At 70.8% G+C, this 56,174-nt stretch carries 54 protein-coding genes, 3 pseudogenes and 1 riboswitch (1 of these 58 running past the window's edge); of the genes and pseudogenes, 33 read left to right on the top strand and 24 right to left on the bottom strand.

The window, feature by feature from the left end; genetic code table 11:
- Positions 1-524, top strand: partial view of a glycosyltransferase gene (locus BM362_RS44565; RefSeq protein WP_093577252.1) — the 3' portion only. The gene continues 1,492 nt to the left of window position 1, outside the view; 524 of the gene's 2,016 nt are visible here — the last part of the coding sequence; its start codon lies beyond the left edge, outside the window; the stop codon is at positions 522-524.
- Positions 525-597: 73 nt separating this feature from the next.
- On the opposite strand, the gene BM362_RS44560 is transcribed toward BM362_RS44565, so the two are convergent.
- On the bottom strand, positions 598-3,873 hold the full coding sequence (locus BM362_RS44560) for a GH92 family glycosyl hydrolase (protein WP_093577251.1): 3,276 nt from the start codon (positions 3,871-3,873) through the stop codon (positions 598-600).
- A gap of 370 nt (positions 3,874-4,243) precedes the next feature.
- Here BM362_RS44560 and BM362_RS44555 point away from each other — a divergent pair, with 370 nt between their 5' ends.
- Entirely contained in the window at positions 4,244-4,525 is a 282-nt protein-coding gene (locus BM362_RS44555) for a DUF418 domain-containing protein (RefSeq protein ID WP_093577250.1), read from the top strand.
- Here BM362_RS44555 and BM362_RS44550 read toward each other — a convergent pair.
- The 5 genes from BM362_RS44550 to iolC form a co-directional block, all read right to left on the bottom strand.
- Positions 4,514-5,860, bottom strand: coding sequence for an MFS transporter (locus tag BM362_RS44550; protein ID WP_093577249.1), 1,347 nt, complete (start codon positions 5,858-5,860; stop codon positions 4,514-4,516). The genes BM362_RS44555 and BM362_RS44550 overlap by 12 nt on opposite strands.
- Positions 5,861-5,953: 93 nt before the next feature.
- Positions 5,954-7,813, bottom strand: coding sequence for a 3D-(3,5/4)-trihydroxycyclohexane-1,2-dione acylhydrolase (decyclizing) (gene iolD / locus BM362_RS44545; RefSeq protein WP_067576440.1), 1,860 nt, complete (start codon positions 7,811-7,813; stop codon positions 5,954-5,956).
- Positions 7,810-8,616: a 5-deoxy-glucuronate isomerase gene (gene iolB / locus BM362_RS44540; RefSeq protein WP_093577248.1), complete on the bottom strand. Its 807-nt coding sequence runs from the start codon at positions 8,614-8,616 to the stop codon at positions 7,810-7,812. Before iolB ends, iolD begins: the two co-directional genes overlap by 4 nt.
- A complete protein-coding gene (locus BM362_RS44535; protein WP_067576442.1) occupies positions 8,613-9,479 on the bottom strand; it encodes a Cgl0159 family (beta/alpha)8-fold protein in 867 nt (288 codons plus the stop codon). The genes iolB and BM362_RS44535 overlap by 4 nt, the downstream gene beginning before the upstream one ends.
- Complete coding sequence (gene iolC, locus BM362_RS44530) at positions 9,476-10,423, bottom strand: 5-dehydro-2-deoxygluconokinase (protein WP_067576443.1); 948 nt, start codon at positions 10,421-10,423, stop codon at positions 9,476-9,478. The genes BM362_RS44535 and iolC overlap by 4 nt, the downstream gene beginning before the upstream one ends.
- A 90-nt stretch (positions 10,424-10,513) precedes the next feature.
- Here iolC and BM362_RS44525 point away from each other — a divergent pair, with 90 nt between their 5' ends.
- Positions 10,514-11,278 carry a GntR family transcriptional regulator gene (locus tag BM362_RS44525; RefSeq protein WP_093577247.1) on the top strand — a complete coding sequence of 255 codons (765 nt, stop codon included), beginning with the start codon at positions 10,514-10,516 and terminating at the stop codon, positions 11,276-11,278.
- Between the two features lie 9 nt (positions 11,279-11,287).
- Here the strand turns inward: BM362_RS44525 and BM362_RS44520 are convergent, their stop codons facing one another.
- Both BM362_RS44520 and BM362_RS49790 read right to left on the bottom strand, forming a co-directional pair.
- Positions 11,288-12,100 carry an enoyl-CoA hydratase/isomerase family protein gene (locus BM362_RS44520; protein ID WP_093577246.1) on the bottom strand — a complete coding sequence of 271 codons (813 nt, stop codon included), beginning with the start codon at positions 12,098-12,100 and terminating at the stop codon, positions 11,288-11,290.
- Positions 12,097-12,564, bottom strand: a complete 468-nt coding sequence (locus tag BM362_RS49790; protein ID WP_244287488.1) for an HTD2 family dehydratase — start codon at positions 12,562-12,564, stop codon at positions 12,097-12,099. The genes BM362_RS44520 and BM362_RS49790 overlap by 4 nt, the downstream gene beginning before the upstream one ends.
- A gap of 427 nt (positions 12,565-12,991) precedes the next feature.
- Between BM362_RS49790 and BM362_RS44510 the strand changes: the two genes are divergently transcribed.
- Positions 12,992-13,669, top strand: a complete 678-nt coding sequence (locus tag BM362_RS44510) for a GntR family transcriptional regulator (RefSeq protein ID WP_093577245.1) — start codon at positions 12,992-12,994, stop codon at positions 13,667-13,669.
- Positions 13,670-13,678: 9 nt separating this feature from the next.
- On the opposite strand, the gene BM362_RS44505 is transcribed toward BM362_RS44510, so the two are convergent.
- On the bottom strand, positions 13,679-16,462 hold the full coding sequence (locus tag BM362_RS44505; protein WP_093577244.1) for an FAD-binding and (Fe-S)-binding domain-containing protein: 2,784 nt from the start codon (positions 16,460-16,462) through the stop codon (positions 13,679-13,681).
- Positions 16,463-16,517: 55 nt separating this feature from the next.
- Here BM362_RS44505 and BM362_RS44500 point away from each other — a divergent pair, with 55 nt between their 5' ends.
- Positions 16,518-17,294 (top strand): FadR/GntR family transcriptional regulator, encoded by a 777-nt coding sequence (locus BM362_RS44500; RefSeq protein WP_093577243.1) that lies wholly within the window; start codon positions 16,518-16,520, stop codon positions 17,292-17,294.
- A gap of 5 nt (positions 17,295-17,299) precedes the next feature.
- On the top strand, positions 17,300-17,638 hold the full coding sequence (locus BM362_RS44495; protein ID WP_067576639.1) for a DUF3140 domain-containing protein: 339 nt from the start codon (positions 17,300-17,302) through the stop codon (positions 17,636-17,638).
- A gap of 926 nt (positions 17,639-18,564) precedes the next feature.
- Here BM362_RS44495 and BM362_RS44490 read toward each other — a convergent pair.
- The 5 genes from BM362_RS44490 to BM362_RS44470 all read right to left on the bottom strand — a co-directional run bounded on the left by BM362_RS44490 (position 18,565) and on the right by BM362_RS44470 (position 22,615).
- Entirely contained in the window at positions 18,565-18,870 is a 306-nt protein-coding gene (locus tag BM362_RS44490) for a MoaD/ThiS family protein (RefSeq protein WP_037819729.1), read from the bottom strand.
- The gene (locus BM362_RS44485; protein ID WP_067576449.1) at positions 18,867-19,982 is read right to left on the bottom strand and encodes a WD40/YVTN/BNR-like repeat-containing protein; all 1,116 of its coding nucleotides are present in this window, start codon (positions 19,980-19,982) and stop codon (positions 18,867-18,869) included. Before BM362_RS44485 ends, BM362_RS44490 begins: the two co-directional genes overlap by 4 nt.
- Positions 19,983-20,015: 33 nt before the next feature.
- Entirely contained in the window at positions 20,016-20,813 is a 798-nt protein-coding gene (locus tag BM362_RS44480; RefSeq protein WP_093577242.1) for a helix-turn-helix transcriptional regulator, read from the bottom strand.
- 235 nt (positions 20,814-21,048) lie between these two features.
- Positions 21,049-21,495, bottom strand: a complete 447-nt coding sequence (locus BM362_RS50875; RefSeq protein ID WP_425285777.1) for a ferredoxin reductase domain-containing protein — start codon at positions 21,493-21,495, stop codon at positions 21,049-21,051.
- Positions 21,496-22,051: 556 nt separating this feature from the next.
- The gene (locus BM362_RS44470; RefSeq protein ID WP_067576453.1) at positions 22,052-22,615 is read right to left on the bottom strand and encodes a CGNR zinc finger domain-containing protein; all 564 of its coding nucleotides are present in this window, start codon (positions 22,613-22,615) and stop codon (positions 22,052-22,054) included.
- 82 nt (positions 22,616-22,697) lie between these two features.
- Here BM362_RS44470 and BM362_RS44465 point away from each other — a divergent pair, with 82 nt between their 5' ends.
- Positions 22,698-23,852, top strand: coding sequence for an epoxide hydrolase family protein (locus tag BM362_RS44465; protein WP_093577240.1), 1,155 nt, complete (start codon positions 22,698-22,700; stop codon positions 23,850-23,852).
- Between the two features lie 73 nt (positions 23,853-23,925).
- Positions 23,926-25,353, top strand: coding sequence for an alpha/beta hydrolase (locus BM362_RS44460; protein ID WP_067576455.1), 1,428 nt, complete (start codon positions 23,926-23,928; stop codon positions 25,351-25,353).
- A gap of 16 nt (positions 25,354-25,369) precedes the next feature.
- Here the strand turns inward: BM362_RS44460 and BM362_RS44455 are convergent, their stop codons facing one another.
- Positions 25,370-27,247 carry an FAD-binding monooxygenase gene (locus tag BM362_RS44455; protein WP_244287487.1) on the bottom strand — a complete coding sequence of 626 codons (1,878 nt, stop codon included), beginning with the start codon at positions 27,245-27,247 and terminating at the stop codon, positions 25,370-25,372.
- Positions 27,248-27,371: 124 nt separating this feature from the next.
- Here BM362_RS44455 and BM362_RS44450 point away from each other — a divergent pair, with 124 nt between their 5' ends.
- Genes BM362_RS44450 through BM362_RS44435 form a run of 4 tightly spaced genes read left to right on the top strand, consistent with a single transcriptional unit; the run spans position 27,372 to position 30,695 of the window.
- Entirely contained in the window at positions 27,372-28,028 is a 657-nt protein-coding gene (locus BM362_RS44450) for an IclR family transcriptional regulator (RefSeq protein WP_093577239.1), read from the top strand.
- A 37-nt stretch (positions 28,029-28,065) separates the two neighbouring features.
- Positions 28,066-29,070, top strand: a complete 1,005-nt coding sequence (gene cuyA, locus BM362_RS44445) for a D-cysteate sulfo-lyase (protein WP_093577238.1) — start codon at positions 28,066-28,068, stop codon at positions 29,068-29,070.
- On the top strand, positions 29,067-29,744 hold the full coding sequence (cuyB, locus tag BM362_RS44440) for a cysteate racemase (RefSeq protein ID WP_093577237.1): 678 nt from the start codon (positions 29,067-29,069) through the stop codon (positions 29,742-29,744). Before cuyA ends, cuyB begins: the two co-directional genes overlap by 4 nt.
- Positions 29,745-29,756: 12 nt before the next feature.
- Positions 29,757-30,695, top strand: coding sequence for a GNAT family N-acetyltransferase (locus BM362_RS44435; RefSeq protein ID WP_067576458.1), 939 nt, complete (start codon positions 29,757-29,759; stop codon positions 30,693-30,695).
- Here the strand turns inward: BM362_RS44435 and BM362_RS44430 are convergent.
- A complete protein-coding gene (locus BM362_RS44430; RefSeq protein ID WP_093577236.1) occupies positions 30,682-31,812 on the bottom strand; it encodes an FAD-dependent oxidoreductase in 1,131 nt (376 codons plus the stop codon). The genes BM362_RS44435 and BM362_RS44430 overlap by 14 nt on opposite strands.
- A gap of 180 nt (positions 31,813-31,992) precedes the next feature.
- Here BM362_RS44430 and BM362_RS44425 point away from each other — a divergent pair, with 180 nt between their 5' ends.
- The 11 genes from BM362_RS44425 (at position 31,993) to BM362_RS44375 (ending at position 42,698) form a co-directional block, all read left to right on the top strand.
- The gene (locus BM362_RS44425) at positions 31,993-32,292 is read left to right on the top strand and encodes an alkylmercury lyase (protein WP_093577235.1); all 300 of its coding nucleotides are present in this window, start codon (positions 31,993-31,995) and stop codon (positions 32,290-32,292) included.
- 115 nt (positions 32,293-32,407) lie between these two features.
- Positions 32,408-32,950: a TetR/AcrR family transcriptional regulator gene (locus BM362_RS44420; RefSeq protein ID WP_067576461.1), complete on the top strand. Its 543-nt coding sequence runs from the start codon at positions 32,408-32,410 to the stop codon at positions 32,948-32,950.
- 188 nt (positions 32,951-33,138) lie between these two features.
- Complete coding sequence (locus BM362_RS44415) at positions 33,139-34,578, top strand: aldehyde dehydrogenase family protein (RefSeq protein ID WP_067576462.1); 1,440 nt, start codon at positions 33,139-33,141, stop codon at positions 34,576-34,578.
- Between the two features lie 24 nt (positions 34,579-34,602).
- Positions 34,603-35,880, top strand: a complete 1,278-nt coding sequence (locus BM362_RS44410) for an aminotransferase family protein (RefSeq protein ID WP_093577234.1) — start codon at positions 34,603-34,605, stop codon at positions 35,878-35,880.
- A gap of 11 nt (positions 35,881-35,891) precedes the next feature.
- A complete protein-coding gene (locus tag BM362_RS44405; RefSeq protein WP_067576464.1) occupies positions 35,892-36,932 on the top strand; it encodes an extracellular solute-binding protein in 1,041 nt (346 codons plus the stop codon).
- On the top strand, positions 36,908-37,810 hold the full coding sequence (locus tag BM362_RS44400) for an ABC transporter permease (RefSeq protein ID WP_232791494.1): 903 nt from the start codon (positions 36,908-36,910) through the stop codon (positions 37,808-37,810). Before BM362_RS44405 ends, BM362_RS44400 begins: the two co-directional genes overlap by 25 nt.
- Positions 37,803-38,621, top strand: a complete 819-nt coding sequence (locus BM362_RS44395; protein ID WP_093577259.1) for an ABC transporter permease — start codon at positions 37,803-37,805, stop codon at positions 38,619-38,621. Before BM362_RS44400 ends, BM362_RS44395 begins: the two co-directional genes overlap by 8 nt.
- Positions 38,618-39,643 (top strand): ABC transporter ATP-binding protein, encoded by a 1,026-nt coding sequence (locus BM362_RS44390; RefSeq protein WP_067576465.1) that lies wholly within the window; start codon positions 38,618-38,620, stop codon positions 39,641-39,643. Before BM362_RS44395 ends, BM362_RS44390 begins: the two co-directional genes overlap by 4 nt.
- Positions 39,640-41,262 (top strand): amidohydrolase, encoded by a 1,623-nt coding sequence (locus tag BM362_RS44385; RefSeq protein WP_093577233.1) that lies wholly within the window; start codon positions 39,640-39,642, stop codon positions 41,260-41,262. The genes BM362_RS44390 and BM362_RS44385 overlap by 4 nt, the downstream gene beginning before the upstream one ends.
- A gap of 6 nt (positions 41,263-41,268) precedes the next feature.
- Positions 41,269-41,898: a flavin reductase family protein gene (locus BM362_RS44380; protein WP_067576467.1), complete on the top strand. Its 630-nt coding sequence runs from the start codon at positions 41,269-41,271 to the stop codon at positions 41,896-41,898.
- 134 nt (positions 41,899-42,032) lie between these two features.
- Entirely contained in the window at positions 42,033-42,698 is a 666-nt protein-coding gene (locus BM362_RS44375) for a DNA alkylation repair protein (RefSeq protein ID WP_093577232.1), read from the top strand.
- A 375-nt stretch (positions 42,699-43,073) separates the two neighbouring features.
- Here the strand turns inward: BM362_RS44375 and BM362_RS49785 are convergent.
- Together BM362_RS49785 and BM362_RS44365 are read right to left on the bottom strand one after the other, a co-directional pair.
- Positions 43,074-43,280, bottom strand: a pseudogene (locus tag BM362_RS49785) (methyltransferase domain-containing protein); the annotation flags it as partial.
- 159 nt (positions 43,281-43,439) lie between these two features.
- Positions 43,440-43,871, bottom strand: a complete 432-nt coding sequence (locus tag BM362_RS44365; protein ID WP_093577231.1) for a hypothetical protein — start codon at positions 43,869-43,871, stop codon at positions 43,440-43,442.
- A gap of 330 nt (positions 43,872-44,201) precedes the next feature.
- A riboswitch (cobalamin riboswitch) is annotated at positions 44,202-44,270 on the top strand.
- 125 nt (positions 44,271-44,395) lie between these two features.
- Between BM362_RS44365 and BM362_RS44360 the strand changes: the two genes are divergently transcribed.
- The 6 genes and pseudogenes from BM362_RS44360 to BM362_RS50425 form a co-directional block, all read left to right on the top strand.
- Entirely contained in the window at positions 44,396-45,916 is a 1,521-nt protein-coding gene (locus BM362_RS44360) for an ABC transporter substrate-binding protein (RefSeq protein ID WP_093577230.1), read from the top strand.
- Positions 45,913-46,674: a class I SAM-dependent methyltransferase gene (locus BM362_RS44355; RefSeq protein WP_093577229.1), complete on the top strand. Its 762-nt coding sequence runs from the start codon at positions 45,913-45,915 to the stop codon at positions 46,672-46,674. Before BM362_RS44360 ends, BM362_RS44355 begins: the two co-directional genes overlap by 4 nt.
- Positions 46,632-47,615 carry an ABC transporter permease gene (locus BM362_RS44350; RefSeq protein WP_208865530.1) on the top strand — a complete coding sequence of 328 codons (984 nt, stop codon included), beginning with the start codon at positions 46,632-46,634 and terminating at the stop codon, positions 47,613-47,615. The genes BM362_RS44355 and BM362_RS44350 overlap by 43 nt, the downstream gene beginning before the upstream one ends.
- Positions 47,612-48,409 (top strand): ABC transporter permease, encoded by a 798-nt coding sequence (locus BM362_RS44345; protein WP_093577257.1) that lies wholly within the window; start codon positions 47,612-47,614, stop codon positions 48,407-48,409. The genes BM362_RS44350 and BM362_RS44345 overlap by 4 nt, the downstream gene beginning before the upstream one ends.
- Complete coding sequence (locus tag BM362_RS44340) at positions 48,394-49,746, top strand: ABC transporter ATP-binding protein (protein ID WP_167545676.1); 1,353 nt, start codon at positions 48,394-48,396, stop codon at positions 49,744-49,746. The genes BM362_RS44345 and BM362_RS44340 overlap by 16 nt, the downstream gene beginning before the upstream one ends.
- Before the next feature lie 123 nt (positions 49,747-49,869).
- Positions 49,870-50,310 (top strand): annotated as a pseudogene (locus tag BM362_RS50425) (DUF7927 domain-containing protein); the annotation flags it as partial.
- On the opposite strand, the gene BM362_RS49775 reads toward BM362_RS50425, so the two are convergent.
- The 4 genes from BM362_RS49775 to BM362_RS44320 form a co-directional block, all read right to left on the bottom strand.
- On the bottom strand, positions 50,256-50,402 hold the full coding sequence (locus BM362_RS49775) for a hypothetical protein (RefSeq protein ID WP_244287486.1): 147 nt from the start codon (positions 50,400-50,402) through the stop codon (positions 50,256-50,258). The pseudogene BM362_RS50425 and the gene BM362_RS49775 sit on opposite strands and share 55 nt — an antisense overlap.
- A gap of 324 nt (positions 50,403-50,726) precedes the next feature.
- Entirely contained in the window at positions 50,727-51,254 is a 528-nt protein-coding gene (locus BM362_RS44330) for a DUF5994 family protein (RefSeq protein WP_067576473.1), read from the bottom strand.
- Between the two features lie 64 nt (positions 51,255-51,318).
- Positions 51,319-51,789 carry a DUF5994 family protein gene (locus tag BM362_RS44325; protein ID WP_093577227.1) on the bottom strand — a complete coding sequence of 157 codons (471 nt, stop codon included), beginning with the start codon at positions 51,787-51,789 and terminating at the stop codon, positions 51,319-51,321.
- 95 nt (positions 51,790-51,884) lie between these two features.
- Positions 51,885-52,088 (bottom strand): hypothetical protein, encoded by a 204-nt coding sequence (locus BM362_RS44320; protein WP_067576474.1) that lies wholly within the window; start codon positions 52,086-52,088, stop codon positions 51,885-51,887.
- A 665-nt stretch (positions 52,089-52,753) separates the two neighbouring features.
- Here BM362_RS44320 and BM362_RS44315 point away from each other — a divergent pair.
- The 3 genes from BM362_RS44315 to BM362_RS49770 are packed head-to-tail and all read left to right on the top strand — an operon-like array spanning position 52,754 to position 54,670.
- Positions 52,754-53,815, top strand: coding sequence for a fatty acid desaturase family protein (locus BM362_RS44315; protein WP_093577226.1), 1,062 nt, complete (start codon positions 52,754-52,756; stop codon positions 53,813-53,815).
- A 56-nt stretch (positions 53,816-53,871) separates the two neighbouring features.
- The gene (locus BM362_RS44310; protein WP_244287485.1) at positions 53,872-54,270 is read left to right on the top strand and encodes a DUF5994 family protein; all 399 of its coding nucleotides are present in this window, start codon (positions 53,872-53,874) and stop codon (positions 54,268-54,270) included.
- Positions 54,271-54,286: 16 nt separating this feature from the next.
- Positions 54,287-54,670: an RGCVC family protein gene (locus BM362_RS49770; RefSeq protein WP_143132650.1), complete on the top strand. Its 384-nt coding sequence runs from the start codon at positions 54,287-54,289 to the stop codon at positions 54,668-54,670.
- Between the two features lie 116 nt (positions 54,671-54,786).
- Here BM362_RS49770 and BM362_RS44300 read toward each other — a convergent pair whose 3' ends face one another.
- Both BM362_RS44300 and BM362_RS44295 read right to left on the bottom strand, forming a co-directional pair.
- On the bottom strand, positions 54,787-55,359 hold the full coding sequence (locus BM362_RS44300; RefSeq protein WP_167545675.1) for a DUF305 domain-containing protein: 573 nt from the start codon (positions 55,357-55,359) through the stop codon (positions 54,787-54,789).
- Positions 55,360-55,416: 57 nt separating this feature from the next.
- Positions 55,417-55,800 (bottom strand): hypothetical protein, encoded by a 384-nt coding sequence (locus BM362_RS44295; protein WP_093577223.1) that lies wholly within the window; start codon positions 55,798-55,800, stop codon positions 55,417-55,419.
- 213 nt (positions 55,801-56,013) lie between these two features.
- On the opposite strand from BM362_RS44295, the pseudogene BM362_RS44290 reads away from it, so the two are divergent.
- Positions 56,014-56,174: pseudogene (locus BM362_RS44290) on the top strand (superoxide dismutase); the annotation flags it as partial.

The raw sequence follows: 56,174 nt of genomic DNA, 5'->3' as shown, positions 1-56,174 counted from the left end.
ACGAAGAGAAGCGCGTCGACGAACTGGTGCGCGCGGTCGCGCTCGTGCCTCGCCTGCGTGCGGAGATCATCGGCGACGGTTCCTGCCGCGAAGGCTGGGAAAAACTGGCCGGCGAGCTGGGGATCGCCGACCGGGTGCGGTTCCGCGGATTCGTGTCCGAAGAGGACCTGCTGGACGCCTATGCGGCCGCGGATCTGTTCTGCATGCCGGGCATCGCCGAACTGCAGAGCCTCGCGACGATGGAGGCGATGGCGGCGGGGAAGCCGGTGGTGCTCGCGGACGCGATGGCGCTGCCGCACCTGTGCCGTCCGGGATACAACGGCTGGCTGTTCGCGCCGGGCAACGTGGGGGAGCTGGCCGAGCGGCTGGACGCGGTGGTCGCCGATCCGGCGACGCTGGCGCGGATGGGGGCGGCGAGCGGCAAGATGATCGCCGGGCACGCACTGGAGTCCACTGTGGATTCGTTCGAGGCCTGCTACGCCGAGGCGATGGGCCGGGTCGCCGCGGTGCCCGCGGCCGCCTGAGACTTCTGGGGGAACGGGGGGGATGGCCGGGTTCGCCGGACGAAGGGGAGGGATCCGGCGAACCCGGCCGGGCTCAGGCCAGGGTGAGAGCGTAGAGCTGGACGCGCGGGTCGTTCGGCAGGCTCACCGACTGGACAGTCTTGGCACTGTCCACTGCGGAGGCGATGCCGAACAGCCGCACCGGCGGACCGTCGACCCCGCTGCCCGCCTTGATCCGGTGCGGCAGTTCGAGCACGACGGTCGTGCCGGACGGGGTCGAACCGGCCCAGTCGCCGAACGTCACCGGGAGATCCGCGCTGGATCCGTCGCTGTAGTGCACGGTCAGCGAAGTGGACACCGGGCCGTTGTGCGAAGAGCCGATCAGCTGCACCGCCTGGTGCTTTCCGGCGGGCAGCAGCAGTGATTGCCCGCGTGCTTCCACGAAGTTCGCCGCGGTGCCAGCGGGATCGGGTGCCGCGTAGGAAACTCCATTGTGGACGAAGATTCCGGCTTGCGGCATCAGGTCAGCGTCGTAACTCCAGCCGCTGCCGTCGAAGTCGCCCTCCGTCGAGGCTGCGACAGTCGCGGTCCCGTCGTGATTGCGGTCGTGGCCGAGGTCGACCGCGCACTGGGTTCCGGATGTCGTCGCGCATACCGCCGGTTCCCGTACCTCGATGCTCGCGGTGCGGGCGACGGTATTCGCTCCCGGTCCGGATGCCTTGAGCTGCACCGAATACGTGCCGGCTGGCGTGTTCGCCGGAACGGTCACCGTGACCGGAGCGGTCTTCTGCGCCGGCAGCCGGAAGGACCACAACAGCTGCAGCTGGTCGGTCCGCACCCGCCAGCCCGAAGGTGCCGACGAGGTCACGAAGACCGGCTGTGCTCCGGGATTCTGGCCGAGCACGTCCAGGTTCAAGTGGACAGTCTGCGCTGAAGATTGCTGCGGCAGCACTACGGAACTCGGCCGCAGCGTGGCGTCCACGTGCCGACGCAGGTCGCCGGCGGCCTTGTTCACCGACGGCGGTTCCGTGCCCGGCTGCGTGCCCCAGCGGGACGGCGTCGCGCCGACCTGATAGGCGAGCTGACCGCCGTGCGCGACCGCGGCCCAGTCGAGCCAGGTCTGCCGGACGTCCCGGCCGTTGAGCGAAACGCTTTGCACGTAACGGTTCGTATCACTCGCGCCCGGCGCGGTGACGGTGAGCGTGCCGCCTTGCCTGCCCTCGTACTGTCCGATCCGGACGGTCGCCGATTCGAACTGCGGACTGGACACCGCGAGGAAGTTCGCGCCGCTCATCGTCGGGTAGAGACCGAGCGAGGAGAAGACGTACCACGCGGACATCGTGCCGAGGTCGTCGTTGCCGGTCATGCCGTCCGGGCCGGTGGTGAACAGCGTCATCGCCGCGCGGACGACGGTCGCGGTCTTCGCCGGCGCGCCGACCCAGTTGTACAGGTACGGGGAAAGCAGGTCGGGTTCGTTGTTGGGGTTGTAGGTGGCCTTGGCGTAGTAGTCGTAGGGGCTGGCGATCCAGTCCTTGCGCGCGGTGCCCGCCGGGTCCTTGAGCAGATTGCCGTAGGCGAAGAAGGAGTCGAGCCGCTTTTCGGTCGCCTGCTTGCCGCCCATCAGCTCGGCCAGCCCGGCCGGATCCTGCGGGACCAGCCATTGGTACTGGTAGGCGCCGCCTTCGTGGAACTGGTGATCGGCGTCGACCGGGTTGTACGGCGTGAGCCAGGTGCCGTCGGTGGTGCGCGGCCGGAACTGCTTGTCGGCGGCGTTCCAGACATTGCGGTACCACTGGCCGCGGTCGGCGAACATGCGCGCGTCGGCCTGGTGGCCCAGACCCTTGGCCATCAACGCGAGCGCGGCGTCGGCGGCGGAGTACTCCATCGTCGCCGACGCCGGATGCTCGCAGTCGTTGTCGCCGCCTTTGGCCGCGCAGTCCTTGCCGAGCGTGAGGCCGCTCGGGAGGTAGCCGCGGGCGTTGTAGTAATCGACCCCGGAGCGTCCGTTGTACGGCGAATCGGCGGGTGGCGTGCTGGTCGCGTTCTTCTTGAGCAGCGCGTACGCCTCGTCCTCGTGCCCGGCCAGCAAACCCTTCGACCAGGCTTCGACGAGGAACGGTGTTACCGGGTCGCCGGTCATGATGTTGGTCTCGCTGCCCGCCAGCGCCCATCTCGGCAGCCAGCCGCCGTCGCGGCCGATCGCCAGCACGGACAGCGCGACGTCGCGGGCCACTTGCGGTTCCAGCATTTCGAGCAGCTGGTTCTGCGGGCGATAGGTGTCCCAGAGGGAGAAGTTCTGGTACGGCGGGTAGCCGGTGGCGCGGTGGACCTTGCCGTCGAAACCGGCGTAGTCGCCGCTGAGGTCGCCGGCCAGGTTCGGGTGCAGCTGCGCGTGATAGAGCGAGGTGTAGAAGGCGGTCTGCCGTTCGGTGCTGCCGCCGCTGATCTTGATCGCGCCGAGCCGGTCCGCCCACTGCTTGCGCAACGCGGTGCGGGTGGCGTCGAAGTCGTAGCTGTCGCGGGTTTCTTTCGCGAGGTTGTCCCGCGCGCCGGCGAGACCGGTGTAGGAGAGCCCCACTTTCAGGACGACGTCGTGGTCAGTGGCAGCGTCGAAACTGACCCACGCGCCGTTGCCGCCAGTGCCCGCGGCGTCGCGGCTGCCCACGGTGCGGGTGGTGCCGCGCCAGGTGCCGTAGGAGGCGAACGGGCGGTCGAAAGCGGCGGTGAAGTAGACGGTGTGCTCGTCGTGCCCGGCGCAGAAGCCGCCCGCGCGCACGCGACCCTCGATGACCCGGTCGCCGACGACGTGGATCTCGGAATCCTTGACCGGCTGGTTCGCCTGGCCGGTGTTGAACAGCACGTTGGCCTGGCCGGTCGACGGGAAGGTGTAGCGCTGCCAGCCGGTGCGCGGGGTGGCGGTCAGCTCGGCGTTGACGCCGTACTTCTTCAGCCCGACGCGGTAGTAGCCGGGTTCGGCCTTTTCGTCGTCGTGGCTGTACTCGGATTTGTAGGCGTTCTTGTCGACGGAGCCGACGGCTCCCGTGGTCGGCATGACCGGGAGTTCGCCCATCACACCGCAGCCGACGCCGGAGAGGTGGGTTTGGCTGAAGCCGTAGATCGAGTTCTGCTGGTAGTCGTAGCCGCCCTGGCCGCCGGTGTCGGGGCTGACCTGGACCATGCCGAAGGGCGCGCTGGCTCCGGGGAAAGTGTTGCCGAAGTTCCGCGTGCCGACGAACGGGTTGACCAGCGACACCGGATCCGCGGCAGCCGCCGTGCTCGCGGTGGCCGCGCCGGTCGTGCCGGACACCAGCCCGGCGACCGCGAAGGCCGCCGCCGCGACCGCGGCCACCCGTCTCTTCTGCGACCACATGGACGCGCTACCTCCAGGGCTGACAACGTTGTCATCAAGCGAGCCGGTGCGGAGCCGACCGGCTGGTGAGCAGCTTGTCATCCCGGCGGGGGTTTGAGAAGCCCGACAACCGGACAGCTTCCGCCCCCGCCGCTGTCAGTGAGGGGAACCCGGACGGAATCAGATTCCCCGAGGGTGGCCCGCACGACCGTTCACCGGGGCCGCGTGGGAGATCGGTCAGGCACGGATTGAGCCGGGCAGCCGGAGCATTGCCCGCGCCCCGCCGTCGGGGAGGTTTCCGAATTCCAGCTCCGCTCCCAGCACCCGCGCCTGCGCGACGGCGATCGTCAGCCCCAGCCCGTGCCCGCCGCCCCGCGCGATCGGCGTCGCGATGGTGCTGCTCGGCGGACTGCTGATCGCCTTGGACCGCCCTTCCGGCCGCCGCGCGCTGTGGCCGCTCGCCGCGGCCGGCGGGATGGCTTTCACCTGGTACGCGGCGCATTTCGCGGCCTTGAAGCTGATACCGAAGCCGTACTCCCTCGTGTTCCTGGCGATCGTGGTCGCGGTGCTGCTGGCCGCCTCGGCGGCGTGGCGGCACTGGCGGCGGCGCGGTCCGCTGGAATGGCTGGTGCACCGGGCGACGCTGCTCGTGCCCCCCGGGTCAGCGAGGTAGGGCCGCAAGGTCCCGCGGCCGGGTGGCCAGCAGGGTGCACCCGACCGCCGCGGCGTAACCGAGGGCGACCACGGTCATCGGGACGCTCAGCGACATCGCCGAGCCCGCGGTGAGCAGCGTGCCCAGCACCGCGGTGCCGAGAGCGCCACCGGTCTGCCGGGCGGTGTTCAACACCCCGCTGGCCAGTCCGGTGTGCTCCTCGGGAGGCGTCGACATCGCGACCGAGGTCATCGCGGGCATCGCGATCGAGCAACAGCACAGCACCACGCCGCCGGCCAGCACCAGCGGCAGGGAATCGGCCGCGACCAGCAGGATCGCGCCGAGCCCGGCGAGGCTGAACCCGGTCAGCATCGGGACGCGGGCGCCGAAACGGGCGGTGAGCCGTCCGCTGGCGGTGGCTCCGAGGCCGACCGTGACGGTGAGCGGGAGCGTCAGCATGCCGGTCGCGAACGCGGACTGGTGCAGCGGGCCCTGGAGGTACAGCGACAGGCAGAGCAGGGTGCCGTACAAGCAGAAATTGAAGAGCAGCCCGGCGGTGCTCGCCGCGGAGAACGGACGGGACGAGAAGATCGCCAGCGGCAGCATCGGGTCGCGCCGCCGCCGCTCGGCCAGGACGAACGCGAGGCCGGTCAGCGATCCGGCGGCGATCAGCGGAAGTGCCCAGCCGGAGCGGCCGACCTGGATCAGCCCGCCGGCGAGCGCGGAGAGGGCGACGGTGCCGAGGACGAGCCCGTACGGATCGAGGCGACGCTCCCTCGGCGGGGACTCGACGACGTACTGGCAGGTCAGCGCGATGGCGAGGGCGGCGAACGGAACATTGACCCAGAAGATCGCCCGCCAGTCGACCAGCGCGATGAGCACGCCGCCCGCCACCGGTCCGGTCGCGAGCCCGATGGCCGCGATGCCGCCCCACAGGCCGAGCGCGTGCGCCCGGGCCCGCGGTTCCGGGAACTGGCGGACGATCAGCGCGAGCGAACACGGCAGCAGCGCGGCCGCGCCGACGCCCTGCAGCGTCCGCGCGACGACCAGCACCGGAAGGGTCGGAGCGAGCGAACACAGCGCGGAGCCGACACCGAACACGACGGTCCCCAGCACGCAGACCCGTCGCGCGCCGTAACGGTCGCCGAGCGAGCCCGCGGTGAGCATGCCCGCGGCCAGTGCGACGGTGTAGCTGGCGATCACCCATTGTTCACCGCCCAGCCCGCCGCCGAGGTCGCGCCGGATCGCTTCGACGGCGACGTTCACCACGGTCGCGTCGAGCTGGACGATGAAGAAGGGGAGGCAGAGCGCGAGCAGCGCGAGCCGTTGCCTGCGTGCGGAGGTCGGTGCGGTCACGGGACAATCGTGGCGCGGGAACGCTTCGGTGCGGACCGAAGCTTCCGCGGCGGGACCGGTGCGAACGTACGTGAGGGGAACCCCATCGTGGGGTCAAAGGTAACGCCGCTGGTTCCGCTTCTCCGCGACATACGTCTCGTAAGCCGCCCGAGTGGAGTCCACATCGGACACCTCGCTCACCGGCACCTCCCACCAGGCCGACCCCGGCGGATCGGGCGCGAGCGGATCCGTCGCCACGTGCACGACCGTCGTCACCGGATTCGCCTTCGCCTGCTTCACCGCCGCCCGGAATTCGTCCACAGTAGACGCCCGCAGGACGGTCGCGCCGAGGCTGGCCGCGTTGGCCGCGAGGTCGACCGGCAGCACGTCGCCCTCCAGCAGGCCGTTCTCGGCGCGATAGCGGTAGGACGTGCCGAACCGTTGCGAGCCCAGCGATTCCGACAGCGACCCGATCGAAGCGAATCCGTGATTCTGCACCAGCACGATGATCACCTTGAGCCGTTCGGCGATCATCGTGACGATTTCCTGCGCCATCATCAGGTACGAACCGTCGCCGACCAGCACGACCGCCTCGCGGTCCGGCGCGGCCAGCTTCACCCCGACGCCCGCGGCGATCTCGTATCCCATGCACGAGTACGCGTACTCCACCTGGTACGCCTTGGGATCCCGTGCCCGCCACAGCATTTGCAAGTCGCCGGGCATGGAACCGGCGGCGTTGATCACGACGTCGCGGTCGTCCAGCGAACGGTTCAGCGCACCGAGGATCTCGGTCTGCGCGGGCAGGGGAGCGTGCCCGAGGCCGAAACAGGCGTCGGCGGCGCGGTTCCATTCGTCGGCGAGCCGCCGGGTCCGCGCGCGGTAAGCGCCGGAGACCTGCCAGCCGGACAGCGCGGCCGACAAGGCTTCCAAACCGCGTCGGGCGTCGGCGACCACCATCTCGGCGGAGTGCTTCGCGGCGTCGAACCGGGCGACGTTGAGGTTCACGAACCGCACGTCCGGGTTGCCGAAGACGGTGTGCGAAGCGGTGGTGAAATCGCTGTACCGCGTACCAATGCCCAGCACCACATCGGCATCCGCGGCCAGCGCGTTCGCGGCGGAAGCACCGGTGGAGCCGAGCCCGCCGACCGCGCACGGGTGGTCCCACGGCACCGCTCCCTTGCCCGCGTGCGTGTCGGCGACGGGAATCCCGGTCGCGGCGGCGAAAGCGCGGAGTTGCTCCCAAGCCTCGGAGTAGACGACGCCACCGCCCGAGACGATCAGTGGTGCTTTCGCGGCGCGCAGCAGGTCCACCGCGCGGCCGAGCGCTTCCGGAGCGGGCATCGCGCGGTCGATGTGCCAGACGCGGCGGCGGAAGAAGTCCTCGGGCCAGTCGTAGGCTTCGGCCTGGACGTCTTGCGGCAGGGCGAGCGTGACGGCACCGGTCTCGACCGAGTCGGTCAGCACGCGCATCGCGGCGAGCGCGGCGGGGATGAGCTGTTCGGGCCGGGTGATCCGGTCGAAGTACTTCGACACCGGGCGGAACGCGTCGTTCACCGAGACGTCGCCGTAGCGCGGGTCTTCCAGTTGCTGGAGCACCGGATCCGGGCCGCGGCCGGCGAAAACGTCACTCGGCAAGAGCAGCACGGGCAGCCGGTTCGTGGTCGCCAGCGCGGCTCCGGTGATCATGTTCGTCGACCCGGGGCCGGTGGACGCGGTGCAGGCGAACGTCTGGAGCCGGTTGCGCATTTTCGCGAACGCGGTCGCGGAGTGGACCTGGCCTTGTTCGTTGCGGGCGAGGTAGTAGGGGAAAGTCCCGCTGTGCGCGGCTTGCAGCAGCGCCTGGCCGAGTCCGGCGACGTTGCCGTGTCCGAAAATCCCGAAACAGCCGGGAATCAGCCGGTGTTCGACGCCGTCGCGTTCGGAGTACTGGCTGGCCAGAAATCGCACCAGGGCTTGCGCGGTGGTCAGCCTCATCGCGGGCCTCCGAACGGCAGCCGCGGATCGACGTCGTGCGATTCCCAGCTCTGGCGCACCCAGGCGTGCGCGGGGTCGTCGCAGATCAGCCACGCCCGCTCGGGGCCGGGACCGGCCATCACGTTGAGGTAGTACAGGTCGTAGCCGGGCGCGGCCATCGACGGGCCGTGCCAGCCGTGCGGGATCAGCACGACGTCGCCGCTGCGGACCTCTTCCAGGACGTCGATCGGGCGCTCCGGAGTGCCGTAGACGCGCTGGTAGCCCATCCCGCCGCCGGCGACCTCGAAGTAGTAGATCTCTTCGAGTTCGCTTTCGCCCTCGCGCGCCTCGTCGTGCTTGTGCGGCGGATAGGACGACCAGTTCCCGCCCGGGGTGAGGACTTCGCAGACGAGCAGCTGGTCGGCGTCGAAGGTGTGCGGCAGGCAGTAGTTGTTGACCTGGCGGCTGCAGTTTCCGGCACCGCGCAGTTCGGTCGGCACACCGCCGGCGGGCCCGTAGCGGGCGGGCAGTCGCTTCGAGGTCTTCGCCGAGGGCAGGGCGAACCTGCCTCGGCCGGTCACGACCGCTTCGGCATCCCTTGGCAGGTAAGCGAAATCGGTGACCGCGTCGAAGACGCCGGTACGCCCGGCCAGCTCGAACGTTTCACCGGCGACCGACACCGAGCAGCTGCCGGACAGCGGAAGCACGAGCGTTTCCGCGTCTCCGGTGGAGACGGTCTCGGCGCCGTCGAGTTCCAGCACGCGCAGGCCGGAGTAGCCCCATCCCGCCGATTCGGGAGTGATTTCGAGACTGAACTGGTTCACCGCAACCCCACCGCCGTATCGACCGCTTTGGCCACGTCGCCGTCGTGCGGATAGAGCAGCGACCGCCCGACCACCAAACCCTGCACCGTCGGCAACGCCAGCGCCTCCTGCCAGGACGCGAACGCCGCGTCCGGGTCGGTCACCTCGCCGCCGAGCAGCACCGCGGGCAGCGTCGAGGCGGCCAGCACCCGCTCCATGTCAGGGACCACCGGCAGCTTCAGCCAGGTGTAGGCCGAAGACCGGCCGAGGCCGGAGGCGATCGTGATGGACCGGATCACTGCCTCGGGGGAGAGGTCGTTCTTGATCTTCCCGTCGATCCATCCGGACAGGAACGGCTCGACCATCGCGAGCAGTTTCCGGTCGGCGAGCGAGTCGATGGCCTTCGCGGTGTTCTCCAGCACGCTCGGTGTCGCCGGATCGGCCAGGCAGATCCGGGTGAGCATCTTTCCGCCGTCGAACCGCATGCGCGCGATGGTTTCCGCGTCGTAGCAGGCGAACCGGTCGTCGATCTCGAAGCTCGACCCGGCCAGTCCGGTGCGGTTCATCGACCCGAGCACCGTCTTGCCGTCCAGCACGCCGAGCAGCAGCAGATCGTCGATCACGTCCGGGGTCGCGAGCACGCCGGTGACGCCCGGGCGTTCGAGCGCGAGGCACAGCCGCTCCAGCAGTTCGCCGCGGCCGGCCATCGCCAGCGGATCCGCGCCGACGGCGGTCGCGCCCCGGGCGGGGTGGTCGGCGGCGATGATCATCGCCGCGCCTTTGTCGTTGAACGGCGATTTCGCCCGTATCCGCGTGGCGGCGGCTTCGGCGATCGCGCCCGGGTCGTGCACTCGTTTGGCGACGATCCGCTCGACGGTGTTCATTTCGTGCCTCCGAGCCTGCGCAGTACCTGGTCTTCCGTCGGCATCGCGTCCGAACAGGCGAGTTCGCCGGCGACGTGCGCGCCCGCCGCGTTCGCGAACCGCATGATCCGCTCGGTGCCCCAGCCCGCCAGCAGTCCGTGCACCAGCGCGCCGCCGAACGCGTCACCCGCGCCGAGACCGTTGACCACCTCCACCGGCACCGGCGGCACCTCGACCTCGCCGGTGTCGTCCGCCGCGAGCACGCCCTTCGGCCCCTGCTTCACCACCGCGAGCGAGATACCCTTGTCCCGCAACGCTTTCGCCGCTTCCCGAGGCTCGCGCAACGCCACCGCGGTCTCGCATTCGTCGAGGTTGCCGACCGCGACCGTCGCGTGGTCCAGTGCCTTGCCGACCCATTCGCGCGCCTGCTCGCGGGACTCCCAGAACATCGGCCGGTAGTCGAGGTCGAGCACGGTGATTCCCTTGCGGCCGCGGGCCTCCAGCGCGGCGAGCGTGGCCGAACGGCTAGGTTCCTGCGACAGCCCGGTCACCGTCGCCCAGAAGACTTTCGCGGAGCGGATCGCGGCCAGGTCGAGTTCGCCGGGGGAGAGGTCGAGGTCGGGGGCTTTCGGGAAACGGTAGAAGTAGAGCGGGAAATCGTCCGGCGGGAAGACCTCGCAGAACGTCACCGGCGTCGGCAGGTGCGGCGAGGTCCCGACGAACCGGTCGGCCACGCCGTATCCGGCGAGCGCGCGGCGCAGGAATCGGCCGAACGGGTCGTCGCCGGTCTTGGTGATCACCGCGCAGGCGCGGCCGTACCGGGCGGCGGCGACGGCGACGTTGGTCGCGCTGCCGCCGAGGTATTTGCCGAACGAGGTGACGTCTTCCAGGCCGACGCCGGTCTGCAGCGGATAGAGGTCCACCCCGATCCGGCCCATCGTGACGAGGTCGAACCCCGTGGTCATCGCGTCCTCCTCGCAGGCTGTGCTCCGACCGTGCCCCGTGCCCGATGACTTTGTCAAGACATACGGACATGCACGAGGTAGGCTGCGGCGATGAGCACCAGCCCGGCCTGGGACCCGGTCCGCGGGATCGCGGTGGACCCGGCGAGCCCCGAGCCGCTGTACTTCCAGGTCGCGCGCCAGCTGCGGGCCGCGATCGACGACGGCCGCCTCCCCGCGGGCTCGCGGCTGGCGAACGAACTCGACCTCGCGGCAGGGCTGCGGCTGTCGCGGCCGACCGTGCGGCAGGCGATCCAGTCGCTGGTCAACCAGGGTTTGCTGGTGCGCAAACGCGGTGTCGGCACCCAGGTCGTGCGCACGAAGGTCGCCCGTCCGCTGCGGCTGAGCAGCCTGTTCGACGACCTCGCCGGGCTGGGCGAGAAGCCTTCGTCGGAGGTGCTCGTCAACCGCGTGGAACCGGCGGACGCCGACCTCGCCGCGCTGCTGGAGGCTCCCGAGCTGCGGCGGGTCCGCCGGCTGAAGCGGATCCGCCGCACGGGAGGAGAGCCGTTGGCGATCATGAACAACTGCCTCCCGGACGGCGTCCTCGACGTCGATGACGGCGAACTGCGCTCCCGAGGGCTCTACCAGCTGCTGCGGCAAACGGGGGTCCGGCTGCATTCGGCGCAGCAGAGCATCGGCGCGCGGCTGGCGACCGAGGAGGACGCGGAGCTGCTGGGCGAAACGCCTGGTGCGGCGTTGTTGACCATGCAGCGCACCACGTACGACGAAACTGGCCGGGTAGTCGAGTATGGCTCGCACGTTTACCGGGCGTCGCGGTATTCCTTTAATCTCCCGCTGACGCACGGTCCGCAGTAGACAGTCTGCTTAGGACTCGTGGACCCGGGTGAAGTCCGGCTTGCGGCGTTCTCGGTGCGAGGCGAGGCCTTCGCGGACCTCGGGACCGGCGAAGCCGTAGAACTCCAGCGCCAGCGAGGAATCGAAGATCGCGCCCGCGAGCTGGCGGTACCAGAGGTTGAGGCTCTGTTTGGTCCACCGGATCGCGTTCGGCGCGCCGTTGGCCAGCTCGTGCGCGATCTCCCGCGCGGTCGGCAGCAGCCCGGCCTCCTCCTCGACGCACAGCGACACCAGCCCGATCCGTTCCGCCTCGGCGCCGGTCATCGGACGGCAGGTCATCAGGTAGTACTTGGCCTTCGCCATCCCGCACAGCAGCGGCCAGCACACCGCCGCGTGGTCGCCCGCCGCGACGCCGAGGCGGGTGTGGCCGTCGATGATCTTGGCGTTGGCGGCGGCAACCGAGATGTCCGACAGCAGCCCGGCGACCAGGCCTGCTCCGACGGCCGGGCCGTGGATCGCGGAGACGGTCGGCTTGGAGCAGTCGATGACGTTGTAGACCAGGTCGCGGGCCTCGCGCATGGTGCGGGAGCGGGCCTCGAAGTCGGTGGCCAGCTTCTCGACCAGGTCGAAGGACCCGCCCGCGGAGAATCCCTTGCCCTCGCCGCGGAGCAGGACGACCTTGACCGCCGGGTCGCGGTCGAACTCGCGCCAGATGTCGGCGAGTTCGCCGTGCGCGGCTTCGCTGACCGCGTTGAGGTGCGGAGCGTCCAGGACGAGTTCGATCACGCCGTCCTCGTCCGGCCCGTCGACCCGCAGGTTCTCGAACTGCGCGTAGCGGCTCATTCAGCTTCCCTCCGTCGTCCGGACCACCTGCGCCACAATGCCATCGGTTCGGACACCGCCGCCAGATCACGCGCCTTCTTCGGCCAGCTCGACGGCGAGGCTGGTGCTCGGACCGGACGGGCCGACTGAACGGGTGCCGGGGCTGGCCCGCAGTCGCGCGGGCCGTCCGCAGAACAGCGGCGGCTGATCGAGCGCACCCGCGAGGCAGGGGAGTCGAGGCGCAGCACCTCGGTGAGCGCCATCAGCGGCCCGTGCACGACCAGGCCGGGATAGCCTTCGACCCGGGTCGCGTACGGCCAGTGGCAGTGGATGCGGTGCGCGTTCGCGGTAACCGCGTCAGCAGCGTCGGATCGGTGCCGAACTCCCAGGTCGGTCCGGCGGAACGGCGACCCCGCCGGTTCCAGCGCGGCGGCGGTTTCCGGGAATGCGGGCGCGGAGGACGGCCCGGCCCCGCGGTGGAGCATGTCCTGGCGTTCCGTCCATTCCGGACAGTTCCGTGCGCACCTGGACAGTCACCAATTTCCCGGACCGGCCGGACTTCTCGGCGGCCAAGTCCACAATGGAGCGCCGGTGCCCCGTCTCGCCGACCTTCGGCGCGCGGTGGACCACGACCTCGCTGTCGGCGAACATCCGCCGCGGCAAGTCCACCGGCGGCAGCTCGCCGCCTTCGCGCGGAGCGGGGAGGCGATCGTCGAACAACGCGGCGACCGGACCGCTTCCGATTCGGACACGGGTTCCTCAGATCCTGTCGCGGCCGAGGCGTCGGCTGAACACGTTATCAGGAATGGCCAGGACAACTCGCTCGAACGGCGGGGACGAGCAGGCGCCGAGCGGAACGCCTCATGCGATACTTCGCCGGGAAGACGTTCGCCGGAGGGGGAGGCTGAGGCGATGCCCGACACCACGGGCGCGGGAGCGCGCCGCAGCGGCCCGGCGAACCTGAAAGCGCTGGCCGCGCACGAGATCCGGCGGCGGGTCTTCTCCGGCAGGCTGCGTGCCGGGCAGAAGATCGACCAGGAGGCGCTGGCCGGCGAACTCGGCATCAGCAAGCTGCCGATCCGGGAAGCGCTGATCACGCTCGACCACGAGGGCGTGGTGGAGCACATCGCCCGCCGGGGTGCGTTCGTGGCGCGGATGACGCGCGACGACATCCGCGACCATTACCGCGTGTTCGGCCTCGTTTCCGGTCTGGCGGCGGAGCGGGCGGCGAAAAACCTGTCGCCGGGAAGCTTGCAGGCCTTGCACGATCTCGCGGACCGGATGGAGTCCGGAGTGGACCGGGCCGAACAGGAACGGCTGAACTTCGAGTTCCACCGCAGGATCAATTACGCCGCCGATTCCCGCAGGCTGATCTCGATCCTGGGCATCCTGGCGAAAACGGTGTCGCACGGGTTCTACGAGGCGCACGAGGACTGGCCCGGCAAGGCGCACGAAGACCACCGGAAGCTCCTGAACGCGCTCAGCGCTCGCTCGGCTTCGCGGGCACGGTCCATCGTGGAGAAACACTTCTCGGACGGCGGCGAGCGGGCGGTCGCCTTGCTGGAAAGCCAAGGCTTCTGGGACAGCTGACTCCGGGCGTCAGCGCCGCTTCAGCAACTGTGCCAAGTGGACACCGCGTACGCCGGCCAGCTGATCGGCTTGGGTGCGGCAGGAGAAACCGTCGGCGAGGAACACGGCGTCCGGGTTTTCGCGCAGGGCCGGAAGCAGCGCATTCTCCGCTACGGCAACGGAAACGTCGTAGTGGCCGCGCTCCATGCCGAAGTTTCCGGCCAGGCCGCAGCATCCGGCGAGAGTGTGCAGTTTCGCGCCGGTCGCCGCGAGCAGGGCTCGGTCGGCTTCGAAGCCCATGACCGAGTGGTGGTGGCAATGCGGCTGCGCGAGCACCGTGACCCCGGACAGGTCAGGCGCTTGCCAGCCTTCGGTGTCGGCGAGGAGTTCGGCGAGTGTCGTGACCGCGCCGGAAACCGTTGTGGCGTCAGGATCATCGGGGAACAAGTCGAGAAGATCCGACCGCAGGACGGCGGTGCACGAGGGCTCGACGCCGACGATCGGCAGTCCGGCCAGCGCGTACGGGCGCAGTGTGTGCACGAGGTCACGGAGCTTCCGGCGGGCGGTGTCGAGTTGGCCGGTGGTGATCCAGGTGAGCCCGCAGCACGGACGACGCGGCGGGACGAGCACGCGGTATCCGGCGTCGGCGAGCACCGCCGCGACTGATTCGGCGACGTCGGTGTCCATGCCGTCCGAAAAGGAATCCGCCCATAGCACCACTTCCGGTCCCTGCTCGCGGATCCTGCGCCGAGACCGGGTGAACGAGCGGCGGGCAAACCGTGGTGCGCGGCGTCGAGTGTCCGCTCCGGACAGTGCTAAGAGGATCTTCTCGATGGGCCGGACCGACATCAGCGCGTTGACGACGAGCGGGCCGAGTACCGGGATTCGGTGCAGCAGGCGGAGCCAGTCCGGCAACCGGCCCAGCGTGTAATGCGAGACCGGACGGAGCCGATGGCGGTATTTCCGGTGCAGGGCTTCGGATTTGTACTGCGCCAGGTCCACTCCGGCGGGGCAGTCACTGCTGCATGCCTTGCATGACAAGCAAAGGTCGAGCGACTCGTGTACCGCGGCGTCCGACCATCCCGAGACCAGCGAGCCGTTCGCGACTTCCTGCAAGACCCGGGCACGACCGCGCGTGCTGTCCTTTTCGTCGCGAGTGGCGAGATAGGACGGACACATGAAACCGCCGGCCGCGCGGTTGTCGGCACGGCATTTCCCGACTCCGACGCAACGATGCACGGCACGGGTGAGGTCGCCGCCGTCGTGCGCGAAGGAGAAGCCGCCCGCGACGACCGGGAGCGGATGTGCTCGCGGGCGGCGGAGATCGACGTCGAGCGGATGCGGCCGGACGACCACGCCCGGGTTCAGCAGGTCTTCGGGATCGAAAAGATCCTTGACCGCGCCGAACAGCTCGATTGTTTCGGCCGAGTACATCTGCGGCAGCAGTTCGCCGCGCGCCCGGCCGTCGCCGTGCTCGCCGGAGAACGAGCCGCCGTAGCCGACGACCAGCTTCGCGGCGGCGGTCATGAACGCGCGGAAGACCGACGCGTCGTGTTCGAGCGGCAGGCCGAGCCGGACGTGCACGCAGCCGTCGCCGAAGTGGCCGTAGGGGAGTCCTTCGAGGCCGAATTCGTCCAGGAGAGCGTCGAAATCCCGCAAATACGCGCCGAGCCGCGCGGGCGGGACCGCGGCGTCCTCCCACCCGGGCCACGCCTGCTCGCCGGTCGGAGTCCGGCCCGCGAGCCCGGCTCCGTCCTCGCGGATCCGCCACATCGCGGCGGCCTCAGCACCTTGCGCCAGCACGACGTGGTCGAGCGCCTGGGAGTCTTTGACGAGCCGTTCGGCGTTGTGCCGGGCCTCGGCTTCCGTCTCGCCGCCGACCTCGATCATCAGCCAGCCGCCGCCGTCCGGGAGCGCGGGCACGGCACCGCGGTGGCTGCGCACCAGATCGACCAGCCGGGCGTCAAGCCCCTCGACCGCCAGCGGCCGGTGCGGGAGCAGTCCGGGCACGACGTCGCCGGCGGTCGCCATGTCCGGGTAGCCGAGCACGACCAGCAGCCGCGCGGGAGAGATGCCGACCAGGTCGACAGTCGCTTCCAGCGTGACCGCCAGGGTGCCTTCGGTGCCGACCAGCGCGCGGGCGAGCGAACGGCCGTTCTCCGGCAGCAGGTGTTCGAGCGAGTAGCCGGACACCTGACGGCTGAACCGGCCGAATTCGGTGCGGAGCAGGCTGAGCCGGGTGTCGATCAGCTCGGTGAGGCCCGGCACCGCGTCCGGCCGGCCGGCGGTGAACTGGCGTCCGGTGCCGTCGACCACGCTGAGCTCGCCAACGTTGTCCGCGGTCCGGCCGTACGCGATCGCGTGCGGACCGCAGGCGTTGTTGCCGATCATGCCGCCGAGCGTCGCGCGGGCGTGCGTGGACGGGTCAGGGCCGAAGCGCAGCCCGTGCGGCGCGGCGGCGCGCTGAAGATCGGCGAGGACGACACCGGGCTGGACGACCGCGGTCCGCGCCTGGGGGTCCAAGTCGACAATGCGGTTGAGATGCCGCGAAAAGTCGATCACCACGCCCGGCCCGATCGCATTGCCCGCGACCGACGTGCCCCCGCCGCGACTGGTCAGCGGAACGCCGTGGCCGCGCGCGATTTCGAGGGTCGCGAGAACGTCGCCGGTCTCCCTCGGCAGCACGACGACCTGCGGGACGACCCGGTAATTGGACGCGTCAGCGGAGTACTCGGCGCGACGGCGGACGTCGGCGTGCACCTCGCCGCGCACGTTCGCGCGGAGGTCGGCGAGCAGATCGGTTTCAGTGGGCATCCCGGTGCTGAATTTAGGTGTTTGAAACAGTGTCGTCAATCCGTACGCTGACCCGATGACCTCGGGACGGAGGGGACCGCCGCCGGAACTGGCCAGGGTGCGGCGGGTGAGCGTGGTGGACTCGCTGGTCGAAGAGATGACCCGGAGAATCCTCGGCGGCGAATGGCCGCCCGGGACCGCGCTGCCGTCGCTGCGGCACTTCGCGGCCTCTGCCGGGGTGTCGATGCTGACCGTCCGGGAAGCAGTCCGGACGCTGCAGGCGCGCGGCTGGGTCGAGACGCGCCAGGGGGCCGGCACGTTCGTCCTGGAGCCGGAGGCCGGCCGCTTCGTGCCGTGGCAGCTGGGCGCGTCGGACGTCGCCGAGTACCGGGAGCTGGTCGAGGCCCGGGAGGCGATCGAATCGACCGTCATCGCACTGGCCGCCCGCCGCCGGACCGCCGCTGAGCTGGCGGTCTTGACGGATCTGGTCGACCGGATGGCGGCGGCGTCGACCGACCGGGACCGCTTCCTGGAAGCGGATGCCGAGTTCCACGTCGCGCTGGCCGAAGCCGCGCACAACCGGATCCTGCTGCGCAGCATGCTCGCGATCCGCCTCCCGCTCCGCCGGCTGATGGCCGACCGGCTCCGCGAAGAACTCACTGAACACGGCGATCTCACCCGGTCGTGGGAGGACCACCGGGCGATCGCGGAGGGCGTCCGGTCGGGCACGCCGGAGCCAGGACATGCCGCACTGGCCCGGATCGCCGCCCGGGCGCGGTCCTATGTGGACTCGACACTGCCGGGTTTGCCCGCGCGCCGTCCGGGTAACCGGACTCCCGACGCCGGGAGGTGATCGAGATGGCCGCACACGTGGACGAAGAACTGTGGACAGCATTCCACCGGGTGGTGAACATGACCTCGCGGGAGCTGGCCGACTGGCTGCGCACCCGGGAAGCCGGCCCGCACACCGAGCCGCTGCCGGACCGGGCGGGCCCCGCGACCGGCCGGAAGGTGCTGTCGATCCTGGGCAAACGCAAGTCGGACGTGAACGAGAACGACGTCGAGGTGATGCGCGATGTGGTGGACCGCGTGCACGCCTCGCGCCGGGACGACCTGGAACCCGTGGCGGGCGACGCGGGGTGGCGGCAGGGGCTGATGTCGCTGGGGCACGACCCGGTGAAGCCGGCGCGAGGCTGATCGGGCCGGCTTCTGCTGCGAACGGATGGTGGGGTCGCGGGGCGGCTGAGCGGACCGCTGAGGTTCGGCTCCTGCGGGGCCGGGCTCTGCGGGATGCGCCCAACGTGGCGTTGGGTGCGTCTGAGCGTCCAACGCCGCAGTGGGGTTTCTCAGCGGCACGCGGGGCTTCTCGCCCCTGCGGCGACGGGCCCGGCGCGCGGTGCCCGACGTCGGTGAAGGGCTCCTTGAGCGAATCAGATTCCCGCAAGGAGCCCTTCACCGACGTCCGAGGCGAAAGGCCGCGCCTGCCGGCAGGGGAACTTCGCACATCGTCGGCCGCGGAGAAACCCCGCCGGGCGCGGGACTGAGCGGCTGGGCAGGAGTCGGGTTCGCCGTGATCGTGCCTGCGTACGGGCTTTCTCTTGCCGGGCTCCGAGCCGCCCTTGGTCCGCCACGCCGGACCTCGGCGGCGATCGGCGCTGGGGAAAGCGGTTCCCTTGTGGCGCTGCTCGGCGTTACTGCGCCCGGTCTTTGATGCGAGCAGCTTTGGGGTGTTGGCGGTGGTGTGAGTGGCTTTGGGGTGTTGGTGATGATGCGAGCGGCTTTGGGGTGTTGGCGGTGGTGTGAGTGGCTTTGGGCGCCGGTGATGGTGTGAGCGGCTTCGGGACGTTGGTGATGGTGTGAGTGGCTTCGGGACGTTGGTGATGGTGCGAGCGGCCTTGGGGTGTTGGCGATGGTGTGAGTGGCTTTGGGGCGTTGGCCATAGCGCGAGTGACTTCGGTGCGTCGGCCTGAGCAGTGCCCTGCCCTGCGACCCGGCCCGCGAAGCCCGCTCCAGCGCGGGAAACTCGCCAAAAACCGGTCCGGCGGGCAGGAGCCCCGGGCCTCGGTGCGCCCCCGGGACGCACCGAGGCCAGGGGGTCTTCCCCTCGGCCGGTGGGTTCAGGGTCAGCCGCCTGCCATGGCTCCGATGATGAGGAACGGTTCGGCTCCGGAAAGGACCGGGGCGGGCAGCGCGGTGTCCGGGGCGGTGTTCGACAGGTCTTCCTCGCAGGCGAAGAACCGGACGAACGCCCGGCGTTTGCCGGTGGTCGTGTCGCGGACTGTGCCGCGCAGTTGCGGGTAGGCGCGTTCCAGCGCGTCCAGCAGGGCGTCCCGCGTCGGCGGGTCTTCCACCGGCAGCTGGATTTCGCCCTCGACCTTCGCCAGGCGGCGCAGGTGCGTGGGCAGCTTGACGCGCACGACGGTGGTCATCGCAGGGTTTGCACCTCGACCGAGCACACCGCGGGCAGGTCGCGCACGATCGGGGTCCAGCTGTCGCCCGCGTTGTTCGAGGCGTAGATCTGACCGCCGGTGGTGCCGAAGTAAATGCCTGCCTCGTCGCAGGAGTCGACGGCCATCGCGTCGCGCAGGATGTTCACGTAGCAGTTCTCTTGCGGCAGGCCGTCGGTGAGCGGCTCCCATTCGTTGCCGCCGGCGCGGCTGCGGTACACGCGCAGCTTGCCCTCCGGCGGGTAGTGCTCGGAATCGCTGTGGATCGGGACCACGTACACCGTTTCCGGTTCGTGCGGGTGTACCGCGATCGGGAAACCGAAGTCGCTCGGCAGGTTGCCGCTGATCTCCCGCCAGTGCTCGCCCGCGTCGTCCGAGCGCATGACGTCCCAGTGCTTCTGCATGAACAGCACGTCCGGCCGGGACGGGTGCAGGGCGATCCGGTGCACGCAGTGCCCGACCTCGGCGTCCGGGTCCGGGATGCCGTCGGAGTGCAGGCCGCGGTTGATCGGCTGCCAGGTTTCGCCGCTGTCGTCGCTGCGGAACGCGCCCGCGGCGGAGATCGCGGCGAACATCCGCTTCGAGTTCCGCGGGTCGAGGATGATCGTGTGCAGGCACAGCCCGCCCGCGCCCGGCTGCCAGCCCGGTCCGGAAGTGTGCTTGCGCAGCCCGGTCAGCTCGCGCCAGCTCTTCCCGCCGTCGGTGCTGCGGTACAGCGCCGCGTCCTGCGCGCCCGCGTACACCGTGTCCGGGTCGGTCAGCGACGGTTCCAGGTGCCAGATCCGCGTGAACTCCCACGGTTTCAGCGTTCCGTCGTACCAGAGGTGGTCGCCGGCCCCGCCCTCGTAGGCGAAGTCGTGGTCGACCTGGTTCCAGGTCTTCCCGCCGTCGTCGGAACGCTGGATCAGCTGGCCGAACCACGACGTGGACTGCGACGCGTACAGCCGTTCGGGGTCCGCGGGCGAGCCGGCGAGGTGGTAGACCTCCCAGCCGCCGAAGTGCGGCCCGTCGACCTCCCAGCGCGTGCGGCCCTCGTCCGAGGTGAGGATGAACGCGCCCTTGCGCGTTCCGGCCAATACTCGAACTCCAGGCATGCTTTCTCCCTGACAGCGGCCCTGTGACCTGGCTCAACCTAACCTCGCCGGCCGCGCGCCGCCTCTCCATTCTTGCGCTCCCGCCGGCGCCAGCGGGGGCAGCGCGACCAGCACCGGAGGCGACCACGAGGGCGCGACGTCGAGCCGGACGTCCTGGCGCAGCGGCACCGGCCCCGCACGGATCCGCACCGGCCGGGCGGCCGAGCCGACCGCCTGCACGCTCGGCGCGAGCTGTGTGCGCGGACCGGCGGACGAGGGCAGCGCGCAGGCCAGCAGCCGGTAGGTGCCGGCGGGCACGTCGACGAGCGTGAACTCCAGGTCCGGCCCGAGGAGCGAGCCGCTGACGGGGACGCCGCGCGCGGACGACGCGGCGAACAGCCCGACATAGACCGCCGGGGCTCCGTCGAGCGCGGCGACCGCGGCCGGGCTCAGCAGCGCGCGGCCGGTGACGGCCCCGCCCGCGCAGTCCGGGCCCGCCACCCGCACCGGTTCCGGCGGGTGCTCGGCGAGGAGGCCGGGCAGCCGCCGGAACCGGTGCGGGCTCACCCCGACCGCCGCGGTGAACCGCGTGGTGAACGTGCCCGGCGCGGAGAACCCGACCTCGTGGCAGATGTCGACCACTTTCTCGCCGGTGTCCAGCAGCAGCTCCTTGGCGAGCTGGAACCGTTGCGCGGCGAGGAATTTCCCCGGCGGCAGGCCGATCTCCCGCTCGAACGCGCGCGCCAGGTGGAACGGGCTGTACCGGACGTGGTCGGCCACGTCCTCAAGCGTGAGCCGCCGGGTGCGTCCGTCGGCCAGGAACCTCGCCGCCTCCAGCACGGCGTCCCGCATGTGCACACCTCCTCGGATGTGCCGCCATGGTAAATCCGGGGACCGACAATTCCGGGGCGTCCGGCGTCGGCGGGACGCGGACGGATGTGGAACCGTGGTGAATTCGCCGCGGGCGAGGCAGGGTTCCGGGCGTCAGTCGTCCCTGCCTCGACGACGACATCCGAACGCGGGCAGCTCGCCCGAGCCAGCACGCACCCGTCCGCGAGCTGCCGCTGAGCCAGGCAATTCGGCTGCTTCATCGCAACTTCCCCGGAGCGCAGCCTCGCCGCAGCTTCCGACTGCGCACGAATACGGCATCGGCAACCCCGCGGCGAGCAACGTGCCGCCGGGTTCGACCGACGTTCTCGACGAGCATTTCCCTCGGTTCAGTGCTCGTTCCCGCCGGATCGAAAGCACCGCTGGGGTACCGCTCCCCGTGGAATCGCCCGTCCGGCACGCCCAGTTCGGCGACCACCGCCAGCACCGGTTCAGGGACGCAAACGCAGTACCCGGCAGTCGGGGAAGCGTCGCCCAGCCAGCGGCGCAGCAGTTCCTCGTCGATGCGGCCGCGTTCGCCGGTCCAGCTCGCGTCCGGACGCGACTGTACGTGCGTGATCCGCAACCTCCTCGGATGGCGGCGCTGCGGGGACCAGGAACGGGGAGCGGGCCAGGAAGTCGGCGATGCCGGCTGGCTGCGAAGCACGCACCGGCTGTGGTTGCCAGAGCTGGGAGCGGAAGACACATCGTCCACAATGGAGGTAGACCTCCTGGACAGTCACTGCCGGTTCGCGGTCGTCGGTCGTGGCGACGGTTCCGTTGAGCTGAAGGGTTTCGCCGACGCCGGGCAGCAGGATCACGAACGAAATGCCGTGGTCGATAGCCGGTTCCGGGGGCGTCGGCGGGCAACGCGAAGGAAATCCGCGTGGGCGAGCGGACACGCAGGAAGCCGGGTGGGCGGCCGACGAACGTGTTGTGCCGGGCGGCGTCGGTGGTCCGGTGGCCGCAGCCGGCGAACGGGGAGCGCGCCAGGATCGTTTCGCAGCCTTCGCCGGGACAGTCGAGTTGCTTCGGCGTGATCGCCGCGCCGGGGCGGCCGGTCAGGGCTTCCAACTCCTCGACAGTGGTCGTCCGGCGGGCCGAGAACGCTAGGTTCTCGCTGGTCATGCCTGTATTGCGAGCTTGAGCTCGGATATCCGGCTACTCGCTTTCGGGTCCAGCCAAGCCGGAGATCGGCCGCGAAGTTGCTCGCATTCCGAGCGTCACTTCGCCGCGGCGCGGTTCGCGTTGAAGCGCGCCTTCTTCTGCCGGTTCCCGCACGTGTTCATGTCGCACCACCTGCGGGTGCGGCTCTGGCTGGTGTCGAAGAAGGCGGCTCGGCAGGTCGGCGAGGCGCACAAGGCGAGTTTGCCGTCCCGTTCGCCCGAGACGATGCTGATCGCGTCGGCGGCGATCACTCCGAGGGCATCCTCCACGGGGGCGGCCGAGGTGAGCTGCCAGCGCCGTTTGCCCTCCGGCGTCAGGACCGCCGAAGCCCGGCCCTGAGCGCTGCGGGCGTTGATGATTTCGACCGCGGCGGCGGGGAGCGGGTCGTGGAGCGCGGCCGCGGTCGCGGCCGTGTGAATCGACTCCCGCAGTTCCCGGGCGAGTTCGAGTTCTCCGGTGGTGCAGGAGTCCACGGCGAGGCCGCTCACTGCCAGCCAATCGGCGAGCCGCCGCGGGGTCGGAACGCGCTCGACGGCATCGCCGCAGCGCTCGGTCAGGGTCGCGGTGAAGCTGGTCGCGAGCACGGTGCCGAGGCGGAAGTCAGGGAATCCGGCAGGCATGGAACCAGCTTAGCCGGTTGCGCTCGGACCCGAGCGGCTGCTAGAACCGTCTAAGCCGGTTCCACCTGCACGAGGAGGCCCCATGACCGCTCCGACCAGCGAAGTAGAAGCATTCGAGGCCCGTGCGACGGACGCTGATCTCGACGATCTCCGGGCGCGGCTAGCCGCGGCGAGGCTTCCGGAAGCCGAGACGGTGCACGGTCCCCGCCGCTGGGACCAGGGTGTTCCGCTCGCCGACCTCGTCGATCTCGTGCACTACTGGCGCACCGGGTACGACTGGCGCCCGTTCGAGGCGCGCCTTGACCGGATCGGCCAGTTCCGGACGGTCATCGACGGGCTGGGCATCCACTTCCTGCACCGCCGGTCCCCGCGCGCGGACGCCATCCCGCTGATCGTGACGCACGGGTGGCCGGGCAGCATCGCGGAGTTCGTCGATGTCGTGGACGCCTTGGCCGATCCCGAGGACCCCGGCGCGCCGGCTTTTCACGTCGTGCTCCCGTCCTTGCCCGGCTTCGGATACAGCGACAAACCGGCCACGACGGGCTGGGGCACGGAAAAGATCGCGGCCGCCTGGGCGGAATTGATGGACCGGCTCGGGTACCGCGAGTTCTTGGCCCACGGCGGCGACTGGGGCGGCAATATCACCACGGTCCTCGCCGGCCGGTTTCCGGAGCGGGTTCTCGGTGTCCACACGTTGTTCGCGGAGGGGCCGCCCGGGTTGCCCGCGGACGGGCTGACGGCGGACGAGCGGCGGTGGACCGAGGAAACCCGCCATTTCTGGCGGCATCGCGCGGCGTATGCGAAACAGCAGGCGACCCGGCCGCAGACCATCGGGTACTCGCTCGTCGACTCCCCGGCCGGGCTGCTCGCCTGGATCGTGGACAAGTTCGCGGACTGGTCGGACACCGAGGACAGTCCTTTCGAGACCATTTCCCGGGATCGCGTCCTGGACGACGTCACGTTGTACTGGCTGACGCGATCCGGTGCGTCGGCGGCCCGGATCTACTACGAGAGCCACAATTCGCTGGATCCCGAGCTGCGCGTGGACGTTCCGGCGGCGATCACCATGTACCCCCGGGACACGGAGAAGACCCCTCGGCCCTGGGCGCGGGAGCGGTTCCGGCGGATCGTCCGGTGGCGGGAGCCGGAACGCGGCGGGCATTTCCCGTCGCTGGAAGTGCCGGAGTACTTCGTCCGCGACCTGCGGGAGGGGCTCGCCGCGGTGTTGCGGGGGTGACAAATGGCAGGGGTCCGGCCCGTCGCCGGCTGGTGTGGTGAATCGGCAACTCCGATCCGAAGAGGAGAGCTGGATGCGAAAGATCATGCCGATCGCGCTCGCCGTCGCGGCACTGGCGGGGGTGGTCTCGGCGGCCCCCGCGTCGGCCGGGCCGTTGCGGTGGGGCGCTTGTCCGGGCGAGCCCGGCCTGGAGTGCTCGACCGTGACCGTTCCGCTGGACTACCGGCATCCGGAGGGGCCGACGATCGACCTCGCGGTGTCCCGGCTTTCCGCGGCGAAGCCGGACAAGCGGCGCGGGGTGCTGCTGGTGAACCCCGGCGGTCCGGGTCTCGCCGGGGCGCACGTCCCGCAGCTGCTGCCCTTTCCGCAGGCCGTGCGGGACAGCTACGACATCGTCGGCTTCGACCCGCGCGGGATCGGCGCCAGCGCGGGACTGACCTGCGGCCTGAACGACGCGGACAAGGCGCTCGCGACCAACCCGCCCTATCCGCACAGTTCGGCGGACGTGGCGAAGTCGGCCGAGCTGGCGCAGCGGATCGCCAAGCAGTGCACGAGTTCGGAGACCGCCGGCCTGCTGCCGTTCGTCACCACCGCCAACACAGCGCGCGACATGGACCGCATCCGGGAAGCCTTGGGCGAGGCGAAGGTTTCCTATTACGGGGAGTCGTACGGCACCTACCTCGGCGCGGTGTACACGACGTTGTTCCCGGACCGCAGCGACCGGGTCGTGCTGGACAGCAGCCTGCCGCCGGAGGGATACGACGTCGAGGCGTTGCGGGCGCAGGGCATGGGTTTCCAGCAGCGGTTCCCCGACTTCGCCGGGTTCGCCGCGAAGCACGACCAGGACTACCACCTTGGCGCGACTCCGGCGGCGGTGACGGCGAAGTACTACGAGCTGGCCGAGCGGCTGGACCGGAAGCCGGAGTCCGGGTTCGACGGCACGGCCTTCCGCGGCTTCACGTCCGGGGATATTCGCAATGACGCCAGTTTCCCGGAGCTCGCCACGTACTGGCATCTGCTCGACACGCATCAGCCGCTCCCCGGAGCGGCCGCGAAGCCGGCCGGTGACCGCGGCAGCTTCGCGGTCGGCTACCTCGGGGTGATCTGCGGGGATTCGCAGTGGCCGACGTCGGTGCGGACCTATCAGCGCAACGTCGAGATCGACCAGGCGCGGTATCCGATGTACGGCGCTTACGCCGCCAATGTCCGGGCGTGCGCGTACTGGCCCGCGCCGGTGGAGCAGAAGGTGCGGATCACCGGCAACGGACCGGCCGACGTGCTGATGGTGCAGAACCTCCGCGACCCGGCGACGCCGTTGCCCGGGGCGTTGCGCACGCGCTGGGCGCTCGGCTCCCGGGCCCGGATGGTCACCGCTGACCAGGGCGGACACGTCGCGTATGGCGCGGGCGCGAACAAATGCCTCAACGACACGACGACGGCGTACCTGGTCGGCGGGAACTTCCCGGCGCGGGACCGCTTCTGCCCGGCCGAACGTTCCTGACCGCCGTCCTGCACGGCTATCCGGCGCTGAAGATCGGGGCGAAGAACGCGGCCAGTTCGGCGGTGGCGGTGAGGGGAAGGACGTGCGCGACGTACTGGTCCGGCCGGACCAGTACGACCGCGCCCTCCGGCGAGATCCCGCGGGCGGCGAAGATGTCGTCCGCGGGATCTGCCGCGTAAACCTTCTCGTAGTCGATCAGCGAGAAGGGACCGGTGCGAGGCAGGAAAACCTCCGGGACCTCGCCGAGATCGATGTCCTCGTACGGCCGCGGGTAGACCACCTTCACATCGAACCAGGCGTCGACGTCCAGGTTCTTCGGCGTGTGCGCGACCACCGGGGAGTCCTCGGCACTGCCCAGCCAGCCTGCGAAATCGGCGACCGGGGCGGCGGGCCCGAAAACGTAGATGCGCCACCGGCCGTCGGCCTGGGCATGGTGTCCCAAGTGGACCAGGTTCGCGTCGCAGACTCGCCGGACGGGAGCCGACTTGAAGCGTTTGCCGATCGGGAAACCGGTCGCCAGCTCCTGGTGCTGCGGCGAGGCGATGAGCACCGAAGGCTGGTAGCACGTCATGAAACCGGACGGGAACTCGAAGGTCTTCACGTAGAACTCTTCCAGCTCCGCCGGATCGGCCAGGTCCTCCGGCCGGGTCGCCATGAGGGTCGACCATTCCTTGTCGAAGTCGATGAGGTTTTTCGCGATCAGCTGGCGTTCCGCGGAGTAGGTGGCCAGCAGCGAAGCGGGACCGCGGCCGTCGAGCACGTGGCCCAGTTTCCAGCCGATGTTGAACCCGTCCTGCATCGAGACGTTCATGCCCTGCCCGGCTTTCGCGCTGTGCGTGTGGCAGGCGTCGCCGGTGATGAAGACGCGCGGCGGCCGGGTGTCGCCGGCGGGAACGTCGTCGAATTTGTCGGTGAGGCGATGGCCGACCTCGTACACGCTGTGCCAGGCCACGTTCTTGACCTCCACGGTGTAGGGACGCATGATCGCGTTGGCGCGCGCGATGATCTGGCCGATCGTCGTCTTCCGCACGGTGCCATGGTCGTCTTCGGACACCTCGCCCAGATCGACGTACATCCGAAACAGCGCGCCGCCCTCGCGGGGGATCAGCAGGATGTTGCCGCCGTCGTGGGACTGGATGGCGCATTTCGTGCGGATGTCCGGGAAATCAGTGACGGCGAGGACGTCCATCACGCCCCACGCGTGCAACGCCTGGTCGCCGACGAGCTGCCGGCCGATCGACTCGCGGACCGCGCTGCGGGCGCCGTCGCAGCCGACCACGTATCTGGCTCGGACCACGCGATCCTCGCCGGTGCGCGGGCCGGTGGTGTGCCGCAGCGTGACGGTCACCGGGTATTCGTCGCCCTCGGTCATGGTCAGCGACTGGAATTCCAGGCCGAAATCGGGCGTCATCCGGCTCGGCGAGTGGGCCATGTACTCGGCGAAATAGTCCTGCACGCGGGCCTGGTTCACGATGAGGTGCGGGAATTCGCTGATCCCGGTGGGATCGTCGGGCACGCGCGAGGAGCGGGCGATGCGCTTCGGGTCGGCGGGATCGGGCTTCCAGAACGACATCGTGGTGATCCGGTACGCCTCCTCGACGATCCGGTTCGCGAAACCGAAGGCCTGGAACGTTTCGACGCTGCGGGCCTGGATCCCGTCCGCCTGCCCGACTTCGAGCCGTCCGCCGCGGCGTTCGACGATCCGCGTGGTGACGTGCGGGAACCGGGACAGCTGTGCGGCGGTGATCATGCCCGCGGGACCGGTGCCCACGATCAGCACGTCGACCTCGTCCGGCAGTTCCGCGGGCCGGTCGATTCCGGTTCCGGCGGCGGGCAGGACGCGCGGTTCGCCGGAAACGTAGCCGTGGTGGTGGAACTGCATGGGTTTGCTCACCTCACTGTGAAGCACGCCAACGGGGACCGTGTTCGATAATAGAACTCATTGTTCAATTATTGAGTACATCGATGCTAAGGTGGGCCGCTCCGGCGCACAAGACCCCGCGGGGAAGGACCGAGTCGTGACGGAAGCCAAGCAAGCGGCCGGGTCGCAGACGTTGTCGCGCGGGCTCACCGCGCTGGAAGTGCTCGCCGAGGCCGACGCGCCGCTGTCGATCGGCGAGCTGGCTTCGCGGCTCGGGCTGCACCGGTCGATCACCTACCGCATCGTGCGCACGCTTGAGGACCACGGCCTGGTCGTGCGCGGCGCGAACGGCGAACTGGAGCTGGGGGCACGGCTGGCGGCGTTGGCGCGCAACGTTTCCCGCGATCTTCAGTCGACCGCGTTGCCGGAGCTGACCGTGCTCGCGAACGAACTCGGCATGACCGCATTCCTCGCGACGCTCGACGGCGAGGATTCCGTGGTCACGCTGGCCAGCGTCGAGCCGCGGCAGGCGACGGCGGCGGTGGCACAGCGGCCGGGCAGCCGGCATCCGATCACCGACGGCGCGCCGGGCCGCGCGATCCTGCAGCAGCTGCGCGGGGAGAAAGCGCCCTACGAAACCAGCCATGACGAGGTGATTCCCGGACTGTCGTCGATCGCGGTGCCGCTCGCGGTGCCCGGGCGGCATCCGGCCGCGCTCGCGGTGGTGTATTTGACCGGTCCGGCGGACATCGCCGCGATCGGGGCGCGGCTGGCGCGGGCGGCGCAGGTGATCCGGGCCGAACTGCATCCGTGACGGACGCGGTGGACAGCGGCCGGGCACGGGAGCCACGATGGCGTCCGTGGTACAGACGACGCGCTTCGCCCGCTTCCCGCTCGGACACTTCCCGACCCCGCTCGAACCGCTGGACCGGCTCACCGCGCGGCTGCGCGAACGGCGCCGGGACGTACCGGATCTCTGGATCAAACGCGACGATTGCACTGGTTTGGCGACCGGCGGCAACAAGACGCGCAAGCTGGAATTCCTCGTCGGCGACGCGCTCGCGCAGGGTGCCGACACGCTGATCACCCAAGGCGCGACGCAGTCCAACCACGCCCGGCAGACCGCCGCGGCCGCCGCACGCGCCGGGCTGGCCTGCAAACTGCTGCTGGAACAACGGCAGGTGCGCGACGAGGAGTACGAGAACTCCGGCAACGTGTTCCTCGACGAACTGCTCGGCGCGGAGATCGTGGACCGGGTGCCGGCCGGAACCGAGATGGCAGCGGCGATGGAAGACGTGGCCGCGAAGCTGCGCGCGGAGGGACGACGGCCGTACGTGATCCCGGGCGGCGGGTCGAATCCGATCGGCGCTCTCGGGTATGTCCAGTGCGCGCTGGAACTGGACGCCGCGCCGGTTCCGGTCGACTGGGTCGTGCACGCGACCGGCAGCACCGGCACACAGGCCGGGCTCGTCGCCGGATTGCGCGCGGCGCACAGTCCCGCCCGGGTGCTCGGCGTCAGCGTGCGGCAGCCGGAAGCACGGCAGATCGACGCGGTGCACGGGCTGGCCCGCCGGACGGCGGAGCTGATCGGGGCCGAGGTTTCCCGCGACGACGTGCTGGTGGACGACCGCTGGGTCGGCGAGGGCTACGGTGTGCCGACCCAGTCCATGGTGGACGCGGTGCGGCTGCTCGCCGAGACCGAAGGCATCCTGCTGGACCCGGTGTACTCCGGGAAGGGTTTCGCCGGTCTGCTCGGCGGGATCGCGGAAGGCCGGTTCGCCGCGACCGACCGCGTCGTCTTCGTGCACACCGGCGGCGTCGCCGGGCTGTTCGGCTACCGGTCCGCGTTCACGTGATCGCGGGCATTCTCGGCGGGATGGGTCCCGCGGCGACCGCGGAGTTCTACGCGAAGCTGATCGCGCGCACGGTCGCGGAGCGCGACCAAGACCACCTCCGGGTGGCGATCTGGGCGGATCCGACGGTGCCGGACCGGGTCGCGGCGGTTCTCGACGGGAGCACCGATCCGTATCCGGCGTTGCTCGCCGGTGCGGAAAAACTGCGCGATCTCGGCGCGTCCGTGATCGCCATTCCCTGTCACACCGCGCATTTCTTCCTGCCCCGGCTGGTCGCGGACAGCGGGGTGAGGTTCGCGGACATGATCGCGGAAACGGCGGAATTCCTCGCCGGAAGGACGGGTCCGGTCGGACTGCTCGGCACTCGCGGGACGATCGCCGCCCGGCTGTACCAACGGCGAGTGCCCGAGGCCGAGTGGGCAGTGCCGTCCGAGACGGGGCAGCGGGAAACCGACGCGGCGGTGGCGGCGGTGAAACGCGGCGACTTGACCGCGGGAGCGGCGCATTTCGAGCGGGCGCTGGCGGACGTCGACGCGCCGTTGTCGGTGCTGGCGTGCACGGAACTCCCGTTGGTGGCGGGGAAGGCGAGCGGCGTGCTGGACCCGACGGACCTGCTCGCCGACGCGGTGATCCGCGACTGCGGCGGAAAACCGGTCGACGGCGGGCCGTTCGCCTGACAGAGTCCGGCCATGACCGATCTGCTGACCGCCGCGGACGTGCTGCTCATGCAGGAGCTCGCGCAGCGGATCGCCGCCGTGCGCCCGGAACTCGTCAACAGCGACGCCTCCTACGGCGAGCTGGCCTGGAACTGGGGCAAAGGGCATGCCGCACAGGGCGCGAGCTGGGTCCGCCGGCTGTGGTTCGCCGGCGACGACCTCGTCGCGTGGGGCTGGGCGCAACTGCCCCGGAGCGTGCGGCTCAACGACGGCTCGGTCAACGACGTCACCGGTGCTTACCTGGCGTATCAGGTCCATCCCGGCCACGCCGGACTGGCCGACGAGGTGATCGACTGGTTCGACGCCACCGCGGACGGACTCGAACGCACCGTGCTTCCCGGAGCGGCCGACAAGTTCGGCCTGGAACGCTGGGCAGCGCACGGCTACCGCCCCGATCCGGAGGGCCTCGGCGAGACCGGGTCCTGGACGCAGCTGAACGAACGAGATCTCGAGGTGCTCGAAACGCCGGTGCTGCCGGACGGATTCCGCTTCCGCACCGCCGCCGAGGCCGGACCGGAGGCGGCTGTCCAGGCTCATGTGGCCGCCTGGGGCGTGACCGCGTACACGCTGGAAGGTTACGAGGGCGTCCGCGCGACCCCGGCGTATCGCAGTGACCTGCATATCCTGGTCGAAGCGCCGGACGCGACGATGGCGGCGTCGACGATCATGTGGTGGGACGAGGCGAACAAGACCGTCGAGTTCGAGCCGGTCGGCACCCATCCGGATTACCGGCGGCTCGGGCTGGGCCGCGCGATGCTGTTGCACGGCATGGACCGCGCGCGGGCGGCCGGAGCTGCCCACGCGACGGTTGCATGCCTCGGCGCGCCCGGACATCCGTCGGCGCGGGGGCTCTATTACAGCGTCGGGTTCCGTGCGGTCTCCCGGGACGTGCCGTTGCTCAAGCCTGCGTGAGCGGGGGCTGGCCCATCCGCAGCGCGCCGAATTTCGCGGACGTCCGGACCGCGTCGAAGCCGTAGCTGATCATCGCGGTCTCGTAGTCGCGCAGCGCCGGGAGGAGATCGGTCTCGGTGAGCTTCGCGGCGAGCAGCTCGGCGTCGCGCAGGGCGGTGTTCGCGCCGACGCCGACCGCTGGGCTCATCGCGTGGATCGCGTCGCCGAGCAGGGTCACCGGCGTGGTCGGCCACGGTTCGATCGGCACGCTGGTGCGCAGGAAGACGGGGAACAGCGTCTCGGGATCGGCGAGGGCCAGCAGCTCGCCGGCCTTCGGATTCCACTTACGAGCCAAGGAAACCGTCATGTCCCGCAACTCAAGGCCGGTCGCGGCGCGGAGTTCGACGTCGGAGTACGGCAGCAGTTCGGTGCGGGCGGCGAGCAGGCACATCACGTAGTCGCCGGTGTCGGTGAGGCCTGGCAGCGGCGCCGGACGCCGGGGGTGGACCGGCGCGATGCCGATGTGCTGGTGGTCCGGGCCGAACAGCCCGCGGTAGATCCCGAACCACTCGTCGGGGATCAGTCCGGCGGCGTCGCGGGTGAGCGGGAAGCGGCCGTACATGATGCGCACGCCGGTGTCCATTACGCGTGCGTGCGGCAGGTATTGGCGTCGTATCACGGAATTCGCCCCGTCGGCGGCGACCAGGACGTCAGCGGACGCGGTCGATCCGTCGGCGAAGGTCGCGGTGACGGCGTCGTCCAGGCGGTAGCCGGTGCACTCGCGGCCGAACTCGACGACGCCGTCCAGCCCGTGCAGGAGGATCTCGCGCAGCGTGCGGCGGTTGATCGAGACATCGCGCTCGACAGGTTCCTCCGGCGGCGTCCCGTTGAGATAGCTGGTGCGCGAAGGCGTCGAACTGGCGTCCCAGACCGCTCGGCTGAGCGGCGCGGGAAGCAGCCGGTCGAGCGCGTCGAGGCCGTTCGGGTCGAGCCGCAGGCGATATCCCCGCAACCGGCCGAGCGGGGACAGGTCACGTTCGCAGACTGTGACCTCGACCCCGGCGCGGTGCAATCCCTGGGCGAGCGCGAGCCCGCCGACGCCGGCGCCGATGATCAGGACGCGAAGGTTTCCGGGCACAGCGAATTCCCCTTCTGGACACGGAACGAGGGGACGTGCTGGACGCACCGGAAAGGTGCGGGTACGAGCGCGGCGCGCCGCCCGGACTGCCCACCGGGCCGTGGCTTTCGACGTCCTTGGCCACCATAGCTTTTTCCGGAAGCGGATTGTCAAGGGCCGATTTCGGCCTACGCTGGGGTCATGTGCGCGGCCGGGCCGGAGATCCGCGGGACGCGGGTGGAACTGCTGAGCGCCCCGGGCTGCCCGAACGCCGAGGCGGCCCGGTCGCTGGCGGCCGGGTGCCTCGCCGAGAGCGGCCTCGGCGCGGCGGTCGTCGAACGCGTCGGCCGCTACCGCTCGCCGACGATTCTGGTCGACGGGGTCGACGTGATGGGCACGCCTGAGGCGGTCGCGGGGGACGCCTGCCGCCTCGACGTGCCGACCCGGGAGCGGGTGCTCGCCGCCTTGGCCGCCGCCGCATCGGCGGCCGGGAAAGCCTGACCGGAAGCCGCCGCGGCTCGCGAGTTGTCTTCGGGGCGCCCGTCGCCCTGGTTCACATTACAAATGTAATGTAGCGTGGACGCGACCCCAGCCGGACGAAGCCGAGGAGGTGCGGATGAGCCGGTCCACAACCGCGGACGACCCGACCGGGACGAAGCTCGCCCTGCGCCGGGCGGCGGTCGGCGTGGTCGCTTCCGACGGGCTGCGCGGCCTCACCTACCGCGCGGTCGCGCGCGCGGCGGGCTGCACCACCGGCGCGGTCCAGCACCATTTCTCCTCGATCGACGACCTCCTCCAGTCCTCTTTGGACCTGGTGCTGGAGGAGAGCGCGGAAAACGGCCTGATCGGCGCCCGCACCGGCGTCTACGCGGACGGTCCCGAGGTGCGTCAGCGGTTCCGGGACAGCGCGGACCTGCAAGTGTTCCAGTACCAGCTGGTCGTGGAAGCGGCGCGGCGGCCCGAATTGCGGCCGGTCGTGCGAAGGCTCTACGACGGCTATCTCGCCGCGGTCGGCAAGGAACTGGCGGCCGACGGCGGGCTGGCCCAGCTCGTGTTCTACGCCCTCGACGGAATGTTCCTGCACCAGGCGGCGGATCCGGACGTCGATCCGGGCCCGGCGCTCGAAGCCCTGCGCGGCCTGCTCGCGGCCGCGCGTTAACCGAACCCGTACTCCCGCCCCGGCCGCGCCCGACGCCGCCGGGGTCGAAGTGTTGCCGGATACCGTTGCACCGCAAGAACTTCCCACTGTCCTTTCCGGAATTTCGCCGCCGCTCAGGTGTTGACTTAATCAACACCATGGGGTCAGACTCGGCGCATCCCGAACCGCCGACCCGAAAGGCGTACCCGATGCCCGACACCGCCGCCGCGACCCTGCTGATCGACGGCCGCTGGCAGTCCGCCCCGGCGACGTTCGACGTCGTCGACCCCGCGAGCCTCGCCGTCCTCGGCCAGGCCGCCGACGCGGGGCCCGAACAGGCGCGGGACGCACTGGCCGCGGCCGCGCGTGCGGCCCGCGAATGGGCGGACACCGACCCGGAGACCCGCAGCGGCCACCTGCGCGCCGCGGCCGCCGGAATCCGTGCGCGGCAAGGCGAACTGGCCGCGTTGCTCAGCCGCGAGAACGGGAAACCGCTCGCCGAGGCGAACGGCGAACTGGCCGGGGCCGCCCGGATGCTGGAGTGGGCCGCCGAGGAGGGCCGCCGCGCGTACGGCCGGGTCACCCCGGCGAACGCGGCCGGCCCCGGGCTCGTGCTGCGCGCGCCGGTCGGCCCGGTGCTCGCGATCACGCCGTGGAATTTCCCGGCCAGCATGCTGATCCGCAAGATCGGGCTCGCGCTCGCGGCAGGCTGCCCGGTCATCGCGAAACCGGCCGAGCAGACCCCGCTGATCGCGACCGCGCTGCTGGAAATCGTGCAGGACACCGGTGTGCCCGGCGGCGTGCTGCAGTCGCTGACCACCACCCGGCCCGCCGACCTCGTCGGAGCACTGCTGGCCGACCGGCGGCTGCGCAAGGTCAGCTTCACCGGTTCCACCGAGGTCGGACTGGGCCTGCTGCGCCAGACCGGCGACATCCTCCGCCGCACGTCGCTCGAAATGGGCGGGCACTCGCCGGCGATCGTGTTCGAGGACGCCGATCTCGAAGCCGCCGCGGCGGGCGTCGTCACCGGGAAGTTCTTCAACGCCGGGCAGAGCTGCACCGCGGTGAACCGGTTGTACGTCCACGAAAGTGTCCGCGACGACCTGCTTTCCTTGATCGAAAAGAAAACCGCCGCGCTGAAGGTCGGCCGGGGCGACGCCGAAGGCACCCACGTCGGGCCGCTGATCGACGAGGCCGGGCTGGCGAAGGTGGAGAACCAGGTCGCGGACGCGGTCGGCAAGGGCGCGCGCGTGCTCGTCGGCGGCAACCGGTGGACGGATTCCGCGCTGCCGGGCCATTTCTTCGAACCCACCGTGCTGGACGGCGTCACCCCGGACATGCTCATCAGCCGCGAGGAAACGTTCGGCCCGGTGCTCGCGGTGTCGGCCTTCGGCACCGACGACGAGGCCGTCGAACTGGCCAACTCCACCGATTACGGCCTCGCCGCCTACGTGTTCGGCGCCGACCTGCGCCGCATCTGGCGCACGCTCGACCGGCTCGATTTCGGCGTGCTCGGCGTCAACGACCCGGCCCCGGTGCGTCCGGAACTTCCCTTCGGCGGCCAGAAGAACTCCGGCCAGGAACGCGAAGGCGGGGCCGAAGGCATCGAGGCCTACACCGAGACCAAAGCCGTCGCTCTGCGGTTCTGAACCGCTCCCCGAAAGGAATCCGCGTTGACCACCGCTGACCTCGCCGCCGCCGACCGGCGCACCCTCATCCACCCGCACACCGTCATCGGCGATCCGGCCGAACCGCTCCTCCTCGACCGCGGCGAGGGCGCGCTGCTGTGGGACACCGACGGCAACCAGTACCTCGACGGCACCTGCGGCCTCTGGCAGTGCCCGGTCGGCCACGGCCGCGCCGAACTCGCCGACGTCGCCGCCGAGCAGATCCGCAAGCTGGAGTTCTACTCGTCCTTCGGCGACTACTCCAATGAACCGTCGATCCGGCTCGCCGAACGCCTCCTGTCGCTCGCCCCGGCCGGCCTGGAACGCGTTTTCCTCACCAACGGCGGTTCGGAGGGCAACGAAACCGCGATCAAGCTCGCTCGCCTCGCCTTCCATCACGCCGGTTCGCCGGAGCGCACGGTGGTGCTGGCGCGGCACGGCGGCTACCACGGCATGGGCGGCGCCTCGCTGGCCGCGACCGGGATCGAGGGCCTGCGCGCCGGGTACGGCCCGTTGCTGCCGGATGTCGAATGGCTCGGCAAACCGCACGGCATCGAGCACGGTCCGGACGCGACCGGCATTCTGGTGGCGGAGCTGGAGAAGCGCATCGAGGAGATCGGCGCGCACCGGATCGCCGCGTTCATCGGGGAACCGGTGCTCGGCGTCGGCGGGATGGTTCCGCCGCCGGAGGGCTACTGGCCGCGGGTGCAGGAAGTCCTGCGGCGACACGGAATCCTGCTGATCGTGGACGAGATCGTCACCGCGTTCGGCCGCACCGGGCACTGGTTCGGCAGCGAGCGCTTCGGCGTCGAACCGGACATGATCGTCACCGCGAAGGGGCTCACCAGCGGGTACATTCCGATGGGTGCGGTCCTCATCGGATCGAGGGTGCTGGAACTCGCCGAAGGCGCGACGTTCCTGCACGGTTTCACCTACAACGGCCACCCGGTCGGGTCGGCGGTCGCGCTGGCGAACCTGGATCTCATCGAAAAGGAGAACCTGCTCGAACGCGCCACCGTCCTCGGCGCCCGGCTGCGCGCGCGGCTCGACCCGCTCGCCGAGCTGCCGCACGTGCGCGAGGTCCGCGGCGTCGGCCTGATGCTCGGCATCGAGTTCGCCGACCGGCCCACCGCGCCGGTGCAGGCGGGCTGCCGCGCGGACGGCGTGGTGGTCCGCGCGTCCGGGACCAGCATCGTGCTGTCCCCGCCGCTGGTGATCACCGAGGACCAGATCGACACGTTGGCCGACGTGCTGTGCAAGCACGTCGCCGCCGCGGCGAGCTGAACGGAGGAGCCATGAGACGCCGGATACCGACGCTGTTGTCCGCCGCGCTTCTGCTCACCACCGCCGGCTGCGCGATTTCCGAGGGCGGCCCGAACTCGCTCGTGTTCGCCTCCTACGGCCAGGGCGCGTACCAGGCGGGCCAGCGCGCCGCGTGGCTCGACCCGTACGAGCAGCAGACCGGGACCACGGTCACCATCGACGGCCCGTCGAGCAACGCCAAGCTCAAGGCGATGGTCGAGGCGGGGAAGGTGACCTGGGACGTCGTCGACACCGACGCGTCCGCCGCCGCCGCGGTGTGCGGGAGCCTGCTCGAACCCGTCGACATGGGCGCGCAGGCCGCCGGGTTCCCGGAGGGCTCGCTCACCGATTGCGGGGTGCCGGACGCCTTCTTCGGCATGATGCTGATGTACGACTCGAAGGTCTACGGCAAGCATCCGCCGGCGAAACTCGCGGACTTCTTCGACCCGAAGCAGTTCCCCGGCCGCCGCATCATCTACGGCGGCGACCCGAGCGTCGGCACCATCGAGGCGGCGCTGCTGGCCGACGGCGTGCCGCGCGACAAGCTGTACCCGCTGGACATGCGCCGCGCGCTGCGGATGTACGACCGGATCCGGCCGCAGCTGGCCATCAGCAGCACCTACGGCGACCAGCAGCAGCGGATGGCGGGCGGCCAGGCGGACATGGCGCTGATCGTCAGCGCGCGGGCGTTCTCGCTGCTCAAGGCGGGGGCGACGAACTGGAAGGTGGTGCCGGACATCCCGGTGCCGGTGACCTGGGACGTACTCGTGGTGCCGAAGGGGACGGCGCGCGCCGAGGAGGCGAAGAAGCTCATCCGCTTCGCTTCGCAACCGGCGCAAGCGGCGGACTTCGCCGCGCGGGCGGGCGTGGGACCGGCCAACACGGCCGCCCCCGCCGCCCGTTCGGAGATCGGCCGCCAGCTCGACATCTGGGGCGAGGGCAAGGAGGACCTGCGCGTGCTCAGCAACGTGCGCTATTGGGCGGCGAACCGGCCCGAGCTGGTGAAGGCGTGGTCGGATTGGACGACCGGATGACCGCCGTGGCGACCCGCGTGCCTGCTGTGCGCCGCGCCGGGTCCGAAAAACGGCGGACTTCGTGGCTGCTGCTGCCCGCCGCGGCAGTGGTGCTGGTGTTCTTCTTCTACCCGCTCGCCGTGATCCTGTGGCGGAGCTTCACCGAACCGTCGTTCGGGGCCGGCAATTACCTGGCGGTGCTCGGCGACGAGGTGCAGATCCGCGTGCTGCTGCGGACCTTGCGGACCGCGCTGATCATCACCGTGGCCACGCTCGTCATCGCCTATCCCTACGCCTACGCGATGACGCTCGTCGGCCGTCGCGCGAGGTCGGTGCTGACGCTGCTGGTGCTGATGCCGTTCTGGACCAGCCTGATGGCGCGAAACTTCGCCTGGTACGTGCTCGAACAGCGCGGCGGCGTCATCGACCGGGTGCTGTCGGCGATCGGCATCGACGGGGTCGTGCTGCTGGGATCGGTGGCCGGGGTGACGGTCGCGATGGTGCAGGTGATGCTGCCGTTCATGGTGCTGCCGCTGCAAAGTTCGATGCTGAGCATCGACCGCAGCCTGCTGCACGCGGCGGGCAGCCTCGGCGCGCGGCGTCCGGTCGCGTTCCTGCGGGTGTACGTGCCGCTGTCGATGCCGGGCGTGCTGGCCGGGGTGTCGGTGGTGTTCATCATGTCGCTGGGCTTCTACATCACCCCGGCGCTGCTCGGCACGCCGCAGCAGGCGCTGGTCGCGCAGGTGATCGGCACTCAGGTCAACGACCTGCTGGACTTCGCGGGCGCCGGCGCGCTCGGGACGATCCTGCTGGTCGTCACGCTCGTGGTGCTCGCCGTGCTCAGCCGCGTGGCCGCGCCGCTGGGCACCAGCGCGGCTGGAGGTGCCGGCCGTGGCTGACAATCCGTCCATCAGCAGGGCCGCCGCGGTCCGGCAGCGGAGCCTCGGCTGGGGCCTGCGCGTGTGGGTCGTCCTCGTCGCCTTCGTGCTCGTCGCGCCGACGCTCGTGGTGATCCCGATGAGCTTCGGCGCGGGCTCGACCTTCGAGTTCCCGCCGAAGGACTGGTCGTGGCACTGGTACGCGGAGTTCTTCACCAGCAAGCAATGGCTGGCCGCGCTGGCGAATTCGGTGCAGGTCGGGGTGCTCGCCGCGCTGCTGGCGACCGTGCTCGGCGTGGCGGCCGCGCTGGCGCTCGACCGGATGGGCCGGGGCAAGGGCGTCGTCCGGCAGTTGCTGATGGCTCCGATGATCCTGCCCGGCATCGTGGTGGCGGTCGCGATCTACGGCGTTTTCCTGCGCTGGCAGCTGAACGGCACGATGCTCGGCTTCGTGCTGGCGCACGCGGTGCTCGGACTGCCGTTCGTGCTCACCTCGGTGCGGACCAGCCTCGCCGGGTACGACCCGACCATGGAGAAAGCGGCGGCCAGCCTCGGCGCGCCTCGGTTCGCGACACTGCGCAAGGTCGTGCTTCCGATCATCGCGCCCGGCGTGCTGTCCGGCTTCGTGTTCGCCTTCGCCACGTCGTTCGACGAGGTCGTGGTGGCGTTGTTCCTGCAGACGCCCGCGATCAAGACGCTGCCGGTGAAAATGTACGAATCGATCGTGCTGGAAATCGACCCGACGATCGCCGCCGCGTCGAGCCTGATCGTCGTGTTCACCACCATCCTGCTGTTCGTCCCCGCCGTTCTGCGCCGAAAAGAGCACTCATGACTGACGGAATCGCGACCGCACACGTGACGAAGGCCTACCCCGGCGTCGACCGGCCCGCCGTGGACGACGTTTCGCTGCACATCGCCGACGGCGAGTTCATGACCTTCCTCGGCCCGTCCGGTTCGGGCAAGACGACCATGCTGTCGATGATCGCCGGGTTCACCCCGCTCACGTCCGGGTCGATCACGGTGGACGGTCAGGAGATCTCGCGGCTCAAACCGCACCGGCGGAATCTCGGCGTGGTTTTCCAGCAGTACGCGCTGTTTCCGCACATGTCGGTGGCGCGCAATGTCGCTTTCGGACTGACCCAGCGCAAGGTGCCGAAGCCCGAGATCGCGCGGCGGGTGGCCGAGGTGCTGGAGCTGGTCGGGCTGTCGGCGGTGCGGGATCGGTTGCCGCGCCAGCTTTCCGGCGGCCAGCAGCAGCGCGTCGCTTTGGCGCGGGCGGTGGTGTACGAACCGCGTGCGTTGCTCATGGACGAGCCGTTGGGCGCGCTGGACAAGAAGCTGCGCGACCAGTTGCAGCGCGAGATCGCGCGGATGCACCGGGAATTGGGCATGACGTTCCTCTTCGTGACGCACGATCAGCAGGAGGCGCTTACGTTGTCGGACCGGATCGCAGTGTTCAACGACGGCCGGATCGAACAGGTCGGCACGCCGGAGGAGTTGTACGAGCGGCCGGAAACGTTGTTCGTCGCGCAGTTCGTCGGGGAGTCCAATGCGCTGTCGCTGACGCCGGGGGAGGTGACGATCGTGCGGCCGGAACGCCTGACCCTGCACAGTTCCGCGGATCCGGTCCCGAGCGGACACCAGCGGGCGAGCGCGCGGGTGACCGACATCGTGTACGTCGGCGACCACACGCGGATTTGGTTGCGGTATTCCGACGGCGCGCGCGGTTGTGCGGTGCTGACCGCCGGAGTCGCGCACGAGCATCGGCCGGGAGACGAGGTGATCGTGGCCTGGCATCCAGAACATCAGGCCGTGGTGCCGAGCGGCGACGTTCCGGAATTGGCGGCGGTATGACTGAGGACGTGCTGCTGCGCGGCGGCGTGGTCCGGACGTTCGATCCGGTAGCCGGAACTGCCTCCGCGGTGCTGGTGTCGGACGGCCGGATCGCCGCGGTCGGCGACGACGAGACGGTTTCCGCCGCGGCCGCACCGGATGCGCGGGTCGTCGAGCTGGCGGGCCGGACTGTCCTTCCCGGACTGAACGACGCGCATGTGCACCTGGCCTTCCACGCCGCCGCCGGTCCGGAGTTCTGTGTGGACCTTTCGGCCGCCGCGGATCTTTCCGCGGTAGCCCGTGCGCTGGCCGAGGCGCCGCCGGGGGAGTGGATCGTCGGCCGCGGCTGGCGGGAAACGACGATCGCCGAATTCGCCGACGGCCGAGGGGCGCCCACCCGCGCCTGGCTGGACGGTGTGACCGGCACGCGGCCTGCCGTGCTGCATCACGCGTCGTCGCACGAGGTATGGGCGAACAGCGCGGCGCTGGACCGGGCCGGAATCACCGCGGCGACACCGGATCCGGAAGCCGGGGAGATCGTGCGGGACGCCGCGGGCGAACCGACCGGGGTCCTGGTGGAGAGCGCGCAGGAACTGGTCGCTTCGCTGGTGCCGAAGCCGAGCCGGTCGGTCCGGCTGGATTCGATCGTGCGCGGCATGGAACGGCTGAACGCCCTCGGGATGACCAGCGTGACCGACCCGATCGTCCCGCCGGACCTGTGGCGGGACTACCGGGACCTGCACGCCGCGGGCCGGTTGCGGATGCGGATCACCGCGCTGCTGCACTGGAACTGGCCGTCGCCGACGACGTCCGCCGCCTCGCTGGCACGGCTGCTGGACGAGACGGACTTCTCGGTCGGCGACGACCTGCTGCGGATCGGCGGCATCAAACTGTTCGCCGACGGAGTGCCGACGCACTGCACCGCGTGGATGCACTCGCCGTACCCGTCCGGCGGGCACGGCAGCCTGGTGACCTTCGGCCCCGACGACGACGCGCGCGTGCGCGAGCTGCACGAACTGATCCTGGCCGCGCACGTCCGGCGGGTGCGCGTGCAAGTCCACGTCACCGGGGACCGGGCCGCGGACGCGGTCGTCGACGCGATCGAGGCGGCCCAGGCGGTCGACCCCTGGCCGGCGGCCCGGCACGCGCTGATCCACGGCACTTTCCTGTCCTCCGCCGTGCTTTCCCGCCTGGCTCGGTCCGGCATCGGAGTCATCACCAGCTCGCTGATGCGCACCTACAGCGGCCCGTCGATGGTCCGCGTGCTGGGCGAGGAGAGATGGGCCGGCGCCTTTCCCGCGCGGGCCCTGCTGGACCACGGCGTGGTGGTCGCCGACAGCTCGGACGCCCCGGTGACCGTGCCGGACTGGCGCCGCGGCGTCGCGACCTTCACCGGTTCGCCCGGCCCGAACGCCTTCTCCGCCGTGGCCAGCCCGCTCACCAGGGAGGAGGCACTGCGCTTGTGGACGACCGGCCCGGCTTGGCTCGAACACGCGGAGTCTGCCAAGGGAACGCTCAGTGTCGGCTCGCTCGCCGACCTGGCGGTCTTCGCCCACGATCCGGTCACCGCCGCGGGCCCGGAGTTGCTGAGCGTACGGTCGGAACTGACCATGCTCGGAGGGCGGGTAGTGACAGAGTGAGGTTTCGTGTACAGCAGCAATACCGACGCTGACCGCGGCGCTTTCGTGTGGATGGTGAAGAACGCCGTCGTCCCGCGGCCGATCGCGTGGGTGAGCACGGTGGACGGCGCGGGGGTGCGGAACCTCGCGCCGTTCAGCTACTTCGCGCCGCTGACCATGGACCCGCCGACGGTGCTGTTCTCGATTTCGGAAGCGCCGAAGGACACTTTGGCCAATATCGAGGCCCGCGGCGAGTTCGCGATCACGATAGCGCTGAGCGGCCAGGAGGAACTGGTCGCGCGCACTGCGTCCACAGTGGACTCGTCGGTGGACGAAGCCGAGCACGTCGGATTGTCGTGGACGCCCGGGGTGCGGATCGCCGTGCCCCATCCCGCCGGGGCCGGCCCGAGCCTGGAATGCACGCTGGTGAAGATCGAGGAGTTCCGGGGCTCGCACCTGGTCTTCGGCGAGGTGGCCGGGGTAGCGGTGGACGACCGGTTGCTGCGTCCGGACGGACGGCTGGACCAGGACGTGTACCAGCCGGTGGGCCGCATGGGCGGCGCGACGTTCACCCGGGTGGACAACTGGGTGCGGGTGCCGATTCCCGCTCCGGAGGAGTTCCTCGCCGATGCTCGGCATCCCGACTGGCGTACTTGACCCCGCTGACCGTCGGTGCGGGGAACCCTGCGGGAATCAGATTCCCGCAGGGTTCCCCGCACGACCGAAAAGCTGGCTGAGCCACCTCGAACCCGTATGCTCGGCGCTGTCCGCACCTGAGCAGGGAGGTTCCTGTGGCCGAAGCAACCCTCTCCGGGGTCCTCGACCGGCTCGCCGAGCTTCACGACCCCAAAATCCGGGCGGTCAACGAGAACCACGGCGACGACCACAGCGTCAACCTCGCCAAGCTCCGCGCCCTCGCGAAAGAACTCAAAGCCCAACCCGGCCTGGCCGGCGAACTCTGGCGGACCGGCGACAGCAACGCCCGCCTTCTCGCGCTCCTCCTCGCCCGGCCGAAGCAGTTCGACCGGGACGACCTCGACCGGATGCTGCGCGAGGCGGGCACCCCCAAGGTCCACGACTGGCTCCTCGCGAACATCGTCAGGAAAAGCCGCCACGCCGATGACCTCCGCGCGGCCTGGCTCGAAGACCCCGACCCGGTGGTGGCGAGCGCGGGCTGGGCGCTCACCGCGGACCGCGTCGCCAAGAAGCCCGGCGGGCTCGACCTCGACCGGCTTCTCGACGTCATCGAAGCCGAGATGAAAGCCGCCCCGGAGCGGTTGCAGTGGGCGATGAACCACTGCCTCGCCCAGATCGGCATCGAAAACCCCGGCCTGCGCGCCCGTGCGATCGGCATCGGCGAGCGGCTGGGCGTGCTCAAGGACTATCCGACGCCGCCGAACTGCACCTCGCCGTACGCGCCGGTGTGGATCGCGGAGATGGTCAAGCGGCGGGCTTGACGAAAACCCCGACGAACACCATGCTCGCGGCCAGAAACGGCCCCGCGGCGAGCGTCGCCAGCCACTCGTCCCCGGCTGCCCGCTCCAGCTGGCCCGCTCGCACCGCGCGCTCGGTGTCCCGATCTTGTCCGCGGTCCCGAAATCGCGGAACACCGGCGCCTCGTCCGAAACGTCGAGCACCTCGAACCGCGCGCCCACCGCGAACCGCGCCAGGGAACGGCCGGCAGTCGCGTTCCGGACCATCGTCGAGCACACGAACCGGTTGAACGCGCGGTTCGTGGAGCGCTCCCCGGGATCGACCACCAGACTGTCCCAGTCCGGCTCGGCCACGCACGCCGGCCCGCCCGGTCGCAGGACCCGGCGCGGTTCAGCGAAAACCGCGGCGGGGTCGGCGACGTGCTGCACCATCCGGTCCGTCCGCGCCCCGGCCGCGTCAGCGTCCTCCAGCGGCAGCGCTTGCGCATCGGCCAGCCGGACCGAAACCTGCGGCACGGAAGAGACCCGCCGCCCTGCCTCCTCGACCATCCCCGGCTCGGTGTCGACTCCGGCGACCCAACCCGCGGCACCCACCGCTTCGGCCATCGCGGGCAGGTCGGTGCCGGGACCGCAGCCGACATCCAGCCCGGCGAGCACGTGCCGTTTGTAGTCGCGCCGGCTTCGGCCACGCGGGCGTAATAGTCGACTTGCCCGGTCGCGGAACTCCGAAAGTCTCGGCCATGTCTTCGAATGAACCAGAAAGGCTCAGCTCTCGGCGAGCGCGATGAAGCTGGTCCAGTCCGGATCGGGCAAGCCGAGCCGCGCACCGGCTTCGGCGAGGGCGGAAGCCGCGGAATCGAGGAACCAGGACGCGGTCAGCACCATCTTCGCCGCGGCAGCGGGATCGCGGCGGACGCCTTCGGGAGTGAGGTCCTGCGCCTTGAGCGTATGGACGGCGGAGTCGAGCAGCCGGGCGACCAGGCTGTACGCGTTCGCCGCTTCGGTGGTGCGCGTCAGCGCCCGGAACCGCGGGCGGGCGGCTTCGACGAGATCGGGGACCAGCAGGCAGCGCAGCCGCCGCCCTGTGCTCGCCCAGCCATCCGGACAGCCGCTGGTACCGCTCGAACCGGCTGCGCAGGGCGGTGATCTCGGCTGGCTCGGATCCGCCTTCCCCCTTCCATGAGGGGTCGCGACCACCGCAGATCGACGCAGCCGAGCGCACCGTGCGCGGGATCGCGCCGGTCGGGCGCCGTACTGTCCGGCCATCGGGCGCCCAGCAGCTCCAAGGCGTTGGAATCGCCGCCGACTCCCGAGTTCGAAGCACCGAGCGGTAGCGCTCGTGCTCGCGGTGAACGCGCGCCACCCGCACGTATCCGGCCAGTTCCGGCGGCGACGGTCCGTCGCTCACCCTCCGGTGCCCTTTCGTCCGGTCCCCCGGGAAATGCTGCTCGGCCGGGACCCGCGAGGTGAGATTTCGCACGAACCGCGCGGAAGGAGACCGCACCGCCTAGGGTGTGGCGCACGTGGAGGGAAGACCGGTGCGATTCCGGAGCTGCCCCGCAACTGTGAGGCTCGCCGAGCCGAAGCCAGATACCTCCGCGGGATCCACTGATCGGCCGGCGCCACGCGGATTTGGCCAGGCCGGGGAGCCGCCGCGGCACGCGGGCGGCGCTTCGTCCTGTTCTCCTCCTTCCGGCGCCGGCCCGGCGCGAGGGAGTCTCATGACCGGATCCGCAGGGCTGAGCAGGCGCGGGTTCCTGCTGGGCGCCACGGGCGTGCTGGCGGCCGGGTGCGGCGGCCGGCAAGCAGGCGGCGGCACCGGGATCGACACGTTTTCCGCTGTGCTCAAAGGGTCCGGCACCGACGAACGGCTCGATCCGGGCACCAGTCACCTGTTCATCGACGAGGCGCGGCTGAAAGCCCTGTACGACGGGCTGTTCGAGGTCGACGACACGATGCGGCCGGTGCCGCGGCTCGCCCGCGCCGCCGAGCCGAACGCCGACGGCACCCGCTGGCGGCTCTCGCTGCGCGACGCGCGCTGGCACGACGGCGCGAAGTTCACCTCCGCCGACGTGCTGTACACGCTGTCGCGGGTGCTCGGCCCGCCTGGCCCGCAGCCGTTCATCGCCGCCGCGACGCTGGACCTGGTCGACCTTTCGCAGTCGCGCGAGGTGGACGATCAGACGGTGGAGATCGCGCTCAAGCAACCGTCGTTCGAGTTCTTGACCGCGCTTTCCGCCTACGGCACCAGAATCGTCCGCAACGGCACGAAGGACTTCAAGCATCCGATCGGCACCGGTCCGTTCCGCTTCGAGTCGTTCCGGCCCGGTCGCGAGATGGCGGCGACCGCGTACGACGATTACTGGGACGGTGCGCCGAAGATCCGCCGGTTGCGCGTCCTCAGCGCGGAGAACGACGCCCGCCCGGCCGCGGTGCGCAGCGGTCAGGCCGATTTCGCCGACGACCTGACCCCGGCCGCGGCGAAAACGCTGCGCGCGGCGGACGGGATCGACGTGCGTTCCGCGGCGCACAGCGGCATCTACTACTTCGCGATGAAAACCGACCGGCCGCCCTTCGACAACCCGGACGTCCGGCGGGCGATGATGCGGATGGTCGATCGCGAGGAACTGGTGAAGGTCGCGTTGCAGGGCGAGGGCGAGGTCGCGAACGACGTGTTCGGGAAAGGCTTCGAGTACTACGCCGACCTTCCCCCGCACACTTACGATCCGGACGAGGCGAAAGCGCTGCTGCGCGAAGCCGGCGCGCAGAACCTGGCCTTCGAGCTGTTCACCGCGCCGGCCGCGGCCGGATTCGTGGAGGCGGCGAATCTCTTCGCCGAACAAGCCAAACGCAGCGGAGTGACGGTCAAGGTCCGGGTCGGCTCCGGCGACACCTATTACTCCGAAGCTCTGAAGACCGGGGAGCTCACCATGGGCCAGTCCGGGCCGTTGCCGATCCCGAACCACTTCGCGTCGCGATTGCTCGGCAACGCGCCGCAGAACCGCACCAACTGGCACGATCCGGAATTCGACGCGCTGTACCGCCAGGCGCTTTCCACCGCGAAACAGCCGGACCGCGCCGCGCTCTACCGCCGGATGCACGAGATCCTCCACGACCGCGGCGGATTCGTGTTCTGGGGCAACTCGACCTGGAACAGCGCCGCCTCCGCGAAGTACCGCGGAATTCCCGCCGGAGTGCCCAATTCGCTGAACTGGGCCCGATTCGACAAGGTGACCCGATGACCGTCCCCACCGAAGACCGCGCCCGCTACTGGCTGGACCGCTGGGACCGGCAGCAGGAGTTCTACCTGCCCGACCGCGAGGAGCGGTTCGCGGTGCTCGGCGACGTGCTGGCCGAGCTGGTCCCGCGCGAAGACCCGCTGATCGTGGACCTCGGCGTGGGTCCCGGTTCGCTCGCGACCCGGCTGCTGGCCCGGTTCCCCGGCGCGCGGGTGGTCGGAGCGGACGCCGACCCGCTGCTGCTCGGTCTCGCGGATCTCGCGTACGGCAGCGACCGGTTCCGCACCGTCACCACGGATCTGCGCGAGCGCGGCTGGTACGAGGCGCTCGAACTCGACCGCGCACCCGACGCGTTCGTCAGCACGACCGCACTGCACTGGATGAACCGCGCGCCGTTGCGCGACCTGCTGGCCGTGTGCGGTGAAGTCCTCGCTCCCGGCGGGGTTTTCGTCAACGGCGACCACCTCTACGAGGGCGACGCCGGACCGCGGCTCGACACCTTGACCCGCGCGCTGACGAAGCGGCGCGCGGCCCGGGCCGGAGTGGCGCGCGACGAGGATTGGGCCGCGTGGTGGCAGGCCGTCGAAGCCGCGCCCGAGCTGGCCGGTCTGGTCGCGCGGCGGGCCGGCGGGTTCGCGCACGAGGTGACCGACCGCCCGTCCGTGCAAGATTACCTGGCTTTCCTGCGCGAGGCCGGATTCGCCGAGGCCGGCACGGTGTGGCAGGTCGGGGACGACCGCATCGTCGCCGGGATCCGCTGACGCCCGGCACGCGGTTCGCGCTGCGCCGGCTCGGCATCGGCGCGGGCCAGGTCGCGGTGCTGGTCGCGCTCGTGTTCGGGCTGTCGCTGCTGCTGCCCGGCGACGCGGCGGATGTGCAGGGCAATGACCTGTTCAGCGAGCGGCAACGCGTCGAAACCCGGGAGCTGCTCGGTTTGGACGTCGCGCCGCTGCTGCGCTTCGCCCGCTGGCTGGGCCACGCGGCGACCGGCGATTTCGGCACGTCCTACGCCAGCGGCGAGCCGGTCGCGGACGTCATCGCCGGGCCGTTCGCGATCACCGGCGTGCTGGCCGCGTTCACCACGATCCTGCTGCTGCCGCTCGCCGGATGGGCGGGCTTCGCCGCCGGGCTGAGGCCGGGTTCGCCGCGTGACCGCGTGATCACGACCGTGAGCGTGTTCTTCGACGCGATCCCGGATTTCGTGCTCGCGGTGCTGCTGGTCGCCTACGTCGCGATCGGCCTCGGCTGGTTCCCCGCGACCTTCCTCGGTGCCGACCTGGGCACGATGCTCGCCGAACCCGGATACCTCGTGCTGCCGCTGGCGGTGATGGTCGCGCGGGTCGCCGCGCCGCTGGTCCGGCTGGTCCGCGCCGGGGTGATCGACGTGTCCGCGAAGCCGTACGTGCGGCAGGCCCGCCGGCTCGGCGTCGGCCGGGTTTCGCTGCTGCTGCGGCATATCGCGCCGAACGCGCTGGGCCCGGCGATGCAGGAGCTGGGCCGGACCGGCGACGGTCTGCTCTCCGGGGTGCTGATCGTCGAGGCGGTGTTCGCGCTGCCCGGGGTCGCCTCGACGCTGATCGGCGCGATCGGCGACCGCGACGAGCCGGTGATCCTGGCGATCGTGCTGGTCACCGGGCTGGTGGCGGTGGTGGTGAACGCGCTGATCGACCTGATCGGACGGCGATGGGCGCCGGGCAGGTGAGGGCGCGACGGGTTTACGCGGGCCTGGTCGCCGTGCCGGTGCTGGTCGCGGCTTTCGGCCCGCTCGTCGCGAGCGGGGCCCCGGCCGGGCGGCAGGCTCCGTTCGGCCCGTCGACCTGGTCGCCGTTCGGCACTGACCGGCTCGGCCGGGACGTGCTCGCGGCGGCGCTGCAAGGCGGCCGGACGCTGCTGGTCGTCACCGGCCTGACCGTGCTGTGCGCCTACGCGATCGGCTTCACCCTCGGCATGGCCGCCGCCGCGGCGCCCCGCCAGTGGCTGGAAGACCTGATCATGCGCCCGCTCGACGTGCTGCTGTGCCTGCCGTCCCTGCTGATCATCATCGTCGCGGCGGTGCGCACCAACGGCTCCGCCGTCGCGATCGCCTCGGCGGTCGGACTCGCGCTCGTCGCCCCGATCGCCCGTTTCGTGCGGATGGCGGCGCGCGGTGTCGTGCACGGCCCGGTGATGGACGCGCTCCGCATGCAGGGCGAACCGCGGCGCCACCGCTACGGCCGGTACGCGCTGCGGGAACTCGCGCGCCCGGTCGCCGCCGACTTCGGCGTCCGGCTCGCCGCGGCGATCTACTTCCTCTCCTCGGCCAATTTCCTCGGCCTCGGCTTCGACCCGGCGTCGCCGGACTGGGCGGTGACCGTCGCGGCCAACAAGGACGGGCTCTCCGAAGCGCCGTGGTCGGTGTTCCTGCCCGCCGGGCTGATCGTGGCGCTGGTCGTCGGCCTGAACCTGCTGTGGGACGACCTGCTGGCGGATCCGGGGACGCAGTGGCCGAACCGGTGATCAGCATTCGCGGCCTGACCGCGCATGCCGGGGAAACCCCGCTGCTGCACGACGTCTCCCTGAGCGTGAGCGCGGGCGAAATCGTCACGCTGTCCGGCCCGTCCGGCGTCGGCAAGACGACCGTGGCCATGGCCGCCGCCGGGCTCGAACGGCCCGGGGTCACCGTGCGCGCGGAGGTGGTCGCGCCCGGGAAGGTCGGTTACCTGCCGCAGCAGGCCGCCGAGACGCTGAACCCCGCCCGGCGCGTCGGCCACGCGCTCGGGGAACTGGTCGGGCTCGATGCCGGGCGCTTGTCGCGCGAGCAACGCCGGGAGCGGGTCGCCGAAGTGCTGCGGCTGGTGGCCTTCGAAGCCGCGGACGGCCTCCTCCGGCGCTACCCGTTCGAGTTCTCCGGCGGCCAGCGGACCCGGCTCGCCCTCGCGCAGGTCCTCGCGACCCGCCCCGGCGCGCTGGTCCTGGACGAACCGACCACCGGTCTCGACGCCGTCAGCAAAGCCGGCCTCCTCCGTCAGCTCCGCGCGCTGGCCGACGCCGGGGCAGCGCTGCTGGTCGTCACCCACGATCCGGACGTCGCGGCCACCCGGACGTTGCGCTTGCGGGACGGAACCCTCACCGACGAACCACCGCCCACGGCCATGCCGCTTCCCCGGACGGTCGAGCGGGGTGCGCGCGTGGCTGAGCTGCGCGGGGTCTCAGTCCACTATGGCCGGATGGAAGTCCTCCGCGACGTCGACCTGTCGCTGTTCGCGGGGGAGACCGTCGGCGTGGTCGGTCCTTCCGGCGCCGGGAAGACCAGTCTGGCTCGTTGCCTCGCGGGACTGGCACCAGTCCGCGGCGAGGTGTTCGCCGACGGGAAGCCGGTGCCGTTGCTGCGCAAGCGAACCGCCCGGCAGACGGCGTATGTCCAGTACGTCTGGCAGGAAGCCGCGTCGTCGTTCGACCCTCGCCGGACGGTGCTCGACCAGGTCGCCGCGACCGCGGTCCGGCTGCGCGGCCTGCGCCCGGCGGACGCGACCGGCGAAGCCGGCGAAGTCCTCATCGGACTGGGGCTCACCGAAGCCCAGGCCGGCCGCCGCCCGGCCGGGCTCTCCGGCGGCCAGCTGCAGCGCGCGGCCCTGGCCCGGGCGCTGCTGGCCGAACCGCGCGTCCTGATCTGCGACGAGGTCACCACCGGCCTCGACGCGGAACTGGCCGTCCGCGTCCTGGACTGCCTCGACGCCTACCAGCGCCGGACGTCCGCCGCCCTCCTGCTGATCAGCCACGACACCCGCGCGCTGGCCGCCCGCGCGGACCGGATCGTCGCCGTCGAACGCGGCCGGGTCGTCGATTCCGGCTGACTTTTCCCGGGAAATTCTCGTGGTGCTCCGGCACCGTTTCGGATGGGAATGGCAACACCCCTTCAGGACGTGACGGGCGGCCCGGGGCCCGGGGCCGTCCTCGGGAAATCTCGCTGAGCTGCCCTGGTTGGGGTCCCCCTGCGGCGTCACGGTCAGCAACCCGGTGAAGGGCGACCACACGCTGGCGAACGTCGTCACCTCGGGAACTGCCCGCCGGAGCCGAAGGATCCGCGCCGCGGGACCACGACACCGGTCGCGGGCCTGATCCTGGAGAAGAAGGCGAGCGTCACCGAGGCGAAGGCGGGAGACCAGGTCGTCTACACCGTCGCCGCGACGAACACCGGCCAGACGGACCTGAAGGACGCCACCTTCACCGACGACCTGACCGGCGTGCTCGCCACTGCGGCCTACCACGACGACGCGACCGCCTCAACCGGCTCGACGACCTACGCGGCACCCCGGCTGACCTGGACCGGAGACCTGCCGCTTGGCGCGACCGCGACGGTCACCTACAGCGTGAAGGTCAAGAACCCCATCGGCGACGGACAGAGCCTGCGCAACGTCATTTCCTCGACCACGCCAGGCACGAACTGCCCCGACGCCTCCACCGACGAGCGATGCAAGACGACCACCCCGCTCACGAAGACGCCGCTCATGCCGCCGACGCCGCTCATGCCGCCGACGCCGCCGACAAGTCCCGCCGACGCCGCCGGTCCAGCCGCCGTCGCCGGAGTCGCCGCTGGCGTCCACCGGCGTGGTGCTGATCCCGGTGGGAATCGCGGCGATCGCCCTGCTCGCGGGAGGTGTTGCACTGCTGCTGGTCGCGGTGACGGGTGCCGCGGCGGCCGTGCTGGCCGAGACGGCCGCTTCGACCGCGGACGGGAGACTGCGAACGCCGGCGGCGAACCTGTCGGCGAGAACACGGCGAGAGCGACGCGCCGCGGACGTGCTGGGCGGGGGGCCAGCGTTCGCTTCGAGGACTACGCCGAGCCGCTGGCAGGTGCCGGGGATCCGAAGCCGGCGCCGCCTTCGGACTCCCAGCGGCAGACATCGTCCTCGGCCGGCCGGGGCGCGGCTCCGGATTCTTTCAGGATGGCTTCCGGGCGGGTGGTGCCGTTGCGGTCCGCGGCTGCTGACAGCGCGGTCGCGGCGGCCGCCGGCGGTGTTCGAGCGGGGACGACGAGCAGTGTCAGCCGGCGCATCGAACCGCCGGTCACATGCACGACATGCGGGTCCTGGGAGCGGAAGCCTTCCAGGCGGACGAGCCGTCCCCGGGAGATCATCGTGGGTTCGGCGGGCAGCCAGGCCTGCGGCGCGAACGCCACCCGCCATACCGGGCCGATCCGGTCGGCGAGCGCCGCGGCGAGACCGGGCACTTCGGCCGTCAGGTCCGCCGAAGCGGGCCACCAGCCGCCGTCCACGAAGCCGGCGACCGGCAGCGGGGGTTTCAGCCGCAGCCGCGCCTCGGCCGGTGCGGAGGAACGGCCTCGGCGCGGTGGCGTCGGCATGGGAAGCTCCGATCCCGGCTTCGGGGCCGGCTGGCATGCGTGAACGGCGAGGCTCGGGATGCGGCTACGCGGGCTGCCGCGAGAGGACGCCGCTGTCGCGAAGGATTTCCAGTGCGGCATCGGTGCTGTCGGCGGCGGAGGCGGCGCTCAGCGCGCGTTCCGCCGGGCCGGGCGGGGCCTCCGGCGGGATCACCAGCAGTGTCAGGTGGCGGATGCGCGGTCCGATCACGACGACGGTGTGCCGCTGGAGGCCGAAGAATCCGGCCAGGCGCACGAGATTCGGGCCGTGCGCCAGCCGGGCGGGCGCGAGATCCCAGGCGGCGGGGTTGAAGCCGATCCGGTCGACTCGGCCCGACCGGTCCGCGAGCGCGGCGACGAGGGCGCTGAACTCGGCGACCGGTTCGCGCGATCGCGGCCACCAGGCACCGTCGAAGCAGCCTTTCGCGGCGCTCGGTTCCTTGAGCCGCAACCGGTTTCCTGGCGCGAGCGATTCAAGCACCGGGCCGGCGGTGCGGTCCTGCGGGACTGGCTTCATCGCGGCGCTCCCGTCCGATGGTGCGGATGGCCGGGCGGCGGACGCCGCCGGCGCTGCGCGGCGGAACAGACTGCGCGCCGGAGAAGGGCTGGGCGTCAGCGGCGCCGGTGCCGCGGCCGGATTGCGCGCGGCTGCGGTTCTTTCCGCTCGCCGGACGGTCCGGCCGGCTGGCGGAACAGGCCGTCGTAGCGGTCGTCCTGCGGCAGGACGAGCGCGCCGGGCCGGGGCGGCTCGGCGACGGGATGGCTGAAAAGCGGGGTGCTGACCGAAGCGGTGATCGGCTTTTCCTTTCGTGACACTGCGAAATCCGCAGAAGACGGGGAGCCAGGGGCAGCTGGGCCACGCCGCACCACCGGCATTCCCTGCTGGGCGCCACCCGCTTGTGCCGTGCAGCGGCTGCGGCGAGGGCGGCTCGGCGGTCTCAAGGCCGCTGGGATGACGGTGATGTGCCGTGGGCCCGGCGGCATGCCGTGCGTTGTCCCTGCGGCGATGGCCCAGGGCCGCCGGCACGAGATACTCCCGGACACCACTGACGGTACACCCCTTCGTCCCGGCCGAGGGCGCCGTCGCGGACCCGGGCCGGGGCGGTGCGCTGCGGCCCGATCGCCGTTTCCCGTTCTCACCAGGGCGGGAAGCCGCATTCGGGTGAAGCGGATTTCGGCGCGCGGCCTGGCGGAACGGCGAGCGCGCACCCGCACCGGCGCGGGTGTAGGCTTCGGGCAAGGACCTCAGACCTCGGTCGCGCCGATCGAATCGCAGCACGGCTGCCGGCGACCGAGGAGGCACCGGGGCATGACGGGAATCCGGAAGGACAAGCCTCTTCGCCCCGCGATTTGACCGGCGGCCCTTTCCGCTCCGCCGGATCCAGCTGTCCCCGTACTCGCTCTTTCCGCTGCCGCGGCGCGGTCCGTCCCGCGGCGGCCAGCGGCGGTCCTCCGCCGCCATCCGATTTGGAGTTTCCACAATGGACGAAACGAACCCGGCTATCCCGCGTGGGCCCGGCCCTCCGCGCCGAAGCGAGTACGCCGAGCTGTCGGAACTGGTGAAGGCGGCCGGGCTGTTCCGCCGCCGCCCCGTGCACTACCTGCTGCGGGGCGGGCTGGCGCTGCTGGCTTTCGCCGGGGCGTGGGTGGTGCTCGCGCTCGCCGGCGGGCACTGGTGGCAGCTGGGCACTGCGGTGCTGCTGGCGGTCGCCTACACCCAGCTCGCGTTTCTCGGCCACGATGCCGGGCACAAGCAGATCTTCCGCGGCAGGCGGGCGAACGACGCGGTCGGCACCGGGCTCGCCGGGCTGGTCGGGCTGAGTTACGGCTGGTGGGTGGGCAAGCACAACCGCCACCACGCGAACCCGAATCTCGAGAACTCCGATCCGGACATCGACATCCCCGCGCTGGCGTTCAGCACCGGGCAGAGCCGGGCGAAGACGGGTTTCCTGCGCTGGATGGCGAAATACCAGGCGTTCCTGTTCTTTCCGCTGCTGCTGCTGGAAGGCCTCGACCTGCACTGGTCGGGGATCAAGGCGGTGTGGCACGGCGGGATCAGATCGCGCGGGCTGGACGCGGTGCTGCTGGCCGCCCACCTCGCCGCCTATCTCGCCGCGGTGTTCCTGTTGCTGCCGCCGGGAATCGCGGTCGTGTTCATCGTGGTGCACCATGCCGTGTGGGGCGTCTACATGGGATGTTCGTTCGCGCCCAACCACAAGGCGATGCCGCACCTGGAACCGGGCCACCAGCTGGACTTCCTCCGCCGCCAGGTGCTGACGTCGCACAATGTGCGGGGCGGCCGCTGGACGACCTTCGCCCTCGGCGGGCTGAACTACCAGATCGAGCACCACCTCTTCCCGAACATCCCGATGACGGCGCTGCGCCGGGCACAGCCGCTGGTGCGGGACTTCTGCCTCGCCCGCGGGATCAGCTACAGCCAAGGAGGGCTGCTGCGCACCTACGCGGACGTCCTGCGGCACCTGCACGAGGTCGGCGGCGGGCTCCGGACCGCGCCGGCAACAGCCGGAAGCGGTTCCCGATGACGGCGGCGCCGGCCCGGAAAGCCCCGGCCGGAGACCGCGGACCCGAGCAAGCGCGAGTGGCGCTGAAATGCGCCGGCTCCCAGCCCGGGCACGTCGACGGCGGCTGGTGGCCGCGTTCGGCGGACCTCGCCGCCGAGCTGCCCGCGCTGGCCGCCGCGCTCGAAGCGCGGGTGGGCCCGCTGGCCCGGGTGTCGTATCACCTGGACGCCTGGGGCGCGACCGCGCGCAAAGTGCTCCTCGGCGGCCGGATCGTGCGGCTGGAGGGGTTCCGGGCGACGGATCCAGACACTGTGGAGGCGATCGGGACGGACTCCCGGCGGGTGCGCCTGCTGGTGGTGCCGCGGGAGGCCCCCGGCGGAGCGGCCCGTGCCGTGCTCCGGTCGGCCGCGGACGGCGATTCCACCGCCACCGCCGCGGACATCCTGGCCGGCAACGGCGTCGCCGGAACGCGCTGAGCCGGCCGTGTCCGCCATGGACTCCTTACCTGCCCGGCCTTGGCGCTCCGCGATGAGCGCGCAGTCCGCGGCACCGCTCGCCGCTCGGTCCGCCGGTGCCTGCCCGGTGTGCCGCCACGAGAAAGCCGGACACGACGCGATCGCGGACCGGTTCTGCTCGGCGACCGCGGCGGGCGGGTTCCGCCGCGCCTGCGCCTGCGCCGCGGGAAGCAGGGAAACCACAGAAGAGGACGGAAACATGACCAGCGAACTAAGCTTTGTCTCCCGGTACGACCAACGGCTCGCCCTGGTGCGGGATGTGCTCGCACAGGACACCGGCTTGACCGAGGCTGCCTGCCAGGCGCTCGCGGCGCGGCTGCTGCACGTGCTCGACGAAGCGCCGGAACGCCTGCGCCGGTGAAGGCCGGGCTTGGCGTCGACGAGGCAGTTCGGCGCCGAGCCCGCGAGTACCGCCGGCTCAGCGGCACGACGCGGGGCGCCGGGGTCGCCCAAGCGACGACCCCGGCTCCCACGGCATCAGCCCTTCAGCAGACCGCGCATCTCAGCGATCTCCGCCTCCTGCGCATCGGCAATCCGCTGTGCCAGCGCCTTCGCCCCGGCATCCGCCCCGTGGGCCAGCTCCGTCTTCGCCATCTCGACCGCTCCCTGATGGTGCTTGATCATCAGGTCCAGCCACGACCGGTCGAAGTCCGGGCCCTTGGCGGCTTCCAGGCTTTTCAGGTCGGCACCGGACATCATGCCGGTCATCGTGTGATCGCCGGACATCTCGTGGCCGCCGGGCATGGAGTGGCTGGTCGCGGCGACGCCCCAGGTCTTCAGCCAGCCTTGCATCTGCCGGATTTCCGGGTCCTGCGCCCGGATCCGGCCCGCCAGGTCGGCGACCTTCGGGTCGCTGCCGCGCGACGGCACCATCTTCGCCATCTCCAGCGCCTGCTGGTGGTGCGGGATCATCTGCTGGGCGAACGCGACGTCAGCGGCGTTGTGTCCCGCCTGCGAGCTGGGCGCCGGAGCGGGCGGCTCCGGGCTGCTGCACGCGCCGAGCAGGAGCGACGCGGTCAGCACGGCGCCGCGGAAAAAGATTCTGCGCACGAAAAAACCTTCTCTCAAAAGGAAAATTGCGAGGAAAGACCGGAAAGGAAATACCGATCAGGTCCGCAGCACGCAGAGAGAAGTCAGAACGGCCCGGCCTCGTCTGCCGGGCGGGCGGCCGGCCGCGGGGGAGCCTCGGGTGCCGTCGAAAATCGCTTGTGCGGCGGTGCGGCGGCGGAAGGCCAGCAGGCCCAGGACGAGTGCGCCCGCCGCGTACAGCACCGCCAGGCAAACGTGCAGCATCGAGTGTTCGCCGGCGGGCATGCCCGAGTCGGTGGCGGCAGCCAAAGCTGGGGCGACCGAGTGCGCCTCGACGGACATCTGGCTCGTCATGGCATGCCCGGCACCCGGCGAAGGCACGTGGTGCATCACGGCGACGCCCAGTGCCAGCGCGAACAGCAGCAGCACCCGCTGCACGCTGCCGAGCCGGGACGTCGCCATGGGAGCAACCGTACCTGGCGCCGGGGAACCGGGGCGGGGCGGACGAAACGGTCACGCTGAGTGGCCGGCGAAGCGGCCCGGTACTGGAAGGTGAACATTCACTCAAGCAGGTTCCAGCCCGTGGCGCCGAGGCCGCCCCCGCTCGCCCGGGGCGCGGGTGTGCTACTAGGTTCGAAGGGGCAAGACTTGATGTCGAAGACAGAAGGAGGGCCCATGGCCCGGTACGAGCTGCCCGAACTCGATTACGACTACGGCGCTCTCGCGCCGCACATTTCGGGTGAGATCAACGAGCTGCACCACAGCAAGCACCACGCGACCTACGTGAAGGGCGCGAACGACACGCTGGACAAGCTCGCCGCGGCGCGGGAGGCGGG

The sequence above is a fragment of the Amycolatopsis rubida genome (genome assembly GCF_900115345.1).
Taxonomy (GTDB): Bacteria; Actinomycetota; Actinomycetes; order Mycobacteriales; family Pseudonocardiaceae; genus Amycolatopsis; species Amycolatopsis rubida.
This window is presented reverse-complemented; position numbering and strand designations above follow the sequence as displayed.

Coding starts and splice junctions, on each gene's coding strand:
- BM362_RS44525 (WP_093577247.1), top strand. CDS start 10,514: ATGAGCACCAGCCCGGCCTGGGACCCGGTCCGCGGGATCGCGGTGGAC.
- BM362_RS44390 (WP_067576465.1), top strand. CDS start 38,618: ATGACTGACGGAATCGCGACCGCACACGTGACGAAGGCCTACCCCGGC.
- BM362_RS44360 (WP_093577230.1), top strand. CDS start 44,396: ATGACCGGATCCGCAGGGCTGAGCAGGCGCGGGTTCCTGCTGGGCGCC.
- BM362_RS44535 (WP_067576442.1), bottom strand. CDS start 9,479: ATGAACACCGTCGAGCGGATCGTCGCCAAACGAGTGCACGACCCGGGC.
- cuyA (WP_093577238.1), top strand. CDS start 28,066: ATGGCGTCCGTGGTACAGACGACGCGCTTCGCCCGCTTCCCGCTCGGA.
- BM362_RS44555 (WP_093577250.1), top strand. CDS start 4,244: ATGGTGCTGCTCGGCGGACTGCTGATCGCCTTGGACCGCCCTTCCGGC.
- BM362_RS44500 (WP_093577243.1), top strand. CDS start 16,518: ATGACCTCGGGACGGAGGGGACCGCCGCCGGAACTGGCCAGGGTGCGG.
- BM362_RS44560 (WP_093577251.1), bottom strand. CDS start 3,873: ATGTGGTCGCAGAAGAGACGGGTGGCCGCGGTCGCGGCGGCGGCCTTC.
- iolD (WP_067576440.1), bottom strand. CDS start 7,813: ATGAGGCTGACCACCGCGCAAGCCCTGGTGCGATTTCTGGCCAGCCAG.
- BM362_RS44295 (WP_093577223.1), bottom strand. CDS start 55,800: ATGGCGACGTCCCGGCTCGGCAGCGTGCAGCGGGTGCTGCTGCTGTTC.
- BM362_RS44330 (WP_067576473.1), bottom strand. CDS start 51,254: ATGCCGACGCCACCGCGCCGAGGCCGTTCCTCCGCACCGGCCGAGGCG.
- iolC (WP_067576443.1), bottom strand. CDS start 10,423: ATGACCACGGGGTTCGACCTCGTCACGATGGGCCGGATCGGGGTGGAC.
- BM362_RS44470 (WP_067576453.1), bottom strand. CDS start 22,615: ATGCCTGCCGGATTCCCTGACTTCCGCCTCGGCACCGTGCTCGCGACC.
- BM362_RS44435 (WP_067576458.1), top strand. CDS start 29,757: ATGACCGATCTGCTGACCGCCGCGGACGTGCTGCTCATGCAGGAGCTC.
- BM362_RS49770 (WP_143132650.1), top strand. CDS start 54,287: ATGGACTCCTTACCTGCCCGGCCTTGGCGCTCCGCGATGAGCGCGCAG.
- BM362_RS44480 (WP_093577242.1), bottom strand. CDS start 20,813: ATGCGGGACGCCGTGCTGGAGGCGGCGAGGTTCCTGGCCGACGGACGC.
- BM362_RS44315 (WP_093577226.1), top strand. CDS start 52,754: ATGGACGAAACGAACCCGGCTATCCCGCGTGGGCCCGGCCCTCCGCGC.
- BM362_RS44490 (WP_037819729.1), bottom strand. CDS start 18,870: ATGACCACCGTCGTGCGCGTCAAGCTGCCCACGCACCTGCGCCGCCTG.
- BM362_RS44425 (WP_093577235.1), top strand. CDS start 31,993: ATGTGCGCGGCCGGGCCGGAGATCCGCGGGACGCGGGTGGAACTGCTG.
- BM362_RS49775 (WP_244287486.1), bottom strand. CDS start 50,402: ATGAGCGGCGTCTTCGTGAGCGGGGTGGTCGTCTTGCATCGCTCGTCG.
- BM362_RS44460 (WP_067576455.1), top strand. CDS start 23,926: ATGCGAAAGATCATGCCGATCGCGCTCGCCGTCGCGGCACTGGCGGGG.
- BM362_RS44495 (WP_067576639.1), top strand. CDS start 17,300: ATGGCCGCACACGTGGACGAAGAACTGTGGACAGCATTCCACCGGGTG.
- BM362_RS44325 (WP_093577227.1), bottom strand. CDS start 51,789: ATGAAGCCAGTCCCGCAGGACCGCACCGCCGGCCCGGTGCTTGAATCG.
- BM362_RS44355 (WP_093577229.1), top strand. CDS start 45,913: ATGACCGTCCCCACCGAAGACCGCGCCCGCTACTGGCTGGACCGCTGG.
- BM362_RS44510 (WP_093577245.1), top strand. CDS start 12,992: ATGCCCGACACCACGGGCGCGGGAGCGCGCCGCAGCGGCCCGGCGAAC.
- BM362_RS44520 (WP_093577246.1), bottom strand. CDS start 12,100: ATGAGCCGCTACGCGCAGTTCGAGAACCTGCGGGTCGACGGGCCGGAC.
- BM362_RS44505 (WP_093577244.1), bottom strand. CDS start 16,462: ATGCCCACTGAAACCGATCTGCTCGCCGACCTCCGCGCGAACGTGCGC.
- BM362_RS44485 (WP_067576449.1), bottom strand. CDS start 19,982: ATGCCTGGAGTTCGAGTATTGGCCGGAACGCGCAAGGGCGCGTTCATC.
- BM362_RS44415 (WP_067576462.1), top strand. CDS start 33,139: ATGCCCGACACCGCCGCCGCGACCCTGCTGATCGACGGCCGCTGGCAG.
- BM362_RS44405 (WP_067576464.1), top strand. CDS start 35,892: ATGAGACGCCGGATACCGACGCTGTTGTCCGCCGCGCTTCTGCTCACC.
- BM362_RS49790 (WP_244287488.1), bottom strand. CDS start 12,564: ATGCTCCACCGCGGGGCCGGGCCGTCCTCCGCGCCCGCATTCCCGGAA.
- BM362_RS44385 (WP_093577233.1), top strand. CDS start 39,640: ATGACTGAGGACGTGCTGCTGCGCGGCGGCGTGGTCCGGACGTTCGAT.
- BM362_RS44420 (WP_067576461.1), top strand. CDS start 32,408: ATGAGCCGGTCCACAACCGCGGACGACCCGACCGGGACGAAGCTCGCC.
- BM362_RS44465 (WP_093577240.1), top strand. CDS start 22,698: ATGACCGCTCCGACCAGCGAAGTAGAAGCATTCGAGGCCCGTGCGACG.